This window comes from Microbacterium sp. C5A9 (assembly GCF_022627955.1).
Taxonomy (GTDB): Bacteria; Actinomycetota; Actinomycetes; order Actinomycetales; family Microbacteriaceae; genus Microbacterium.
In genome coordinates this window covers 505,210-562,880 of sequence record NZ_JABXGD010000002.1, presented here as the reverse complement: position 1 = coordinate 562,880, position 57,671 = coordinate 505,210, and the positions used below count along the sequence as shown (strand labels likewise).

Genomic DNA, 57,671 nt, shown 5'->3' with positions numbered 1-57,671 from the left:
TCGAGTTCCGGCCGGTGCTCGCCACGACCGCTGCCGCCAACTCGTTCGTCGGGGAGGACGGCAACGCCACGCCGTATCCGACTCCCGACGACTCGCTCAACGCGACGCCCACCGCGGAGCCGACGGATGCGAGCGACCTGTCCTGGGTCACCGACAAGCTGAGCGCCGAGTTCCTCGCCTACGACTGTGCGAACCCGTCGACGGATCCGTCTACCGCGCCGCAGGACGAGCCGCTCATCGCGTGCGACCCGACCAATCAGGCCAAGTACCTCCTCGGACCGACCGAGCTCACCGGAGACGTGATCACCGACGCCACGTCCGGGCGCGATCCTCGCTCGGGCGCCTGGCTCGTGCAGCTCGAGATGAACGGCGAGGGCACCCAGAAGTTCGGTGAGGTCAGCACCCGTCTCAACCAGAACCGCCTCGCCGGCCTGACGCCGCGCGACCAGTTCGCGTTCGTCCTCGACGGCTCTGTGATCAGCGCGCCGCAGATGAACGGCCAGATCCTCGACGGGCGCCCCAGCATCTCGGGCAGCTTCACGCAGGAGACGGCGACGACCCTCGCCAACCAGTTGAAGTTCGGTGCGCTGCCGCTGAGCTTCGTCGTGCAGAGCAGTGACACCGTGTCGGCCACGCTCGGCACGCAGCAGCTGCAGATCGGTCTGATCGCCGGCCTCATCGGACTGGCGCTCGTCGCGATCTACTCTCTGATCGTCTACCGTGCGCTCGGATCGGTGATCATCGCCTCGATCGCCGTGATGGCGGTGCTGACCTACATCATCATCTGCATCCTCGCGTGGCGACTCGGGTTCCGTCTGTCGCTGGCGGGCGTCGCCGGCCTCATCGTCTCGATCGGTTTCACAGCCGACTCGTTCATCGTCTACTTCGAGCGGATCCGAGACGAGCTGCGAGACGGCAAGTCGATCACCTCGGCGGTCGAAGACGGCTGGGGTCGAGCCAAGCGGACGATCTACATCTCGAAGTCGATCAACATCCTCGCGGCGGTCGTGCTGTACATCCTCGCCGATGCCACGGTGAAGGGATTCGCGTTCACGCTCGGTCTCACGACCATCATCGACGTCTTCATCTTCGTGATCTTCACGCACCCCGTGATGCAGCTGCTCGCACGCACGAAGTTCTTCGGCGGCGGGCACAAGCTCTCGGGTCTCGACCCGGAGTCCCTGGGCGCCGTCTACCGCAGCCGGTCACAGTTCCGCGAGGTGTCGACGGCGTCGGCCGGCCGCGGCGCGAAGAACACCCGCGCCCGAGGCGAAGCCGAACGACGACAGACCATCGCAGAGCGCAAGCGCGCCGAGGCACTCGCCGGTGAGAGATCCACCAGCACCGGAAGTGAGGGAGACGCCTGATGGCTTCCATGAACGAGTTCGGCAACAACCTCTACTCGGGCAAGACCTCCTTCCCCTTCGTCGGCAGGCGTCGCCTGTGGTTCATCATCGCGATAGCCCTCGTGGTGGGGTCGGCTCTCGTGCCGCTCTTCCGTCCGATCCAGTTCTCGATCGAGTTCACCGGCGGTTCGCAGTTCACCGTCCAGGCGCCGGACTCGCTCGACCAGGAGACGGCGACCACCGCGGTGCAGTCCGTCGTCCCGGGAGCGGCTGCCAAGGTCGTCGTCGTGGGCGACAAGGACATCCGCGTGCAGACCGACCAGATGAGCGCGCAGGAGACCCAGCAGGTCTCGAACGCACTCGCCGACGCCTACGGCGTGGAACCCGACAGCGTCACCTCGTCGTTCATCGGCCCGGCCTGGGGTGAGAACGTGACGAAGCAGTCGCTCTGGGGACTCGCGATCTTCCTCGCGCTGACGTTCCTGATCCTCGCGATCTACTTCCGCACGTGGAAGATGTCGGCCGCCGCGATCATCGGTCTTCTGGACGTGCTCGTGATCACGGTCGGCGTGTACGCCCTGGCCGGTTTCGAGATCTCTCCCGCGGCCGTGATCGGCTTCCTGACGATCCTCGCGTATTCGCTCTACGACACCACTGTCGTGTTCGACAAGATCCGCGAGAACACGACGGAGGACGGCGAACAGTCGTCCCGCCTGTTCGGCGAGTCGGTGAACCTCGCGGTCAACCAGACCCTGGTGCGATCGATCAACACCTCGGTCGTCGCCGCCCTGCCCGTCGGCGCCGTGCTCTTCATCGGCGCCTTCTGGCTCGGCGCCGAGTCTCTCACCGACATCTCGCTGTCGATCTTCGTCGGCATCCTCGTGGCGACGTACTCGACGCTGTTCGTCGCAGCGCCCCTGTACTCGCTCTTCCGCGAGAACGAGCCGCAGCTCGCCGCTCGCGACGCCCGAGTGCGCGAGGCGCGCAGCCGGGCCTCGGTCGAGGCCTGATCGTCCCGCTCAGCGGGGCCGCCCCCTGCTGAGCACGCGTAAGATGTTCTGAATGGGGAGGTGAGCGGATGGCGGAACCGCAGACGACGTCGCAGGGGTCCAGCCTCAGGCGACTGGTTCCCCGCATCTTCTCCCGCGCGCCCCGCGTCAACGACCTCGACAACCTCATCCGCACGGTGCGGGCGAATCACCCGCGTGGTGACCTCGCCGTCATCGAACGGGCGTATGCGGTCGCCAAGGTCAAGCACGAGGGCCAGAAGCGTCAGAGCGGTGAGCCGTACATCACGCACCCCCTCGCCGTCGCGCAGATCCTCGGCGAGATGGGGCTCGGACCGCGAGCCGTCGCCGCCGCCCTGCTGCACGACACGGTCGAGGACACCGGCTACGCCCTCTCCGACCTGACCGCCGAGTTCGGCGACGAGGTCGCGATGCTCGTCGACGGCGTCACCAAGCTCGACAAGGTCAAGTACGGCGAGAGCGCGCAGGCCGAGACCGTCCGCAAGATGATCGTGGCGATGTCGAAGGACATCCGCGTGCTGCTGATCAAGCTCGCCGATCGGCTGCACAACGCACGCACCTGGGGATTCGTCCCGCCGGAGAAGGCGGCGAAGAAGGCCAAGGAGACGCTCGAGATCTATGCGCCCCTGGCCAACAGGCTCGGCATCCAGGCGATCAAGTCCGAGCTCGAGGATCTGTCTTTCGCGGTGCTCCACCCGAAGATCTACAACGAGATTCACAATCTCATCGCGCAGCGCACGCCGCAGCGGGAGAAGTACCTGACCCAGGTCGTCGAGGAGATCGATGAGGACCTGCGCGATCTGAGGATCCGCGGCAAGGTCGTCGGACGTCCGAAGCAGCTCTACTCCGTCTATCAGAAGATGGTCGTCCGAGGTCGCGAGTTCGACGACATCTACGACCTCATCGGCATCCGGGTCCTCGTGGCGTCGGTCCGCGACTGCTACGCCGTGCTCGGCGCGATCCACGCGCGGTGGACCCCTCTCCCCGGTCGCTTCAAGGACTACATCGCGACCCCGAAGTTCAACCTCTACCAGTCGCTGCACACCACGGTGATCGGCCCCTCGGGCCGTACCGTGGAGATCCAGATCCGCACGCACGAGATGCACCAGCAGGCCGAGTACGGTGTCGCGGCTCACTGGATGTACAAGGAGCGGATGAACGGCGGCAAGGCCGAGGTCCGCGCGTCGGACAGCGACATGGCCTGGCTCGCGCACATCTCCGACTGGCAGGCCGAGACGGCCGACCCGGGGGAGTTCCTCGATTCGCTGCGCTTCGAGATCGGTGCGAAGGAGGTCTACGTCTTCACGCCCAAGGGACGGGTCATCGGCCTGCCGGCGGGCGCGACTCCCGTCGACTTCGCGTATGCCGTGCACACCGAGATCGGGCACCGCACGATGGGCTCGAAGGTCAACGGACGTCTGGTGCCGCTCGAGTCCGAACTCAAGAGCGGCGACGTCGTCGAGGTCTTCACCTCGAAGAACCCCGACGCGGGACCGAGCCAGGACTGGCTCGGCTTCGTCAAGAGCACCCGCGCCCGCAACAAGATCCGCGGCTGGTTCACCAAGGAGCGTCGCGAAGAGGCCATCGAGCAGGGCAAGGAGGCGATCGCCCGCGCCATGCGGCGTCAGAACCTGCCGCTGCAGCGACTGATGAGTCACGACTCGTTCGCCGAGGTCGCCCACCAGCTCCGCTACGAAGACGTCTCCGCGCTCTACGCGGCCGTCGGCGAAGGCCACGTGTCGACGCAGTCGGTGCTCGAGAAGGTGACGGCGCTCGTCGCAGCCACCGATCCCGCGACGGGTCCGATCGACCTTCCGGGAACCGTCGCGTCCCGGGAACCTCGCGCGGGCGACTCCGGCATCCTCGTGCGCGGCGCAGCCGACATCCTCGTCAAGCTCGCGAAGTGCTGCACCCCGGTGCCGGGCGACGACATCGTCGGATTCGTCACCCGAGGCAGCGGCGTGTCCGTCCACCGCTCGGACTGCGTCAACGTCAAGGCGCTGGCGAGCGAAGAGGACCGCTTCGTCGACGTGTCGTGGGCTCCGACGACCAAGAGCGTCTTCCGGGTGCAGATCCAGGTCGAGGCGCTCGACCGCTCCGGACTGCTGTCGGACGTGACCCGGGTGCTCAGCGAGCACCACGTCAACATCCTCTCGGCGACGGTCAGCACCACCGACGAGCGTCTCGCGATCAGCAGGTTCGTGTTCGAGATGGGAGATGCGGTGCACCTCGATCGCGTGCTCAACGCGGTGCGGCGCATCGACGCCGTCTACGACGTGTACCGAGTCACCTCGTCCTGAGCTCGGTCCGCACGAGGGCGGCTCGCGCCGCTCTCGTGCCGGGCACGCGCGCGAGCCGGTCGACGTGCTCGACGGCGGTGCGCACGAGGGTCGCGTCGAGCTCGGCGAGGAGCACGATCCATCGCAGGAGAGATTCGTCACGATGGAGCCCGAGGGCGAGGTCGACCATGGTCCGCGCCGGGGACATCACCAGCACCCCGCCCAGGCGCACGAGCTCGGCCGGCGGGACGCTCGTGTCGTGCAGGATGACGCGGGCCGGAAGGTTCGCGCGGATGCGTCGCTCGACCGCACGACGCACATGATGGATCGCAGGTGGAGCATCACCCGCGCCGTGGATCCACGCGGCGGTGGGTCCTGACGCCGCGGTGTCGGTCGGGATCAATGTCGCGATCGATGCGGCGCGGGTGCCCGGAGCCTCCACCAGGTCGGCGGGGATGAACCCCTCGCCGATGTCGAACAGATCGCCGTCGAGCCGTGCCGCGGTCAGCTCGGGCTCGGTCAGAGCGCCACCGGGCAGATACAGGAACGCGGGATGCATCACGCCAGTGTGGCGCAGCGCATCCCGCGTTCGCGGTGTTCGCGTCGGACTGTGGAGAGATCAGCCGCCCAGAGCGCTCAGCCAGGTGCGGCGAGCTTCGAGAGCCGCGGCGGCCTCCTTGGCCGCCTTCTTGTCGCCGGCCTTCTCGGCGGCTGCGAGCTCGGACTCGAGCTTCTCGATGGCCTCGAGCAGCTGCGAGCTCATGTCGTTCGCGCGTGCCTTGGTCTCGGGGTTGTTCTTCTTCCAGTCGACATCCTCGCGGGCCTTCAGCGCCTGCTCGATCACGCGCAGACGGTCGTCGAGCGCCCGTTCCTTGTCACGGGGGAAGATCCGGCCGATCTCGTCCCACTGGCGCTGGATGCGCGTGAGCAGCGCGCGAGCGCGCTTGATGTTGGACTCGTCAGCGACAGCCTTGGCCTCTTCGAGCAGCGCCTGACGGGCCTCGATCTTCGGGCCGGACTCGGCCTCCTCCGCAGCCGCCTGCTCGGCGCGCGCCGAGTAGAGCGCATCGCCGGCGGCCTTGAATCGCGCCCACAGCGCGTCGTCGGCCTTGCGGCCCGCACGGCCCGCGGCCTTCCATTCGTCGAGAAGTGTGCGGTACGCGGGGATCCCGTCGACACCGCGGGGAGCGAGCGCCTCGGCGCGCTCCACCAGACGGGTCTTCGCATCGCGAGCGACCTTGTGCGAGTCGTCCAGCTCGGAGTAGAACGAGCGTCGGGCCTTGTCGACCGCGCTCCGGGCGTCGCGGAAGCGCTTCCAGAGCTGCTGCGACACGCTCTTCGACAGGCGCGGGCCGGTCTGCTGGTGGGCTTGCCAGGCATCGAACAGCTCGCCGAGCTCCGCGGTGACCTGCTTCCACTGCACCTTCGAGAGGTCGCGCGCGGCGATCGCCTCGGCGCGCTCCACGAGCGCGGTGCGCTCGGCGATCGCCTGATCGACGAGCTCCTTGGCCTGCTGCGCTTCCTGTGCGGTCGCCTCGGAGAGCGACGAGGTCAGTGCGTCGAGTCGCTCGCGCAAGCCCGCCAGATCGCCGACCGCTGCGGCATCCGTCGCCTCGGCGCGCAGGTGGTCTGCCTGCTTGACCAGGTCGCCGGCGGAGGCTCCTCCGGCCTGGTGGCGCTGCTCGAGAGTGCTGACCTTGAAGGCGATGTCGTCGTACTTGCGCACGAAGTAGGCGAGCGCCTCATCGGGGGTGCCGTCGGGATACTGCCCGACGACGCGCCAGGCGTCGCCCTCGCGCACCTCGACGGTGCCGTCATCGGAGACCCGGCCCCACTCGGCGGCGTCGGAGGACGATGCGCTCGGAGAGGGGGCGGCGGGCGTGGCCGATGCCGCAGCGGCCGATGAGGGCAGCTTGCGGGGCAACGGCTTGGCCGGGGGAGCGGGAACGGGGGGAGTCGGCTTCGACGGCTCGGTGGCAGACACGGTGATTCTCCTTGCGCGGTAGGGCCCGCGGGAGGCGGAAAGGACGAGCTTCAGCCTAGTACGCGTGGGCTCGTCGAGTGTGGTCGGTCGTTCTCACAATGGTCGTTACCGTTCTGTGAGCTAATCGTTCGACGCAGGAAACACGCAGCGACACATGCGGGAAACACCGCGCTCCTATCGTCGCCAACACGGGGAACCCGTCGAATGGAGCAGCATGAGAGAGTTCGCACTCACGCCCACGGAGATCGTGGTCGTCGGCGCCGGGATGGTCGCGCACCGATTCGTCGAGAGCCTGCTCAGCCGCGCCGAGTCCCCGCTGCATGTGACCGTGATCGGCGACGAGGGGCGGCATCCGTACGACCGTAGGCGGCTGACCGACTTCATCTCTGGCTCGTCGGCGGAGGATCTCGAACTCGACCGCTCGGTGCTGGACGACTTCCGGGTGCGGCTGCTCGCGGACGACCGCGTGCTGCGGATCGACCGCGCGCGTCGCACGGTGACCACGAGGTCGCGCACGGTGGTGCCCTACGACACGCTCGTGCTGGCCACCGGCTCGTACGCCGCGAAGCTCGCTGTCGACGGTGCCGATCTGCCCGGATGCTTCCTCTATCGAACGCTCGACGATGCGCAGCAGCTCAAGGACTTCGTCGATTGGCGACGCGTCGCACTCGGCAGGCGCCTGCGCGGAGCGGTGATCGGCGGCGGTCCTCTCGGACTCGAGGCTGCGGGGGCCCTGCAGGGAATGGACATCGACGCGACGGTCGTGCCGTACTCGGGCCGGCTGCTGTCGGACCCCCTCGACTCCGCGAACGGAGGAAAGCACGAGGGGCTGCTCGAGCGCCGGGGGATCGCGGTCCGCGCCGAGTCGCGCACCACCAGGATCGATCCGGATGACTCGGGCGCGGTCGCCGCGCTCGAGTTCCAGGACGGCTCCGTCGAACGTGCGGACGTGGTGGTGTTCACCCTCGGCGTGCGCCCACGGGATGAACTCGCACGGAACGCCGGGCTGCAGGTCGCCCCTCGTGGTGGGGTGGTGATCGACGATCGTTGTTCGACCTCCGATCCGCTCATTCTCGCGATCGGCGAGGTCGCGAACTTCGACGGCCGCTGCGTGGGGCTCGTGGCCTCCGGCTACGCCATGGCCGAGGTCGCGGCCACGCGACTGCTCGGCGGCGACGCGGTGTTCCGGGGATACGACGAATCCTCCACGCTCATGCTGTCCGGCGTCGAGGACGATGTCGATGTCGCGCGCTTCGGCGACGCCATCGCCTACGGCGCACTGAGACCTCTGGTCGGTGCGACGCACAGTGCCGAGCCCGCCGCTCAGCTGCTCCCGCTGGGCGGCAGCGAGGCTCGCGCTCGGTTTCCCCGTCGCGTGACCGCGATGGTGGCGGAGAGCCGTACGTGACCTCAGCGCGAGCACTCGACAGCGCTCTCGCGGGCTGCACGATCATCGTGGCGGGAGATCGTCGTTCCGTCGAGCTCACGACGGAGCTGGAGCGGCACGGGGCTGTCGTGCATCGTGCGCCGGACCTGAGCATGATCGCGGAGACCGACGACGACGAGCTGCGTGCCCGTACGGAGCGGGTGATCGCGGAGCCGCCCGACGTCGTCGTCGTCACGACCGGCGTCGGCTTTCGCGGATGGATGCTCGCGGCGCGCGAGCAGGGCCTCGACACGCACCTGGAGGAGGCGCTCCGCGGCGCACGCTTCGTGGCACGCGGTCCTCAGGCACGCGAGGCGATCGAGCAGGCGGGGTTCACCGCGGAGTGGGCGGCCCGGAGCGAGACCTCAGCGGAGATCGGCGAGTATCTCCCCGCAGCGGTCGTCGCCGGCAAGCGGGTGCTCGTGCAGCATCACGGAGCGGGCTCCGATGCGCTGGATGAGCAGTTGGCGGATGCCGGCGCCGACGTGCTGAGCGTCACGGTGTACCGCTGGAGGCCGCCCCCTGCCGCCGATGCCGTGCGCCGCTCGGCGGTGCGGGCTGCGGGAGGAGAGGCCGATGCGGTGCTGTTCACCTCAGCGCCGGGTGCAGCCGCGTGGATCTCCGTGGCAGAGCACGCGGGCGTGTTCGATCATGTCCGGCGTCGCTCGCACGGCGACCGTCTGCTGCTCGCCGCGGTCGGCCCGATCGCCGCGGCACCACTGCACGCCGCAGACCTGCGGGCGACCCTCCCGGATCGCGGTCGGCTCGACGACCTCGCCCGCACCGTGATCGAACACTTCGGAGGGGGCCGTGCTCCCTCGCTGCCCACCGATGCCGGGCGGGTCGAGGTCCGCAGCGGTGGGGTCGTCGTCGATGGCGCGTTCCTACCTCTGTCGCGCTCGGCTGCGGCGCTCCTCGAGGCGCTCGCGGCGGCCGGCGGCCGCGTGCTCTCCCGCGCCGAGCTCGGCAGCGTGCTCGGCGGCGAGCGCAACCCACACGCCGTCGAGGTCGCCGTGGCGCGTCTGCGCGAGGCTCTGGGCGGTCGAGAGCTCGTGCACACGGTCGTCAAGCGCGGATACCGTCTCGCCGTGACAGAGACCTGATCGCCCGCGCACCGCGGTCCGGATCCCGCTGGCCAGTCGTCGCCCGCGAAACCCGGCTCTCGCCGGTCACGCCGGGCCCTCGCCCGACTCGATCAGTCGGTGCCGGATTCGATCAGCCGGCCGGAGTCGGCTCCGCCGGGACTTCTTCCGAGGGAGCGGGATCGGGGAGCACGGTCTCCTCGGGCAGCGGCGTCTCCTCGGGGAGGGGAGCGTCGGTGGGCGCGACCGTCGGGGTGGGAGCCGGAGCCGGAGGGGCGACCTGCGCGTGCACGACCTGACTGCCGACGGCGGCTGCGATGATCAACGCACCGACGATGCCGGCGACCGTGTTGTCGCGCACCCGGCGGCGGATCTGTCCGGCGTGCCACTGCGTGCGCGCGGTGTGGAGCCGTGCGCGCTCCGCCTCGGTGCGCTGCTGCGCGTTCCTGGACCCGCGTGCGGCCATGCCGTGCTCCTTCGTGGACGTCAACTCTCGGCGTACATGAGACAACGCGGCGCTGGGCGGCACCGACGTCCCCGAGCCTACCGGCGAGCGCTGCATCCCACCGATCCCGACCGCGATGTCGGTCACCGGCGTTAGCCTGGACTGATGACCTCCGCCGCACTGCTCTCCGGGCAGACGCCCCTCGCCGTGCGCATGCGCCCCGTCTCCCTCGACGAGGTGGCCGGCCAGAAGCACCTGCTGCGTGCCGGATCGCCGATCGTCGCTCTGGCTGACCCCGCGGCCACGTCTCCCGGCGCTGTGTCGATCATCCTCTGGGGCCCGCCGGGCACGGGGAAGACCACGCTCGCACAGGCGATCGCCCGCTCGTCCGGGCGCCGTTTCGTCGAGCTGTCCGCCATCACGGCCGGCGTGAAAGACGTCCGCGAGGTGATGCAGGAGGCGATCACCCAGCGCGACCTGTACGGCCAGACGACGATCCTGTTCCTCGACGAGATCCACCGCTTCACGAAGGCCCAGCAGGACGCGCTGCTGCCCGGCGTCGAGAACGGGTGGGTCATCCTCATCGCCGCCACGACCGAGAACCCGTCGTTCTCGGTCATCTCCCCGCTGCTGTCGCGCTCGCTCCTGCTGACGCTGCAGCCGCTCACCGACGACGACATCGGACTCCTCGTCGACCGGGCCGTGACGGACGCACGTGGGCTCAACGGGGCCGTGACCCTGGCCGACGATGCGCGGGCCGCTCTGATCCGGCTCGCGTCCGGCGACGCCCGCCGTGCGCTCACCGGACTCGAGGCGGCGGCTGCGGTCGCTCTGTCCCGCGGCGGCGAGGGCGACGTGCCGGAGGCGTCCGCCGACGACGTGGCCCAGGCCGTCGACAAGGCGCTTCTGCGGTACGACAGGCAGGGTGACGAGCACTACGACGTCATCAGCGCGTTCATCAAGTCGATACGCGGGTCGGACCCCGACGCGGCGCTGCACTATCTCGCACGCATGATCGAAGCGGGGGAGGACCCGCGTTTCATCGCGCGCCGTCTCGTGATCTCGGCCTCCGAAGACGTGGGTCTCGCCGATCCTCAGGCGCTCTCGATCGCGGTCGCGGCCGCCGACGCCGTCGCCTTCATCGGCATGCCGGAGGGGCGCATCCCGCTCGCCGAGGCCACCGTGTATCTCGCCACGACGGCCAAGTCGAATGCGGCATACACGGGCATCGACGCCGCCATCGCCGACATCCGTGCCGGAGGGTTCGGACGCGTACCGCTCCACCTGCGCGACGCGCACTATCCGGGGGCCAAGCGGCTCGGCCACGGTCGTGGCTACGTGTACCCGCACGACAGCGAGTTCGGCATCCTCCCGCAGCAGTATCTGCCCGATGAGCTGCAGGGCAAGCGCTACTACGAACCGAAGAATCTCGGGGCAGAGCGCGACATCTCGGCGCGGCTCGAGCGCATCCGTCGCATCCTCGACGGGCGCTGAGCCGAATCTGTTAGACTTGATCGGCTCGAAACCGTGTTTTCGGGCATCTCCTCGTTCACACCACACCTTGCTGGCGCCCCGGCGTGCGCTCCAAGGCAGAACGCGGACGATACGTCCGCGAGTCGTGAGAGACACGACCGCGTCATCGGAAGGAACACTTCGTGACCACGAAGTCCCAGGACCGCCGCAAGGTCCGTCTGAGCCGTGCCCTCGGCATCCCGCTCACCCCGAAGGCCGCCCGCTACCTCGAGAAGCGTCCCTACGCTCCGGGTGAGCACGGCCGCACCAAGCGCAAGGCTGACAGCGACTACGCCGTCCGTCTGCGTGAGAAGCAGCGTCTGCGCGAGCAGTACGGCATCCGCGAGAAGCAGATGCGCAACACGTTCAACGAGGCTCGTCGTACCGAGGGCCTGACCGGTGAGAACCTGGTCGAGCTCCTCGAGATGCGTCTCGACGCGCTCGTCGTGCGTTCGGGCTTCGCCCGCACCACCGCGCAGGCTCGCCAGCTCGTCGTGCACCGTCACATCCTCGTCGACGGCCAGCTCGTCGACCGCCCGTCCTTCCGCGTGAAGCCGGGTCAGCTCATCCACGTCAAGGCCAAGAGCGAGGGCACCGAGCCCTTCCAGGTCGCAGCAGCCGGCGGTCACGCCGAGGTCCTGCCTCCCGTTCCCGGCTACCTCGAGGTCGAGCTCGACAAGCTCCAGGCTCGCCTGGTTCGTCGCCCGAAGCGCGCCGAGGTCCCCGTGACCTGTGAAGTGCAGCTCGTCGTCGAGTACTACGCAGCTCGCTGAGTTCAGCTTTTCCGCAGAAGGCGTCGGGGTCACCCGACGCCTTCTGTCGTTTCGGCATACGATGGAGACACCCCGCCTTCGCGGGTCAAGGGCAAGGATGACGACATGAAGAACGTGCTGTGGTTCCTGATCGGTGTGATCGGCGGCTTCGTCGCGGCGCACTTCATGAACAAAGACCCTCGCGGTCATGACATCCTCACCGAGGTCGATGCTCGCTTCAACGAGTTCACCGGCATCATCGGCGACGCCTACCGCGAGCAGCAGGCGCGGCTCACAGATCCCGCAGACGACTGATCGCGGCGGCCCGTCGGCCGCATCGCGTCGCACCGTCCGCTCTTCCACACCCTGTACGCAAGGACATCCGGCACCCCTATGAACACTGCGGAGATCGCGCAGCGCTACCTCGACTTCTTCGAGAAGAACGACCACGTCATCGTCCCGTCGGCCTCTCTCGTGAGCGACGACCCGTCTCTGCTGTTCACGGTCGCCGGAATGGTGCCGATGATCCCGTACCTCACGGGTGTGGTCCCCGCGCCGCATCCGCGCATCGCGGACCTGCAGAAGTGCATCCGCACGAACGACATCGAAGAGGTCGGCAAGACGGCGCGACACGGCACCTTCTTCCAGATGATGGGCAACTGGTCCTTCGGCGACTACTTCAAAGAGGGCGCGATCCGTTACGCGTGGGAGCTGCTGACCAGCTCCGAGGCCGACGGCGGCCTCGGCTTCCACGAGAAGGACCTCTGGGTCACCGTCTACGAGACGGACGACGAGGCGGAGGCGATCTGGCGAGACATCATCGGCCTCAAGCCCGAGCGCATCCAACGCCTCGGCCGTGCCGACAACTATTGGAACACCGGACAGCCCGGCCCCGGCGGCCCGGATTCCGAGATCTTCTTCGACCGCGGCCCGGCATACGGCAAGGACGGTGGTCCTGCCGCTGACGATTCGAGGTTCCTGGAGATCTGGAACCTCGTGTTCATGCAGGACTTCATCGAGAACATCCGCGGGAAGACCGAGTTCGACATCGTGGGTGAGCTGCCCCAGAAGAACATCGACACCGGGATGGGCCTCGAGCGCGTCGCCTTCCTCAAGCAGGGCGTCGAGAACATGTACGAGACCGACCAGGTGCGTCCCGTCCTCGACCGTGCCGTCGAGCTCTCCGGTCGTCGCTACGGTGCGGAGCATGACGACGACGTCCGCTTCCGCGTCGTCGCCGACCACGTGCGCTCCTCGCTCATGCTCCTCTCCGACGGCGTGCGTCCGTCGAACGAGGGTCGCGGCTACATCCTGCGCCGTCTCATGCGCCGAAGCGTCCGCGCGATGCGCCTGCTCGGCGTCGACGAGCCGGTGTTCCCCGAGCTGTTCGCCGCATCGCGCGACGCGATGAAGTCGGCGTACCCGGTGCTGGAGACCGAGTGGGCCACTCTCTCCGCATCGGCCTTCGCCGAGGAGGAGACCTTCCGCCGCACGCTCGCTCAGGGGTCGACCATCCTCGACCTCGCCCTCGACGAGACCAAGAAGAAGGGCGATGCATCGCTGAGCGGCCGCGAAGCCTTCCTTCTGCACGACACCTACGGGTTCCCGATCGATCTCACTCTCGAGGTCGCGGAAGAAGCCGGCCTGAACGTCGATCGCGCCGCCTTCGACTCGCTCATGCAGGAGCAGCGCTCCCGCGCGAAGGCCGATGCACGCAACCGCAAGCGCCAGCTCGCCGACGTGTCGGTGTACCGCGATCTGCGGGCGCTCGGCGAGACGGGCTTCGACGGCTACAGCGAGCTCGAGGTCGATTCACGGATCCTCGGGATCCTGGTCGACGGGCACGTCGTGCAGAGCGCGGCTGAGGGTCAGATCGCCGAGGTCGTGCTGGCCGAGACGACGCTCTATGCCGAGTCGGGCGGTCAGGTCGCCGACAAGGGAGTCATCGTCGGTCCTGGCTTCGAGCTCGAGGTGCTCGACGTGCAGCGTCCCGTCCCCGGCCTGATCAGTCACACCGTCGAGGTGACCCGCGGGTCGGTCGCGGTGGATGATGCCGCGACGACCGTCGTCGACGCCGCGAATCGGCGTGCCGCGCGTCAGGCGCACTCCGCGACGCACCTCGTGCACGCCGCGCTCCGCGACACGCTCGGTCCGACGGCGACCCAGGCGGGGTCCCTGAACCGTGCGGGATACATGCGCTTCGACTTCGCCTGGTCCCAGGCGCTCTCGACCGACACCCGCACCGAGATCGAAGACATCGCGAACCGCGCCGTGCAGGACGCCCTCGAGGTGACCACGCGGATCGTCTCGCTCGACGAGGCGAAGGAAGCCGGCGCCATGGCGCTGTTCGGCGAGAAGTACGGCGATGTCGTCCGCATGGTCGACATCGGCGGGCCCTGGTCTCGCGAGCTCTGCGCCGGAACGCACGTGAACACCAGTGCCGAGATCGGACTGGTCAGCGTGGTGGGCGAATCCTCGGTCGGCGCGTCCAACCGACGCATCGAGGCGCTCGTGGGGCAGGATGCCTTCCGCGAGCTCGCGGCCGAGCGCGCTCTCGTGTCGCAGCTGACCTCGTCGCTCAAGACCCCCCGTGACCAGCTCGCCGAGCGCATCGCCGATCTGTCGTCGAGCCTCAAGGCGGCCGAGAAGCGGATCGCGCAGTTCGAGGCCAAGGAGCGCGCGGGCCAGGTGCCGGCGATCGCCGACGCCGCCGCTCGCGTAGGAGCCTTCCGCGTGGCCGCACAGTCGCTGGGCGCAGTGGCCTCGGCCGATGACGTGCGCGAGCTCGTGCTGGGAGTCCGTGACCGACTCGGCTCCGAGGCCGCGGTCGTCGCTCTCGGCGGAATCGTGAACGACCGCCCCGTGGTCGTCGTCGCGACGAACGACGCCGCGCGGGCAGCGGGCGCCAAGGCCGGAGCGCTCGCGAAGCGCGCCGCATCGGTGCTCGGCGGCGGGGGCGGCGGACGTGACGATGTGGCGCAGGGCGGCGGCACGGATCCTGCGGCGCTCACCGCGGCGCTCGAGGCCGTGTCCCAGGAGCTGCAGACAGCGTGAGCGGGTTCCGTCGCGGCGTGCGCCTCGGAGTCGATGTCGGCAGGGCACGTGTCGGGGTCTCCCGATGCGACCCCGACGGCATGCTCGCCGTGCCCGTGGAGACGGTGCCGCGCAACGAGCATGCGGTCGAGCGCATCGCCGCTCTCGCGGCAGAGTATGAGCCGCTGGAGCTGGTGGTCGGACTCCCCGTCAACATGCAGGGCGCCGACACCGCATCGACGCTCGACGCGCGGGAGTTCGCAGCGGCGCTTCTCACGCGTACACGGATACCGACGAGACTCGTGGACGAACGCCTGAGCACGGTGACCGCACACGCCGCATTGCGATCTTCGGGGAGAACTCAGAAGAACTCTCGTAGCATTGTGGATCAGGTCGCCGCGGTGGTTCTGCTGCAGCAGGCGATCGACACGGAGAAGAGCACCGGAAACCCGCCCGGTGACACGATTCCGCTCGATGAGGAGTCTTCCTGACAATGCCCGAACGCGATAGTGCTTCCCCCCGGCACGATCCGGACGCCCGTCTGAGCGACCTGTTCGAGAACCTGCCGGAGCCGACGCAGCAGATCCCGACGGTCGATGACACGCCCCCGGCGCCCGGATCCCGACGTGCCGCCCGCGAGGCCGCCTCCCGGCCCGCGCTCCCCGGGGCCGGGCAGTCGAACACGACGCCGTCGCCGGAGTCACCCGTCGAGGCGGGAGAGACGGCCGAGTCTCTCTCCGATGCCGAGCTCCGCCGAGACGGCGTTCCGACACGAGCAGTACCCGCGGATGGTGCGGAGCGGCCGATCGGATCCTCCACCCTCGCCGCGACCTCCGCCGCGACAGCCGATCCCTCCCCGGGCGCATCCGCACCGTCGGAGCCGCTGCCGGTCGAACGCGATGGCGCGGGGGGACGTCTCGAAGACCTCTTCCACAGCCATGCCGATGACGAATCCGGCGGCAAGCCGCCCAAGAAGAAGCGGCGCACCGGGTGCCTCGTCGCACTGATCATCATCCTCGCCGTGATCGGGGGCCTCGCGGCCACGGGCGTCTGGGCGATGAACACGTACGGCGACAAGATCAGCGACGCTCTCGGGTGGGGCGAACCCGATGACTGGGAGCCGGGGCTCGCCACCGGCGAGGTGCTCGTCACCGTCAAGGAGGGCGACACCGGATCGCCGGTCTCGACCGCGCTGTACGAGGCCGGAGTCACCCGCACGGAGACCGTGTTCTACGACTACCTGGTCGACGAGGGCATCGCCGTCACGTTCTATCCGGGCAACTACCGCCTGCAGGAGAAGATGACAGCTGAGGCGGCGCTCGATGCGCTGCGGGATCCGGCGAACAAGCTCGAGAACTCGGCGAGCGTGGGGGAGGGGGCGACCGTCGAGTCCTCGCTTCCGGGGATCGCCGAGTCGCTGAGCATCCCCCTGGCCGACCTCGAGGCCGCTGTCGCCGATCCCTCCGCCTACGGCGTGACCGCGCAGACACTGGAAGGGTGGCTGTTCCCCGCGGTGTACACGTTCGACCCGGGCGTGACCGCGCAGCAGGTCATCCAGCGCATGGTCGACCGTACCCACGAGGCGCTGAACGAGGCCGGTGTCCCGGCCGAGGACGCGCAGCGGATTCTGACGATCGCATCCATCATCCAGCGCGAGGGGCTCACGGCGGACTTCCCGAAGGTGTCGCGAGTGATCCAGAACCGCCTCGACATCGACATGAAGCTCCAGATGGATTCGACCGCGCAGTACGGCTACGGTTCTCTGCACGAGGGAGTCGTCTCGAGCTCGGCCGAGGCGCTCGAGGACCCGAACGAGTGGAACACCTACGTCCACACGGGCCTTCCGGTGACCCCCATCGCCAGCTCGAGCTATGCCGCGATCGACGCCGCCATGCACCCCGCCGACGGGCCCTGGCTCTACTTCGTGACGGTCAATCTCGCCACGGGCGAGACGCAGTTCTCGGAGACCTACGAGGAGCACCTCAAGGGCGTCGAGAAGTGGGGCGAGTGGTGCAAGGCGAACCCCGACGGCGGATGCTCGGCCGGATGACCCGACGTCGACTCGCGGTCTGGGGAGACCCGATCGCGCACTCGAGATCGCCGCAGCTGCACACCGCGGCGTATGCGGTGCTCGGCGTCGACTGGGAGTACTCGCGGCGCCAGGTCGGCGACGACGGCTTCACCGAGGCCCTGGAGTCGCTGGACGACTCCTGGCGCGGGCTCTCGCTCACGATGCCGCTCAAGGAACAGGCCCACCGGGCTGCCCACTCACTCGACCGCCATGCCGAGCTCACGGGAGCGGTCAACACGCTCCTCCTCGGCGACGACGTCCGAGGATTCAACACCGATGTCGGCGGCATCGTCGATGCCCTGGCCGACGAAGGTCTCACGGCGATCGACCGGGTGAGGATCCTCGGCGCAGGGGCGACCGCCGCATCGGCGCTCGTCGCGGCGTCCGAGCTGGGGGCGAGCAGGGTCGACGTGCGCGCGCGTCTACCCGAACGGGCCGCACCACTGATCGACCTCGGTGCCCGGCTCGAGATCGAGATGTCGGCGACTGATCTCAACGCCGCTCCGGACCCGGTGGAGCTGACGATCGCGACGCTCCCCGGCGGCGCGAGGATCGACTCCGACGCGGTGTCGCGACTCGCAGCGGCCGGCGGCGTGCTCTTCGACGTCGCCTATTCGCCCTGGCCGTCCGCGCTGGCGTCGTCATGGAGCGGAGGCCCGGCCGTCTCCGGGCTCGGGATGCTGCTGCACCAGGCGGTGCGCCAGATCCGGGTCTTCCACCGCGGCGATCCGTCGCGGCGGCTGCCCGACGAGGACGCCGTCGTGGCGGCCATGCGCGCCGTCCTGTCGTCGTAGCGCGAAACGCGGCACGAGATCCCTCGAAACGCATGGGAGACTAGAGCAATGCTCCGCGTGCTCACGGCCGGCGAATCTCACGGCCCAGAACTCATTGCCGTCATGGAGGGCCTGCCCTCCGGCGTCCCGGTGTCGTCCGAGGCCATCCAGGCCGATCTGGCGCGACGCAAGCTCGGCTACGGCCGCGGCTCCCGCATGAAGTTCGAGCAGGACGAGCTGACGATCTCGGGCGGCGTCCGCCATGGCAAGACCCTCGGCAGCCCGATCGCGCTGCGCATCGGCAACACCGAGTGGCCGAAGTGGATCGAGGTCATGAACCCCGAGCCGGTCGACCTCACCGACAAGTCCCGCGGCCGGGGTGCCCCGCTCACGCGCCCTCGTCCCGGTCACGCCGACCTCGTGGGAATGCAGAAGTACGACTTCGACGAGGCGCGTCCGATCCTCGAGCGCGCCAGCGCCCGCGAGACCGCCGCGCGGGTCGCCCTCGGAGCCGTCGCCCGCTCGTTCCTCGGCGAGCTCGGCATCCGCCTGGTGAGCCACACGCTGTCGATCGGTCCCGTGCGCGTGCCCGAGGGATCGGCGCTGCCGACCCCCGACGACGTCGACACGCTGGATGCCGATCCGCTGCGCTGCTTCGACCCGGCCACCTCCGAGCGCATGGTCGCCGAGGTCGACGACGCGAAGAAGGACGGCGACACGCTGGGCGGCATCGTCGAGGTGCTCGCCTACGGTCTTCCGCCGGGGCTCGGGTCTCACGTCCACTGGGATCGCCGCCTCGACGCCCGCCTCGCGCAGGCCCTGATGAGTATCCAGGCGATCAAGGGCGTGGAGGTCGGCGACGGCTTCGAGACCACCCGACGCCGCGGTTCAGCCGCACATGACGAGCTCTTCGCGACGCCCGACGGCATCAGCCGCGGATCCGACAGGGCCGGAGGCACCGAGGGCGGCATGTCGACCGGCACCGTCCTGCGCGTCCGCGCCGGCATGAAGCCGATCGCGACCGTTCCCCACGCGCTCCGCACGATCGACGTCGCGAGCGGTGAAGACGCGACGGCGCACCACCAGCGTTCCGACGTCTGTGCGGTCCCTGCAGCCGGAGTCGTGGCCGAGGCCATGGTCGCGGTCGAGCTCGCGCGTGCGGTGCTCGAGAAGTTCGGCGGCGACAGCGTCCGAGAGACGCGGCGCAACCTCGAGGGCTACCTCGCGGCGATTCCCGCCGAGCTGCGGACGACACCCGCGTCCGAGGCCGCGCTCATCGCGCATGACGAACGGGGCTGAGCCGCTGACGCTGGTGCTGGTCGGCCCGATGGCGGCCGGCAAGACCAGCATCGGGCGGCGCGTCGCGCGCACGCTCGAGCTGCCGTTCATCGACACCGACAAGCGGGTCGTCTCGGAGCACGGGTCCATCCCGTCGATCTTCGAGTCGCACGGTGAGGGGCACTTCCGCGCACTGGAGCGATCCGCCGTCGCCCGCGCACTGGACGAGGGCGGAGTGATCTCCCTCGGCGGCGGTGCGGTCACCGACGCCGGCACGCGGGAGCTGCTGCGAGAGCATCCCGTCGTCTTCCTCACCGTGAGCCCGGCGGCGGTCGCCGATCGGATCGCCACGGGCGGTCGCCCGCTGCTCGACGGAGACGACCCGGTCGTGCGCTGGACGCAGATCTTCGAGGAGCGTCGCGGATGGTACGACGAGGTCGCGAGTGTGACGTTCGACACGTCCAGGCGTCCGATGCAGCGGATCGCGGAGGACATCGTGGCATGGAGGAGAGATCAGGAATGAGCACGACGACAATCACGGTCACGGGGGAGAACCCCTACGACATCAGCATCGGACGAGGCATCCTCGATCGCGTCTCAGCGGCCCTGGCGCCGGGCGTGCGCAAGGTGCTCGTCGTGCATCCGCCGACGCTCGCGGCACGTGCCGCCGAGCTGCGCGACCGGCTGCTCGCCGACGTCAGTGAGGGGCCCCGCGAGGTGCTCCTCGCCGAGGTGCCGGATGCCGAGCAGGGAAAGCGCGTCGAGGTCGCCGCGTTCTGCTGGCAGGTGATGGGGCAGGCGGACTTCACCCGCACGGACGCCGTGATCGGCTACGGCGGAGGAGCCGTCACCGATCTCGCGGGCTTCGTCGCCGCGACCTGGCTGCGCGGCATCCAGGTCGTGCACGTCCCCACGACCGTGCTCGGCCTCGTCGACGCGTCGGTCGGCGGCAAGACCGGCATCAACACGGCCGAGGGCAAGAACCTCGTCGGAGCCTTCTGGGCTCCCCGGGCGGTGATCGGCGACCTCGACGAGCTGGCGAGCCTCAGCCCGAACGAGGCGACCGCCGGATTCGCCGAGGTGGTCAAGGCGGGCTTCATCTGGGCGCCCGAGATCCTCGACATCGTCGAAGCCGACCCGTCCCGCGCGGTCGACACCACGACGCCCGAGTTCCGCCGCGCCATCGAGCTCGCGATCGACATGAAGGCACAGGTCGTCTCGAGCGACTTCCGCGAGGCGGGGCAGCGCGAGATCCTCAACTACGGCCACACGCTCGGGCACGCCATCGAGCACGCGGAGCGCTATCGCTGGCGCCACGGAGCCGCGATCTCCGTCGGGATGCTGTACGCCGCGGAGCTCTCGCGGCTCGCCGGTCGTCTGTCCGACGCGTCGGCAGAACGGCACCGCACCGTGCTGGAGTCGCTGGGTCTGCCCACCTCGTACCGGGCCGGCGCCTGGCAGCAGCTGCTCGCCACCATGCAGCGCGACAAGAAGAGCCGTGGCGGAATGCTGCGGTTCATCCTGCTCGACGACATCGCCAAGCCGACGGTTCTCCAGGCGCCCGACGAGTCGCTGCTCTTCGCCGCCTATCAGGAGGTCGGCGAGTGACCAGGCGCATCCTGCTCGTCAACGGACCGAACCTGAATCTGCTGGGCAGCCGCGAACCCGATGTGTACGGCACGGCCACCCTCGCCGACGTCGAGGTGCTCACGCGCGCGGCGGCGACGGAGGCCGGCTTCGACGTGCGGGCGATCCAGAGCAACCACGAGGGCGTGCTCATCGATGCGATCCACGCGGCGCGCGAGGACTGCGCGGCGATCGTGATCAACCCCGGGGGGCTCACGCACACCTCGGTGTCGCTGCGTGACGCGCTCACCGGGGTGGGCCTGCCCTTCGCCGAGGTGCACATCTCGGATGTCTATGCGCGGGAGGAGTTCCGTCACCACTCCTACCTGCACGACGTGGCCACGGTCCGCGTGATCGGCGAAGGAGTCGAGGGGTACGCGAGCGCGGTGCGGCAGCTCGCAGCGCTGATCCCGTAGAATCGACTGTCGGCTCGCGCTTCGACAGGCTCGGCGACCCAAGAACTTTCACCCACGAACGGAACCCTCAGCGCATGGCATCTACCGCAGACATCAAGAACGGCGTCGTCCTCAACCTCGAAGGCCAGCTCTGGAGCGTCGTCGAGTTCCAGCACGTGAAGCCGGGCAAGGGCGGCGCGTTCGTCCGCACCAAGCTGAAGAACGTGCTCACCGGCAAGGTCGTCGACAAGACGTTCAACGCGGGTGCGAAGGTCGAGATCGAGAACGTCGATCGGCGCGACTTCACCTACCTGTACACCGACGGCGACGGCTACGTCTTCATGGATCAGTCCGACTACGACCAGATCACGGTCGGAGCGGCGACCGTCGGCGACGCGAAGAACTTCCTCCTGGAGAACCAGCAGGTCACGATCGCTCTGAACAACGGCAACCCGCTGTACATCGACCTTCCCGCATCGGTGATCCTCGAGATCACGTACAGCGAGCCCGGCCTGCAGGGCGACCGCTCGTCGGCCGGCACCAAGCCCGCCACGCTCGAGACCGGGTACGAGATCCAGGTCCCGCTGTTCGTCGAGACCGGCACCAGGGTCAAGGTCGACACCCGCACGGGCGACTACCTCGGCCGCGAGAAGTAAGGCGTGAGCGCCCGCACGAAGGCGCGCAAGCGCGCACTCGACATCCTGTTCTCCGCCGACGTCCGCGGCGACGAGATCGCCGTCGCTCTCGCCTCCGAAGCGAAGCGCGCGGCGTCCGAGCCCGCTCGTGAGGCCTCGTGGCTGTACGCGCGCGAGGTCGTCGACGGCATCATCGATCACCGCGACGAGATCGACGAGCAGATCACCACCCACAGCCGCGACTGGAAGCTCGAGCGGATGCCCGCTGTCGACCGTGCGCTGCTGCGCATCGGCGTCTGGGAGATCCTGTTCAACGCCGAGGTTCCGACGGCCGTCGCGATCGATGAGGCGGTCGAACTCGCCAAGGAGTTCTCGACCGACGATTCCGGCGCGTTCGTCCACGGTGTGCTGGCACGGGTGGCCCGCGCCGTCTGAGGGCTGAGCCGCGGCCCGACATCGATGATGTCGGTGCCCGCGGGAAGGATGAGGGTATGTCCGCGCCGCACGTCGATCTCCGCGAGATCATGCAGATCACCGACGCCGGTGGCTACAAGCGCGGTCTCGCGTACTTCCGCGAGGGCAACGTGCTCGACGTGGTGTGGCACGAGGACCTGCTCGAACTCGAGGGACACGTGCGCGGCGGGCAGGACACGCCCTACCTCACCGAGATCACCTTCGTCTCATCCAACGGTCGACGTCGGATGCGCACGACCCGCTGCTCCTGTCCCGTGCGCACGGGGTGCAAGCACGTCGTCGCGACGGTCCTGGCGTCGAACGTGCACGAGTACTCGCAGCAGGCCGTGGCGCTCGAGACGCCGCCCGAGCCGTCCCCGAGACCACCGCGGCCCGCGGCGACGTCGTGGCGCACGCTCCTGGACCCCGAAGTCACGCGTCACGCGCAGCCCCTCGCGCTCGGCGTGGAGCTTCGTCATCGCGAGTCCCGCGCCGAGAACCACTGGGGCCCCCGCCCGATGCGCGCGGCCACGCTCCGAGACCTGGCGCGCCCGTCGGGGGAGCTGCTTCTCGCGATCCGACCGCTGATGCGCAGCGCGCAGACGGGAGCGTGGATCCAGGGGAGCGCCGGGTGGGACACGGTGCGTCGCGACGCCGCACAGTTCGGGCGCACGCAGACACGCTGGTTCGGAGATCTCCTCAGCATCTCGCGAGACTCGTTGCTGTCCGGGAACGCGGGCGAATGGCTCGTCCTCGACCAGATCGAGTCGGTGCTGCTGTGGGCGCACCTGCGCAGCGGCGCCGAGGCCGGCATCCCCCTCGTGCCCAGCCAGAAGCACGCCACCGTGCGACTCGCCGGCTCGGCGGCGGTCTCGGCCGCCATCACACGCGGCGACGACGGCTCCCTGTCGATCGGCGCCGAGGTGTCGGTCGACGGCAGCGAGGTCGACGCCGCCGATGCGCACCCCATCGGCCGGACCGGGCTGTACACGGCCCGGCTCACGGGCAATCGCATGGACATCGTGCTCGCCGAGGCGCCGCTCAGCGAGCAGACGCGCACGCTCCTCGCCTCAGCCGCACCCGTCGTGGTCCCGCCGGGTGAAGAGCAGGCGTTCATCGACGACGCCTACCCGCTGCTCGCCCGGCGGGCCTCCGTCCGTGCCGTGGGGGCGGTGCGCCTTCCCGAGGTTCCCGAGCCGACCCCCGTCCTCACCGTCGTGTTCGAACGCGGCGACGTCGTGAGCTACGACTTCGGATGGTCGTACGGCAGCTTCGGCACCGTGCCGTTCGCGTGGACCACCTCGGCCGTGCGCGACGCCGCCGTCGAAGCCGCTCGACGGGCCGAGATCGAGGCGGTCTGGCAGGAGCACCGCACCACCCGCTTCCGCCCCGCCGGTTCGCTGCACGACATCGATGCGGCGGATTTCGTGGCGCAGCTCGTGCCCGCCCTGGAGGCGGTCGGGGTGCGGGTCGAGTCGCAGGGAGCTCGCAAGGAGTACCGCGAGCTCACGGGAGACCCGCAGGTCACGGTCACGACGGTCGAATCCCCGGACGCCGACTGGTTCGACCTCGGCATCCTCGTCTCCATCGACGGGCGGCGGATCCCGTTCGGACCGCTCTTCACGGCGTTGACCAAGGGGAAGAAGAAGCTGCTCCTCGCGGACGGCGGCTACTTCTCGCTGAGTCATCCGGCACTCGACCGCCTTCGAGACCTCATCGAAGAGGCCGGCGAGCTCGACGAGTGGGAGACCGGCCCGCGGATCAACCGCTATCAGGTCGATCTCTGGGAGGAGTTCGAGGACCTCGCCGACGAGTCGCAGCCGGCCGTCAGCTGGCGTGCGACGGCGGAGGGACTGCGACGCGCCGAGGGAGTGCCGGCCACTCGCGTCCCGGCCGGCCTCCACGCCGAGCTCCGCGGATATCAGAAGGCCGGCTTCGACTGGCTCGCGTTCCTCTGGAAGCATCGCCTGGGCGGAATCCTCGCCGACGACATGGGCCTCGGCAAGACGCTGCAGCTCCTGACCTTCATCCAGCACACCAGGGAGAGCGGCGAGACCCGCCCGTTCCTCGTGCTCGCCCCCACCTCGGTGCTCAGCACCTGGCGCTCGGAGGCCGCCCGATTCACCCCCGCGCTGCGGGTCGCCGTCGTCGAGAGCACGAGTGCCACGCGCGCGTCCGCGCTGCGCAACGCTGCGGCGTCCGCCGATGTGGTCGTGAGCTCGTACACGGTCGCCAGGCTCGATGAGGAGGAGTTCCGCGAGATCGACTGGGCGGGCCTCATCCTCGACGAGGCGCAGTTCGTCAAGAACCCCAAGACCAAGCTGCATCGGGCGATCTCGACGTTCCGCTCCGACGTCACCTACGCGGTGACCGGAACGCCGATGGAGAACAGCCTGTCGGAGCTGTGGTCACTTCTGAAGCTCGCGGCGCCGGGACTCTTCCCGTCCGCGCGGAAGTTCCGGGACCGCTACATCCAGCCCATCGAGAAGGGCAAGGTGCCCGAGAACGAAGAGGGCGGCGAGTACCGTGCCCGGCGTCTCGCGCAGCTGCGCCGTCGCATCCGACCGCTCATGCTCCGCCGCACCAAGGAACTCGTCGCATCCGATCTGCCGGCGAAGCAGGAGCAGCTTCTCGAGGTCGAGCTCAGTCCCGCCCACCGCGAGCTCTACGACGTCGTCCTGCAGCGGGAGCGACAGAAGGTGCTGGGGCTGCTCGACGATCTCGACCGCAACCGGTTCATCGTCTTCCGCTCGCTCACGCTGCTGCGCATGCTCAGCCTCGCCCCGGAGCTGATCGACGACCACGATGCGGAGATCGGCTCGAGCAAGCTCGACATCCTTCTCGATCGGGTGGCGGAGCTGCAGGCCGAGGGCCACCGTGCGCTCGTCTTCAGCCAGTTCACGTCGTTCCTCGACCTCGCCGCGGCGCGACTCGACGCGGCCGGCATCCCCTATGCCCATCTCGACGGCTCGACACGACGCCGGCAGGACGTGATCGATTCCTTCAAGACGGGGGAGCAGCCCGTGTTCCTCATCAGCCTCAAAGCGGGTGGCTTCGGTCTCACGCTCACCGAGGCCGACTACGTGTTCCTGCTCGACCCGTGGTGGAACCCGGCGGCAGAGGCCCAGGCGATCGACCGCACGCACCGCATCGGACAGACCAGCCAGGTCTTCGTCTACCGCATGATCTCGACGGGGACGATCGAGGAGAAGGTGCTCGAACTGCAGAGACGCAAGGCCCGGCTGTTCACCGCCGTGATGGATGACGAGCAGCTGTTCGCGCAGTCCCTCACGGCAGAGGACATCCGCGGGCTCTTCGACGGGAGCTGATTTCTCCCGGCCGGTCACCGCGGTCGCACAGGGGGCCGCCGGTAGAATCGAACGGTTCACCTCAGGAGGATTGCATGCGGATCACCGGACTCGGCCACGCCGGGATGTTCATCGAGACGGTCGGCGGGAACATCATCTGCGACCCGGTTCTGGGGCCGTCGTTCTTCGGCTCGTGGTTCCCGTTCCCCGACAACCGGGGACTCGACTGGGAACGGTTCGGCCGCGAGGCGGATTTCCTCTACATCTCGCACCGGCACCGCGACCACTTCGATCCGGCCCTGCTCGAGCGGTACATCCGCAAGGACATCGAGGTGCTGCTGCCGGAGTATCCGATCGACGATCTCGAGCAGGACATCCGTGCGCTCGGATACACGAACATCACCTACGCGCCCGCCGGCGAGATCATCGAGCGCGGTGACCTCAAGATCATGATCACGCCGCTGCGCGCGCCCAGCGACGGCCCGATCGGCGATTCCTCGCTCAGTGTCGACGACGGCACGGGGTCTGTGCTCAACCAGAACGACTCGCACCCGCTCGATCTCGAGACGCTGCTGCACTTCGGCAAGCCGGACGCGTACTTCACACAGGTGTCTGGCGCGATCTGGTGGCCGATGGTCTACGACCTGCCGCTCGACGCGAAGCAGAACTTCGCGCGGCTCAAGCGCGAGGCGCAGAACAAGCGCGCGATGTACTACATCGACAAGGTCGACGCCCCGCACGTCTTCCCGATGGCGGGACCGCCCATGTTCCTGCGCGACGACCTCTTCGACTTCAACGGCGTCGGCCGCAACGGCGAGTCGATCTTCACGGATCAGAAGCAGTTCCTCGCCCACATGAAGGAGCTGTCTCCGCAGTACGACGGCCACCTGTTCGTGCCGGGCACCGTCGTCACCGTCGAGGACGGCGACGTCACGACCGAGCAGTCGCTGTACACCGAGGCCGAGCTGGCTCACATCTTCGACGAGAAGTGGGAGTATCTCGAGGAGCAGCGGTCGAGCAGGCAGCAGGAGATCCGTGACGAAGAGGCCTCCCGCGCGCAGGTGCTCCCGGCGGCCGAGATCCTCGAGGCGCTCAAGGGGTGGTGGGAGCCGCTGCTGAAGAAGTCGCGCACGATCCGCCTCGGTGTCGGCGGGTGCGTCCGGTTCAAGATCGGCGACCTCGACATGGTCGTGGACTTCCCCCGCGCCAAGGTCCGCGAGTACGCGGGGGAGGAGTGCATCTACTGGTACACGATCCCCGCTGATCTCGTCTCCACGAACATCCGCGATCACGAGATCGACTGGTCGAACTCGATCTTCCTCTCGATGCAGTTCAGCGTCGGCCGCAGCGGCAAGTTCAACGAGTTCCTGACGACCTTCCTCAAGTGCCTCTCGGTGGATCGCATCGAGTACGTCGAGAACTGGTATCAGGAGCAGACCGACCAGACGGAGGACGCCGAGGTCGGGGAGTGGCTCGTGCAGCGGCGCTGCCCGCACCTGCGCGCCGATCTCACCAAGACCGGAAAGGTCGACGAGGACGGCATCCTGACGTGCAGCATGCACGACTGGAAGTGGGACCTCAAGACCGGGCGCTGCCTGTCCACCAGCGGTCACCCCATCCGTTCGACCAAGATCGACGAGGTCACCGACGCTGTGCTCAGCGAGGCCAGCTGACGTGCCGGGCGGCTCGCACCCGCAGGGATCGGGCCGGGATGCTCGGACCCGCCGTCTGCAGTTCGACGGCCCGTTGCGCGGAGCCCGCTGGGTGGCGAGATCGGATGCTCCCCGACTGGTGCGCATCGCCAGCGAGTTCCTGCAGGAGCAGGGGTTCGAGAGTCGGGACGACGGACTCGACGCGACTCTCCGCGAGCAGGGCTCGGAGTGGACGTCGGCCGCCCTCGAGATCGGAGACGAGACGCGCTCGCGTCGAGGTCTCTGGCAGGGGCAGTGGACCGACGATCTGCCGTTCCCGCTTCCCCGCGTGCTGCAGCACTCCGTCCCGCCGACCCTGGTGGTGGTCGCCGCCCGGCGCGCCGCGACAGGGGTCGCCGAGCTGGTCGTGTTCCCCCATGTCTCCCGCCGTGGAGACGCGGAGTACGCTCGGGCGGCCGGACCGCGCATCCGCGCAGCGCTCGAGGGCATCACGGCGGCTGCCGGAGCCGAAGGCGCGATGGTGTCACACGAGTCTCTGAGCGGCGTGCCCGATGACGGCTCTCCCTTCTCGCAGGCCGTGGTCCGCGACGTGCTCGGCTGGCGATGACCACGCGCTAGACTGAGAGCATCAAGCAACCTTTAACACCGTCCTGTGAGGCGGAGAAGGGAGCGGCTGATGAGTGCACGCACCGTTCTGCACGAAGCCGATATCTCGCGGGCTCTGACCCGCATCGCGCACGAGATCCTCGAATCCAACCGAGGGGCTGAGAACCTCGTCCTGCTGGGCATCCCGACCCGCGGCGTCACACTCGCCCGGCGCCTCTCCGCCGTCATCGGCGAGATCGCGCAGACCGAGGTCCCCGTCGGAGCGCTCGACGTCACGATGTTCCGTGACGATCTCGCCAAGCACCCGACCAGGTCTCCGCGCCCGACCGACATCCCCGCGGGCGGAATCGACGGCAGGACGGTCGTCCTCGTCGACGACGTGCTCTTCTCCGGACGCAGCATCCGCGCCGCACTCGACGCCCTGCAGTCGATCGGCCGCCCCTCGATCGTGCGCCTCGCGATCCTCATCGACCGCGGCCACCGCGAGCTGCCGATCCGACCCGACTTCGTCGGCAAGAACATCCCGTCCTCGCGGCAGGAGCGCGTGAACGTGCGTCTCATCGAAGACGACGGCGCCGACGAGGTGACGATCGAAGCATGAGACACCTCCTCGACACCCGAACCCTCGACCGGGAGACGGCCCTGCGCATCCTCGACGTCGCCGAGGACATGTCCGACACGCAGTCGCGTGAGGTCAAGAAGCTCCCGACGCTGCGCGGCAAGACCGTCGTGAACCTGTTCTTCGAGGACTCGACGCGCACCCGCATCTCGTTCGAGGCCGCGGCCAAGCGACTCTCCGCCGACGTCATCAACTTCGCGGCCAAGGGCTCCAGCGTCTCGAAGGGCGAGAGCCTGAAGGACACCGCCCAGACGCTGCAGGCCATGGGCGCGGATGCCGTCGTGATCCGCCATCCCGCCTCGGGCGCCCCGCAGACGCTCGCGACGAGCGGCTGGATATCGGCCGGCGTCGTGAACGCGGGGGACGGCACGCACGAGCATCCGACCCAGGCGCTGCTCGACGCATTCACCATCCGCAAGCGCCGCTTCGGCGCCGACAGCAGGGGGCGCGACCTGTCCGGCGTCCGGGTCGTGATCGTCGGCGACGTGCTGCACTCGCGCGTCGCCCGCTCGAACGTGTGGCTGCTCTCCACGCTCGGCGCCGACGTCACCCTGGTGTCTCCGCCGACGCTCGTGCCGCAGAACGTCTCGCTCTGGCCCGCGAAGGTCGTCTACGACCTCGATCAGGCGCTGGCCGAGGGGCCGGACGCCGTGATGACGCTGCGCATCCAGCTCGAGCGGATGAACGCCGCGTATTTCCCGACTGAGCGGGAGTATTCCAGAAGATGGGGTCTTGACGCACGGCGTGTGGCGAGCCTGCCGGACGGTAGCATTGTGATGCACCCCGGACCCATGAACCGGGGCCTGGAGATCTCCTCCGAAGCCGCCGATTCCCCGCGCTCCACGGTGCTGGAACAGGTGACGAACGGAGTGTCCATCCGGATGGCAGTGCTGTACCTGCTCCTTGCAGGAGAACGAGACGACGAACGAGGGGGAGACCAGTGAGCGAGACCCTCGTCATCACCGGCGCACAGCTTCTCGGCGCGGAGAGCGCCGACATCATCGTGGAGAACGGTGTGATCGCCGAGATCGGCTCCGGCCTCAGCCGCTCGGGAGCCCGAGTCATCGACGCGGCGGGCCTCGTGGCGCTGCCCGGTCTGGTCGACCTCCACACCCATCTGCGCGAGCCCGGGTACGAAGCGTCCGAGACGATCCTCACCGGAACACGGGCTGCTGCGGCCGGTGGCTTCACCGCCGTCTTCGCGATGCCCAACACATCGCCGGTCGCCGACACCGCCGGGGTGGTCGAGCAGGAGCTCGCGCTCGGCGAGGCGGCCGGATACGCGACCGTGCAGCCGATCGGCGCCGTGACGGTCGGACAGAAGGGCGAGCGCCTCGCCGAGCTGGGCGCCATGGCGACCTCCCGCGCCCAGGTGCGCGTGTTCAGCGATGACGGATTCTGCGTCTTCGACCCGCTGATCATGCGTCGTGCCCTCGAGTACGTGAAGTCCTTCGACGGGGTCATCGCGCAGCACGCGCAGGACCCGCGCCTCACCGAAGGCGCGCAGATGAACGAGGGCACCGTCTCGGCCGAGCTCGGACTCGCCGGATGGCCGGCGGTCGCGGAAGAGTCGATCATCGCGCGCGATGTGCTCCTCGCCGAGCACGTCGGCTCGCGTCTGCACGTGTGCCACCTCTCGACCGCGGGGTCGGTGGACATCATCCGCTGGGCCAAGAAGCGGGGCATCTCCGTGACCGCCGAGGTCACGCCGCACCACCTGCTGCTGACCGACGAGCTGGTGCGCGGGTACGACGCCCGGTACAAGGTGAATCCGCCGCTGCGCCGCGAGGAAGACGTCCTGGCCGTGCGCGAAGGTCTGGCCGACGGCACCATCGACATCGTCGCCACCGACCATGCACCGCACCCGAGCGAGCACAAGGCGTGCGAGTGGCAGGCCGCCGCGAACGGCATGGTCGGGCTCGAGAGCGCGCTGCGCGTCGTGCACCAGTCGATGGTCGCGACGGGCCTCATCGGATGGGACGACGTCGCACGGGTCATGAGCGCCGCCCCTGCGCGCATCGGACGCCTGGCCGGCCACGGGACCCCGCTGCAGGTCGGGGCTCCCGCCCACCTCGCCCTCTATGACGCCTCCGTCGCCGGTGTGTTCACCGAGGCCGACCTGCACGGCCGCAGCCGGAACTCGCCCTATCTCGGGCGCGATCTGCCCGGCCGTGTCGAGTACACCGTGCACGGCGGCGTGCTCACGGTCAACGAGGGCTCCCTGGTCGAGGAGCTTCGGGCATGATCCCCAGAGACCTCGCGATCGCGCTCATGATCGCCCTGGCCGTTCTCGTCCTGCTCGCGATGCTGTTCGCCTGGCGACGACGACTCCGACGCGACGCCGGACTCGCCGCACCGCTGGGTGTGCCGGAGCATGCCGAGGTGATCGATCGCCACGAGGTGCTGTACGTGTCGACCACGAAGCACGATCAGCCCCTCGAGCGACTGACCATGCCCCCGCTCGCCTACCGTGCGAGGGGAGAGGTCGCGGTCACCGATCGAGGCCTCGCGCTGTGCCTCGACGGGGCGCCGACGGTCTTCCTCGCCTCCGCACGTCTCGCGAGCGTCGATCGTGCGACGGTCACGATCGACCGGGTGGTCGAGCCCGGCGGCCTCGTCCGCGTGGCCTGGAACGCTGACGACGACACCGTCGTCGATTCCTACCTCCGCCTCACCGACGGCGATCCCCAGAACTTCATCTCAGAACTGCAGCGACTCGTCCCCGCCTCCGGCGCCTCGGACGACACCGCCGCCCCCGACACAGGAGCAACGTCATGACAGCCCTCCCCGAACCCGCCGTCCTCGTCCTCGAAGACGGAACCCGCCACACCGGTCGCGCCTATGGTGCGCTCGGCACGACGATCGGCGAGGTCGTCTTCGCCACCGGCATGTCCGGTTACCAGGAGACGCTCACCGACCCGTCGTACGCCGGGCAGATCGTCCTCCAGACGGCGCCTCACATCGGCAACACCGGTATGAACGACGAGGACCCCGAGTCCCGACGCATCTGGGTGGCCGGCTACATCGTGCGCGACCCCTCGCGCGTCGTCTCGAACTGGCGCGCCAACGCCTCGCTCGACGAGGTCCTCGTGCAGGACGGCATCGTCGGCATCAGCGGCATCGACACCCGCTCGATCACGCGTCACATCCGCTCGGCAGGATCCATGCGCGGCGGAATCTTCTCGGGTGAGGCCGCGCGCCTCGACGCCGAAGAGCAGCTGCGCATCGTGCGCGAGGCCCCGCAGATGGCCGGTCAGAACCTCTCGGCTCAGGTCTCGGTCGACGTCGCCACGGTGACGACCGCCATGGGGGAGCGAGTCGGCAACCTCGCCGTCCTCGACCTCGGCGTCAAGCAGGCCACGATCGACAACCTCGCCGCCCGTGGCTTCGAGGTGCACGTCCTGCCGCAGAACGTCACGATCGACGACATCCGCTCGATCGACCCGGTGGCGGTCTTCTACTCGAACGGTCCCGGCGACCCCGCGGCATCCGGCGACCACGTCGAGCTGCTGCGTGCGGTCCTCGACGACGGCCTCCCGTTCTTCGGGATCTGCTTCGGCAACCAGCTGCTCGGTCGCGCTCTGGGCCTCGGCACCTACAAGCTGCCGTTCGGCCACCGCGGCATCAACCAGCCGGTGCTCGACAAGTCGACCGGCCGCGTCGAGATCACCGCGCACAACCACGGCTTCGCCGTGGACGCCCCGCTCGAGGGATCCTTCGACAGTCCGCACGGCTACGGCAAGGTCGAGGTCAGCCACGTCGGACTCAACGACAACGTCGTGGAGGGGCTGCGCGCCCTCGACATCCCCGCGTTCTCGGTGCAGTACCACCCCGAGGCGGCCGCAGGCCCCCACGACGCCAACTACCTCTTCGATCGTTTCCGCGACATGGTCATCGCGAGCAAGAAGGACACCAAGTAATGCCCAAGCGCGACGACATCAACTCCGTTCTCGTCATCGGCTCCGGCCCGATCGTCATCGGTCAGGCCTGCGAGTTCGACTACTCCGGCACCCAGGCGTGCCGCGTGCTCCGCGAGGAGGGCGTCAGGGTCATCCTGGTCAACTCCAACCCGGCCACGATCATGACCGATCCCGACTTCGCCGACGCGACGTACATCGAGCCGATCACCTGGCAGGTCATCGAGACCATCATCGCCAAGGAGCGCCCCGACGCCATCCTGCCGACCCTCGGCGGGCAGACCGCGCTGAACGCCGCGATCGAGCTGCACAACCACGGCATCCTCGAGAAGTACGACGTCGAGCTCATCGGCGCGAGCTTCGAGGCGATCAACAAGGGCGAGGATCGTCAGGTCTTCAAGCAGCTGGTGCTGGATGCCGGCGCAGACGTGGCGCGCAGCATCATCGCGCACACCATGGACGACCTGCTCGAGGGAGCCGCCGAGCTGGGCTATCCGCTCGTCGTCCGCCCCTCGTTCACCATGGGCGGTCTCGGCTCCGGCTTCGCGTACGACGAGGAAGACCTGCGCCGCATCGGCGGTGCCGGTCTCCGCGACTCGCCGACCACCGAGGTGCTCCTCGAGGAGTCCATCCTCGGCTGGAAGGAGTACGAGCTCGAGCTCATGCGCGACACCGCCGACAACACGGTGGTCGTCTGCTCGATCGAGAACGTCGACCCGGTGGGCGTGCACACGGGTGACTCGATCACCGTCGCCCCCGCACTGACCCTCACCGACCGCGAGTACCAGAAGCTCCGCGACATCGGCATCGACATCATCCGCGCCGTCGGCGTCGACACCGGTGGCTGCAACATCCAGTTCGCCGTCGACCCCAGCAACGGGCGCATCATCGTGATCGAGATGAACCCGCGTGTCTCCCGGTCGAGCGCGCTCGCGTCGAAGGCCACCGGCTTCCCGATCGCCAAGCTGGCCGCCAAGCTCGCGCTCGGCTACCGCCTCGACGAGATCCCGAACGACATCACGGGCGTGACCCCGGCCAGCTTCGAGCCGACGCTCGACTACGTCGTCGTCAAGGTGCCCCGGTTCGCGTTCGAGAAGTTCCCGGCCGCCGACGCGACGCTCACCACGACCATGAAGTCCGTCGGCGAGGCGATGGCGATCGGACGCAACTACGCGACCGCGCTGCAGAAGGCGCTGCGGTCGCTCGAGAAGCGCGGCTCCAGCTTCCACTGGGGCGCGGAGGAGCGCTCGGTCGACGAGCTGCTCGAGATCGCGAAGGTGCCGACCGACGGACGCATCGTGACCCTGCAGCAGGCGCTGCGCAAGGGGGCGACGGTCGAGCAGGCGTTCGAGGCCACCGCCATCGACCCGTGGTTCATCGACCAGATCGTGCTGATCAACGAGGTCGCCGAGATCGTGCGCACAGCGCCCGAGCTCGACGCGGCGACCCTGCGCTACGCCAAGGAGCACGGCTTCTCCGACGCGCAGATCGCCGAGCTGCGGGGCGAGAAGGAGGAGGAGATCCGCGGCGTGCGCCACGGGTTCGGCCTCCGTCCGGTCTACAAGACGGTCGACACGTGCGCGGGGGAGTTCCCGGCCCTGACGCCGTATCACTACTCGAGCTACGACTTCGAGACCGAGGTCGCCCCGTCCGACCGCACCAAGGTGGTCATCATCGGCTCCGGCCCGAACCGCATCGGCCAGGGCGTCGAGTTCGACTACTCGTGCGTGCACGCCTCGTTCGCGCTGTCGGATGCCGGGTTCGAGACCGTCATGGTCAACTGCAACCCCGAGACCGTGTCGACCGACTACGACACCTCCGACCGCCTGTACTTCGAGCCGCTGACGCTCGAGGACGTGCTCGAGGTGCTGGATGCCGAGGCAGCGAGCGGCACCATCCTGGGCGTCGTCTGCCAGCTCGGCGGCCAGACCCCTCTGGGCCTCGCGAAGGGCATCGAGGCCGCGGGCTACACCGTTCTCGGCACCAGCCCCGCGGCGATCGACATCGCGGAGGAGCGCGAGCTCTTCTCGCAGCTGCTCGACTCGGCAGGGCTCATCGCCCCGCGTCACGGCACCGCGATCGACGCCGACGGTGCGGTCGCGGTCGCCGAGGAGATCGGCTACCCGGTTCTCGTGCGTCCGAGCTTCGTGCTCGGCGGACGCGGCATGGAGATCGTCTACAGCTCGGAGTCGCTGCGCGAGTACTTCGTGCGCACGGCCGGCGAGGTCATCATCGAGGAGGGCAAGCCGCTTCTGGTGGACCGCTTCCTCGACGACGCGATCGAGCTCGACGTCGATGCACTGTACGACGGCACCGATCTGTTCATCGGCGGCGTCATGGAGCACCTCGAAGAGGCCGGCATCCACTCCGGCGACTCGAGCTGCACGCTGCCCCCGGTCTCGCTCGGCCGCACCGACATCGACCGCGTCCGCGAGGCGACCCTGGCGATCGCCGAGGGCGTGGGCGTGCGCGGTCTGCTGAACGTGCAGTTCGCGATCAGCGCGGGCGTCCTCTACGTGATCGAGGCGAACCCGCGCGCCAGCCGCACGGTGCCCTTCGTCTCGAAGGCGCTGGGGATCCCGATGGCGAAGGCGGCGAGCCGCGTGATGGCGGGCTCGACCATCGCCGAGCTCCGTGCCGAGGGCATGCTTCCCGAGCAGGACGGCTCGCGGGTGCCGCTCGACGCCCCCGTCTCGGTCAAGGAGGCCGTGCTGCCCTTCAAGCGCTTCCGCACCGCCGACGGCAAGACGGTCGACTCGATCCTCGGACCGGAGATGCGCTCCACGGGGGAGGTCATGGGCATCGACCGCGACTTCCCGACGGCGTTCGCGAAGAGCCAGGCTGCGGCATACGGCGGGATGCCGACCTCGGGCACCGTGTTCATCTCGGTGGCCGACTCCGACAAGCGTGCGGTGATCCTTCCGGCGCACCGCCTGCAGCAGCTCGGGTTCACGATCGTCGCCACCGAGGGCACCGCCGAGATCCTGTCGCGCAACGGCATCGCCGTAACCGTGGTCGAGAAGTACAGCGAGACCCAGGAATCCGGTGCGACCAACATCGTCGACCTCATCAACGACGGATCGATCAACATCGTCGTGAACACGCCCTCGGGAGGAGCTGCCCGCGCCGACGGCTACGAGATCCGTGCGGCCGCCGTCGCCGCCGACAAGGCGCTGTTCACCACGATGGCCGTTCTCGGCGCCGCGGTGAGCGGGATGGATGCCGCGCACGAGGGCTTCCAGGTGAAGAGCCTGCAGGAGTACGCACTCGACCGGAAGGCCGCGGTGTGAGCGCACGCTTCGGAGAGAGGGTCCGCGCCGCGATCGACGCGCGTGGGCCCCTCTGCGTGGGCATCGATCCGCATGCGTCCCTGCTCGCCGAGTGGGGCCTGTCGGATGACGCGTCCGGGCTGCGCGAGTTCGGTCTGCGCACGGTCGAGGCCGCCGACGGTCGCGTCGGCATCGTCAAGCCGCAGGTCTCGTTCTTCGAGCGCTTCGGCTCCGCGGGATTCGCGGCTCTCGAGGAGGTCATCGCGGCCGCCCGTGCGGCCGGCCTCCTCGTGATCGCCGACGCGAAGCGCGGAGACATCGGATCGACGATGGACGCCTACGCCCAGGCGTGGCTGCGTCCCGGGTCGCCGCTGGAGGCGGACGCCCTCACGGTCAACCCTTTCCTGGGCGTCGGCGCGCTCGACGGCGCCTTCGATCTCGCGCGCGAGCACGGCAAGGGGCTCTTCGTGCTGGCCGCCACGAGCAACCCCGAGGCGACGGTGCTGCAGCGATCGGTGTCCGCCACCGGACGCGCGGTCTCGGCCGACGTCGTCTCGGTGGTCTCGGCACGCAACGCCGAGCACACGCCGGCAGGGGAGTGGGGCAGCTTCGGCTTCGTCATCGGCGCGACCGTCGACTGGACGGATGCCGGCCTCGCCGCCTTCACCCCCCTCGCACCGATCCTGGCCCCCGGATTCGGCAGCCAGGGGGCTGCGCCGGCCGATCTGCGACACCGCTTCGGTTCGATGAGCTCGGCCGTCGTGGCGAGCGAGAGCCGAAGCATCCTCTCGGCGGGACCGTCCGGTCTCTCCGCCGCCATCGACGCCCGCGTCGCAGAGTACAGGGAGGCCTCCCGTGGCTGAGTCTCGTCCGGTACCCGAGGTCGACCGCGCAGCCGCGGCACGCCGAGCCGTGGAGCGTCGTCGCGCCCGCGCATCGCTCAAGCGCGACCTCACCACCCGAGTGGTCACACCGCAGGCGGTCCTCGAGCGCGCGGTCGCCGACGCCGACTCCGTCGAGGGGTCGATGCGGATCACCGATTTCCTGCTCGCGCTGCCGGCGATCGGAGCGGGCAAGCGCGATCGCATCCTCACCGAGCTCGGCATCTCGCCGGTCAAGCGACTCGGCGGGCTCGGGGTGCGACAGCGCGTCGCGCTCGCCCGATGGCTCGACACGCGGTTCCCGGTGACGGCACCGCGCGGCGCGCGGAGCCGCCTGCTCGTGCTCGCCGGTCCCACGGCTGTCGGCAAGGGCACGGTGGCCGCGCACATCCGGGAGCACAACCCCGAGATCCACCTCTCGGTCTCGGCGACGACCCGGCCGCCGCGTCCCGGCGAGATCGACGGCGTGCACTACTACTTCGTCGACGATGCGGAGTTCGACCGCCTCATCGCCGAGAACGAGCTTCTCGAGTACGCCGTCGTCCACAACCGCTCTCGATACGGCACGCCGCGTGCGCCGATCGACGCGGCTCTGGCTGCGGGCAAGACCGTGCTGCTCGAGATCGACCTGCAGGGTGCACGTCAGGTGCGCAAGGCGGAACCCCGGGCGACGCTCATCTTCCTGCTGCCTCCCAGCTGGGACGAACTGGTGCAGCGACTGGTCGGTCGTGGCACGGAGGATGCGGAGGAGCGGGCCCGCCGACTGCGCACCGCGAAGGTCGAGCTGGCCGCGCAGAACGAGTTCGATCACCTCATCGTGAACGAGGACGTCGCCTCGGCCGCCGCCGAGGTCGTAGAATTGTCTTCGAGCTCTGCGCGCTGAGCGTCTTCGCGCGCCCGCTGCACCGTCTTCGCGACGATCCCGTCGCCTGATCAGGAGGTCCCACCATGGCCGGACACCACACCAACGGAATCATCGATCCCCCCATCGACAACCTTCTCGACCGCGTCGACTCGAAGTACGAGCTGGTCATCTACGCCGCCAAGCGCGCGCGCCAGATCAACGACTACTACTCCGACCTGCACGAGGGCAACCTGTTCGACAACGTCGGACCGCTCGTCGACTCGTCGGTCGAGGACAAGCCCCTCACCATCGCGCTCCACGAGATCAACGAGGACAAGCTGCGTCTGCGTCACGCGGAGTGACTTCCGATGACCGCACCGCCGACTGATGTCGGCGGTGCGGTCCATCATGGGAGCCACCCACTTCTTTCCGTCCGATCCCGTTCTGGAGCCCTGATGAGCGCGCTGCGTCTGTTCACGTCCGAGTCCGTCACCGAAGGGCACCCGGACAAGATCTGCGACCAGATCTCGGACAGCATCCTCGACGGCCTGATCGCGAAGGACCGGGACTCCCGGGTTGCGGTCGAGACACTCGTCACGACCGGACTCGTGCATGTGGCGGGCGAGATCCGCACCGAGGCGTACGTGGACATCCCCACTATCGTGCGGCAGGTCGTGAACGGCATCGGCTACACGTCCAGCGACACCGGCTTCGACGGCGACTCCTGCGGCGTGAGCGTGTCGGTCGGCGAGCAGTCCACCGACATCGCGCACGGCGTCGACAACGCCCAGGAGCACCGCGACGGATCCTCTGTCGATCCGCTCGACGGACTCGGCGCCGGTGACCAGGGCATCATGTTCGGCTTCGCCACCAACGAGACGCCGCAGCTGATGCCGATGGCCGCGTGGACCGCGCACCGCATCGCGGAGCGACTCACCGAGGTGCGCAGGTCGGGCGCTCTGCCGTTCCTCCGCCCCGACGGCAAGACGCAGGTCACCCTCGGGTACGAGGGCTTCACGCCGAAGACCGTCGACGCGGTCGTGCTGTCGACGCAGCATCACCCCGACATCTCCCAGGACGAGATCAAGGCGCAGGTGCGCGAGCACGTCATCGACCCGATCCTCGCGACCACGGGTCTCGACCTCGACGACGTCACCTACTACATCAACCCGGCCGGCCCCTTCGTGACGGGCGGCCCCAAGGGCGATGCCGGCCTCACCGGCCGCAAGATCATCATCGACACGTACGGCGGGGCGGCCCGACACGGCGGCGGTGCCTTCAGCGGCAAGGACCCGTCCAAGGTCGATCGCTCCGGCGCCTACGCCACGCGCTGGGTGGCGAAGAACGCGGTCGCCGCGGGACTCGCCGACCGGCTCGAGGTCCAGGTCGCATACGCGATCGGCGTCGCCCGCCCTGTCGGGCTCTACGTCGAGACCTTCGGCACCGGAAAGGTGTCCGACGAGGCGATCACGCGAGCGATCAACGAGGTCTTCGACCTGCGCCCGCAGGCGATCATCGACCAGCTCGATCTCCTGCGACCGATCTACGCGCGCACCGCGGCGTACGGTCACTTCGGCCGCGAGCTCCCCGAGTTCACCTGGGAGCGCACCGACCGCGCGGAAGAGCTGCGCCGCGCTGCCGGTCTCTGATGCGCCCCTTGGTCACGAGGGGCGCGCGACGCCCATGACGGACCAGAGCCGGCGGATCGCGCGCGTTCTCCTCGACTCGCCACTGCCGCAGCTCGATCGACTCTTCGACTACGCGCTGCCCGCCGAGCTCGGCGACGTCCCGAGGGGAGTGCGCGTGCGCGTGCCTCTGCGTACGGCGGGGCGCCTCGTCGACGGGTACGTCGTCGAGCTCGACACCGAGGATGACGCCGACAGGCCGCTCTCCGAGGTCGACAGCGTCGTCTCACAGGTCCCGGTCCTGCCGGATCGGCTCTACCGGCTCGCCCGGCGTGCCGCCGATCGGGCTGCCGGATCGGCGTCGGATGTGCTGCGCCTGGTGATCCCGAAGCGGCAGGTGCGGGTCGAGAAGGCCTGGACAGCGGATTCGCCGACCCCCGTTCCCTCGGACGATGCTCTCGCGGCAGCACGCAGTGTGATCGGCGCCTACGACGGTCTCGACGAGGTGCTCGATCACGGGCGGCGGGCGGCGGTCGAGGCGATCCCCGTGTTCCACGAGGGCGAACCGGGCTGGGCGGCTCTGCTGGCCTCAGCGGCGGCGCACACGCTCGCGTCCGGTCGATCGAGCATCCTCGTCGTGCCCGACCACCGAGACCTCGATCACCTGCTCGCCGCGCTCGCGCTCGTGGTGCCGACAGAGGCGGTCGCGCGCTACGACTCGCGCCAGACCAATCCTGATCGCTACCGCGCCTTCCTGCGCTCCCTCGAGAACGCGCCGTGCGTGGTCGTCGGCAACCGTTCCGCCGTCTACGCGCCCGTGCAGGCCGGACTCGTCGCCGTGTGGGACGACGGCGATCCGCTGCTCGGCGAGCCCCTGGCGCCCTACGTCAACGCCCGTGACGCGGCTCTGCTGCGGCAGGAGCAGGAGGATTCGGCCCTGCTCTTCGTGGGGCACACGCGCACGACCGATGTCGAACGGCTGGTCGCCCACGGCTGGCTGCACGACGTGCGCGCCGCCCGCCGCGTGCTGCCTCGGGTCGTGCTGAGCACGCCGCAGGAGATGGATGCCCCGACCGCGCAGCGCATGCCCTCATCGGCGTTCCTCTCCGCGAGGAACGCCGCCGCAGAGGGGCCGGTGCTCGTCCAGGTCTCCCGTCCCGGTTTCGCCCCCTCTCTCGTCTGCGCGGAGTGCCGGGCGCCGGCCAGGTGCGCGCACTGCGGCGGGCCCCTCGGGGCGAAACACCGTGGTGCCGTTCCGGTGTGCGCCTGGTGCGGCCGCGGCGCGCGCGCCTGGGCGTGCCCGGCGTGCTCGTCAACGAAGCTCCGGCTCGCGTCGTCCGGGAGCGAGCGCACCGCCGATGAGCTCGGTCGTGCCTTCCCCGGCGTCCGAGTGATCGTGGCCGACAGCGCCCACCCGGTGGACCGCGTGTCGGACAAGCCCTCGCTCGTCGTCGCCACGCGAGGCGCCGAGCCGCTCGCCGACGGCGGCTACCGCGCGATCGTGCTGCTCGACGGACCCCGCATGCTGCAGGCCCCCGATCTCCGCATCGGCGAGGCGTGTCTCCGCTGGTGGTCCAACGCCGCCGCACTGGCCGCTCCCGGAGCCCCGATCCATCTGGTCGGCGTCGACGGCAGCATCGCGAAGGCGCTGGCGACATGGAACCAGGCGTCGTACGCACGGGGCGAGCTCGCGGAACGTGCGCCGCTCCATATGCCGCCGGCCGCGCGGGTCGCGCTCGTCGAAGGATCCACCGCCGCGATGGGGCGCGCTCTCGCCGCGCTCACCGAGCTGGCTCTCCCCGCCGACGCCGTCCTCGGCCCCGTGCCGCTCGAATCCGACGACTACCCGCCCCGCGTGCGCGCACTCGTTCGATTCGACTACGGTGCGGGAGCCCGTGTGGCAGGGGCGCTGAGGGCCGCGGTGGTCGCCGAGGCGGTCGCGGCCCGCCGGGGCAAGGGCAAGTCGACTCGGAGCGCGCTCTCGGTTCGGCTCGATATCCTCGATCCGGAGCTCTGATCGCGCAGACCGCTGACCTCCACCACGTCCGTACCGCCCGACCACCCCGCATCCCTCCGGAGCACCTTCATGCGTCTCGTCTTCGCCGGCACACCGTCGGCCGCCGTTCCCACACTCCGCCGCCTCGCGGCCGAGCATGACGTCGCCGCGGTGGTGACCCGTCCCGATGCCCCGCTGGGGCGCAAGAGGGTGCTGACCCCTTCGCCGGTCGCACAGGTCGCCGACGAGCTCGGACTCCCCGTCATCAAGGCGGCGCGCCTCGATGACGAGGCGACGGCAGCGATCGCCGCGCTCGACGCCGAGTTGGGGGTGATCGTCGCCTATGGCGGACTCGTGCGAGAGCCTCTGCTCTCGACTCCGGCGCAGGGCTGGATCAATCTGCACTTCTCGCTCCTGCCGGAATGGCGAGGCGCCGCACCGGTGCAGCGTGCGCTGATCAACGGCGATGCGCGGCTGGGCGCCAGCGTGTTCCAGCTCGTTCCCGCGCTCGACGCGGGCGACGTCTTCGACACCCGCGAGGTCGAGATCGCCGAGGAGGCGACGGCCGATGCCGCGCTCGAGACTCTCGCGGTCGAGGGCGCGGAGCTGACCGCCGAGGTCGTGTCATCGATCGCCGAGGGCACCGCCGTCGCGGTTCCGCAGGTCGGTGAACCGAGTCTTGCGCCCAAGCTCACGCTCGATGACGGGCTCCTCGACTGGGACGAGCCGCTCGTACGGGTGTTCGCCCGATACCGAGGCGTCACGCCTGAGCCGGGCGCGCACACGGTCGTCGGCGGCCACCGCCTGAAGATCCTCGAGGCGGCTCCGGCGCACGACGAACCTCGACAGGATGCCGGCGAGATCACCGCGACGAAGTCGGCCCTGCTCATCGGCACGGCGTCTTCCCCCCTCTCGGTCACACGGGTGCAGCCGGCCGGCAAGGGGGCCATGAACGCGGTCGACTGGTGGCGCGGTCAGCGTGACACCGAGAACCTGCGAGCCGGCGCATGAGCGGCGACCAGCCCCGTCGCGACCAGCCCGGTCGCGACCAGCCCGGTCGCGACCAGCCCCGTGGTCGCCAGTCCCGCGGCGGCACGCAGCGCGACGTCCGGTCGTCCGGAGGCGGTGCTCGCAACCCGCAGCACCGCGATGGTCGCCCGCGAGAACCCCGCCGCACGGTGCAGCCCGCCCGTCAGGTCGCCTACGACGTGCTGCGCGCGGTGTCGGAGTCCGATGCCTACGCCAATCTGATCCTTCCTCCGGCGATCGCCGAGGCGCGGCTCGATGCTCAGGATGCCGCGCTGGCGACCGAGCTCGCGTATGGCACGCTGCGTCGTCGTGGCACCTACGACGCGATCATCGCGGCCGCTGCCGACCGTCCGGCCGACCAGATCGACCCAGCGGTGCTCGACGCGCTTCGTCTCGCGACCCATCAGCTGCTCGCCACGCGCGTCGCGTCGCACGCGGCGGTGAACGAGTCGGTCAACCTGGTCGCCGCCGCGCAGGGCCGCGGAGCATCGAGCTTCGCGAACGCCGTGCTGCGCCGCATCTCGCGGGAGACTCCGGGGGAGTGGGAGCAGCGCATCGAGGACTCGGCCCGCTCCGACGACGAGCGTCTGGCGCTGCGCTCCGCGCATCCCGTCTGGGTGATCCGCGCGCTGCGTCGCGCGCTGGCCGCCGAGGGGCGATCGGACGAGCTCGATGCACTCCTCGACGCCGACAACGCGTCGCCGGAGGTGACCCTCGTCGCACTCCCCGGTCTCGCGCAGCCGGGGGAGCCGCGTCGGCCGTATGCCCCGACGGCGTACGGCTCTCCGGGCGGCGACCCTCATCGCGTCATCTCGGCGTCCGGCGGCACGGTGCGCGTGCAGGACGAGGGATCGCAGCTCGTCGCGCTCGCGCTGGCCGAGGCCGCACCGATCCGCGCGGGCGAGCGCTGGCTCGACCTGTGCGCGGGCCCGGGCGGGAAGACCGCGCTGCTCGCGTCGATCGCGCGCGAGCACGATGTGGCGCTCGAGGCCAACGAGGTGGTTCCCACCCGCGCGCGGCTCGTGCGCAACGCACTGCGCGCGGTGCCGGGCGATGTGGTCGTGCACGAGGAGGACGGTCGGTCCTTCGGAGACACGCACCGTGCCGTGTTCGATCGCATCCTGGTCGATGCCCCGTGCACCGGTCTCGGCGCTCTGAGACGCCGCCCCGAAGCGCGCTGGCGCAAGACCCCTGCCGACGTCGCCGAGCTCGTGCCCCTTCAGGTCGAGCTCCTGACCTCCGCCCTCGACGCGCTCGCTCCCGGCGGCATCGTGGCGTACGCGACGTGCTCTCCGCACCTCGCGGAGACGACGGGTGTCGTGTCGGAGGCGCTGCGCGGGCGTACGGACATCACGGAGCTCGACGCCCGAGCCGTGATCGCGGGGGTCGCCGAGTCGCCGATCGATCTCGGCACCGACGGGTCGGGGCGCGTGCAGCTGTGGCCGCACCGCCACGGCACCGACGCGATGTTCCTCGCGCTGCTGCAGCGAGACTCGACGGATACGCGCGACGTGAGCGCAGAAGAGGGAGACTAGACAGGTGGAACTGCCCAGCGCACCGCGCATCAACCCCAGCATCCTGGCCGCGGACTTCGTGAACATGCAACGGGATCTCGCGAAGATCGCCTCGGCCGACTTCGCGCATGTCGATGTGATGGACAACCACTTCGTGCCGAACCTCACCTTCGGGCCGCAGATGGTCGAGAGGATCCAGGCGACCAGCCCGATCCCGCTCGACGTGCACCTGATGATCACCGATCCGGAGCGGTGGGCACCCGACTATGCCGAACTGGGGGCGGCGAGCGTCACGTTCCACCTCGAGGCCGCGGCCGATCCGATCTCGCTCGCGCGCACGCTGCGGAGCATGGGTGCGCGGGCGGGCGTCGCCATCAAGCCCGACACGCCGGCCGAGGGGCTGTACAGCGTGCTCGAGGAGTTCGACCAGATCCTCGTCATGACGGTCGAACCCGGCTTCGGGGGCCAGGGATTCATGCCCGAGACGATGCCCAAGCTGCGCGCCCTCGCCGATGAGGCGAAGCGACGCGGTTCCACGGTCTGGCTGCAGGTCGACGGCGGAATCTCGGATGTGACGATCGAGGCCGCCGCGGCCGCGGGAGCCGACACCTTCGTCGCAGGATCCGCCGTCTACGGGGCGGATGACGTCGAGGCCGCCGTCACCCGGCTCAGGGACCGCGCCAGAGCCGCTAGCCTGGAATCGTGAAGACTTTCGACGAGCTGTTCGCCGAGCTCAGCGTCAAGGCCGAGACCCGACCCGAGGGATCGGGGACGGTCGCCGAGCTCGACGGCGGCGTGCACACCATCGGCAAGAAGATCGTCGAAGAGGCCGCCGAGGTCTGGATGGCGTCCGAGTACGAATCCGACGAGGCAGCGGCCGAGGAGATCTCGCAGCTGCTCTACCACGTGCAGGTCATGATGATCGCGAAGGGCCTGAGCCTGCAGGACGTCTACCGACATCTGTGAAGCGCTCCGCCCCACTCGCTTCGATCCGAAGGCTTTCCATGCTGCGCATTGCTGTTCCCAACAAGGGCTCTCTCTCCGAGACGGCCGCCGACATGCTCGCGGAGGCCGGCTACGCCGGTCGACGTGACCCCAAGACCCTCCACGTCGTCGACACCGACAACGACGTCGAGTTCTTCTACCTCCGTCCGAAGGACATCGCCACCTACGTCGGGTCCGGTGCGATCGACGTCGGGATCACCGGCCGTGATCTGCTCCTCGACGCGCGCATGCCCGGCGCGCGCGAGATCGAGGCGCTCGGCTTCGCGGGCTCGACCTTCCGCTTCGCCGCTCCGTCCGGCCGGTACACCGACGTCTCCGAGCTCGACGGCCTGCGCATCGCGACCTCGTACCCGGGTCTCGTCGACGCGTTCCTCGACGAGCGCGGCATCGCGGTCGATCTGGTGCCGCTCGACGGCGCCGTCGAGTCGGCGGTCCGACTGGGCGTGGCCGACGCCGTCGCCGACGTGGTCGAGACGGGGACGACCCTGCGTCAGGCCGGTCTCGACGTGTTCGGCCCCGTGATCCTCGAGTCCGAGGCCGTCCTCATCGCCGGGCCGCAGGATGCCGAGGGCTCCGAGACGCTGCTACGTCGTCTTCGGGGCGTCATGGTGGCACGACGCTTCGTGATGATCGACTACGACCTGCCGCTGGCTCTGCTCGACGACGCGGTCAAGATCGCGGGCGGCATCGAGTCGCCCACCGTCTCCCCGCTCCGGGATCCCGAGTGGGTGGCCGTTCGGGTCATGGTGGCGCGTTCGCGCGTGAACCCCGTGATGGATGCGCTGTACGCGCTCGGCGCGCGGGCGATCCTCGTGACGGCGATCCACAACGCGAGGCTCTGATGACCCTCGCAAGCCGTGTCATCCCCTGCCTCGACGTGGCGGACGGGCGGGTCGTGAAGGGCGTGAACTTCGAGAACCTCCGCGACATGGGCGACCCCGTCGAGCTCGCCAGGCACTACGCCGCGCAGGGCGCCGACGAGATCACCTTCCTCGACGTGACCGCCACGGTCGACGCACGGGCGACGACCTACGACGTCGTCCAGCGCACCGCAGAGCAGGTCTTCGTCCCGCTCACGGTCGGCGGGGGAGTCCGCAGCGTCGACGACGTGGCTCGCCTCCTCTCCGTCGGCGCGGACAAGGTCGGCGTCAACTCCGCCGCGATCGCCCGGCCCGAGCTGATCGGTGAGATCGCCGATCGATTCGGAGCCCAGGTGCTGGTGCTGTCGCTCGACGTCAAGCGAGCCGACACGACGCCCTCGGGGTTCGTCGTCACGACCCACGGCGGACGGACGCAGACCACTCTCGATGCGCTCGACTGGGCGCGCGAAGCGGCCGAGCGCGGTGCCGGTGAGCTGCTGGTGAACTCGATCGACGCCGACGGCACGCGTGACGGCTTCGACCTCGAGCTCGTCCGACTCATGCGCGAGGCGGCCTCGGTGCCGGTCATCGCGTCGGGCGGCGCGGGCCGGGCCTCGGACTTCGCCCCCGCGATCAAGGCCGGCGCAGACGCCGTGCTCGCGGCGAGCGTGTTCCACACCGGTGCGCTCACGGTCGGTGACGTGAAAGACGCCCTGCGGGCAGAGGGAGTGCTCGTCCGATGAGTGATGTCGAGGCGCGCATCGCGCAGGTCGCGTTCAACGCCGACGGGCTGGCGCCGGTCATCGTGCAGCAGTGGGACACGAACGAGGTGCTCATGCTCGCGTGGGTGAACGACGAGGCGCTGCGCCGCACGCTCACCACCGGTCGCGCCGTGTACTGGTCGCGGTCCCGGCAGGAGTACTGGCGCAAGGGCGACACCTCCGGCCACATCCAGGTCGTGCACGAGGCACGGCTCGACTGCGACGGCGACGCGATCCTCCTGCGGGTCGACCAGACCGGACCCGCCTGCCACACCGGCACGCGCACCTGTTTCGACACGACCGACCTCGAAGCGGTCGAGGGGAGCGCGTCCGCATGAGTCTCGCGCGTCGGGGGCGCTCGATCGCCGTCTCGGGTTTCCTGCTCTCCGGGGCGATCGGCATCATCTCCTCCACGCAGACCTGGCTGACGGTCGAGCGAGCGGATGCGGGCGAGGCCATCCTCGTTCCCGGGGCCTCGGCGCTGCCCCTTCTCGCGCCGCTGAGCCTCGCCGTGCTCGCTCTCGGCCTCGCACTGTCCATCTCCGGTCGCCTGGTGCGGCTGATCTTCGGTGCGCTGGCGGTGGCGACGGCGCTCTTCCTCGGGTGGACGACCGTGCAGCTGCTCGCCTCCGAGCCGCTCGGAGCCGTCGGTCCGACGGTGACCGAGACGACCGGGCTCGCAGGCAGTGCCGCCATCGCCGACGTGGTCGCCGGCATCGAGGTGTCGGCGTGGCCGTATGCGACGCTCGTGGGCTGGTTCGTGCTGCTCGTGGCGGCAGTCGTCGTCCTGCTCACCTGGCGCGGCTGGAAGTCCGGCGGGCGCCGGTACCGCACGGACGCCGCCCATGAGACGCACGCCACCGGTCCCGTCGACGCGATCGATTCCTGGGACGACCTGTCCCGCGGAACCGATCCGACGCGGTGACCCCGATAGACTGACAGAGATCCCGCACGTCGTCCCCGGAGGAGACCATGACCAACCCGATCGCTGACCCCGGCCACGGACACTCGCCTGCTGCCTGGACGGCCGTGATCATCATGCTCGCCGGCTTCACGCTCGGCACGCTGGCTTTCTGCCTCGCCGAGTTCAGCCCGATCTGGGTCACCCTGGTCTGGGTGTTCGCCGCGCTGATCCCGATCGGCGCGCTCGTCGGCTGGGCGCTGGCCAAGGCCGGCTACGGCGTGAAGGGCCCCAAGTACCAGCCGAAGGCGCACTAGTGGTCCTCGCCGACCTCACGGCCGGCGCAGTCGCAGACGCTGAGCGTCGCGCTCTCACCCGGCCCCTCGCCGAGGTCGAACGCGACGCTCTGGCGCGCCCTGCCGCCAAGGACGCCGTCGCCGCACTCGCCCGCGCGGACCGCGTGAAGGTCATCGCCGAGGTCAAGCGCGCAAGCCCGTCGCGCGGCGCACTGGCCGAGATCCCCGATCCGGCGCTCCAGGCCTCGCTGTACGAGACCGGCGGTGCGTCGGCGATCAGCGTGCTCACGGAGGAGCGGCGGTTCGGCGGCAGTCTCGCCGATCTCGAGGCGGTGACCGCCCGTGTGTCGCTGCCCGTCCTCCGCAAGGACTTCATCGCGACCCGCTACCAGGTGCTCGAGGCTCGCGCCGCGGGTGCCGACCTCGCCCTGCTCATCGTCGCGGGCATCGAGCCCGCGGTGCTCCGCGACCTGTTCGCGTTCATCACCGAGCTCGGGATGACGCCGCTGGTCGAGACGCACTCCGCCGATGAGCTCGAGGCCGCGATCGATCTCGGCGCTCCGTTGATCGGCGTGAACGCCCGTGATCTGAAGACCCTCGAACTCGATCGCGACCTGTTCGGCCGTCTGGTCGACCGCATCCCCGACACGGCCGTCAAGATCGCAGAGTCGGCCGTGCTCACGCCCGCTGACGTCGCCCACTACCGCTCCGCGGGTGCCGACGTCGTCCTGATCGGAGAAGCCCTCGTCACGGGCGACCCGGTCGCCACACTGAAGAGTTTCCTGGAGGTCCAGTGAGTCTGCGCGATCAGCACGGCCCGTTGTTCGGCGAGTACGGCGGGCGGTACATGCCCGAATCGCTGATCGCCGCGATCGACGAGCTCACCGTGGCGTACCAGGAGGCGATCGCCGATCCGGCCTTCCGCTCCGAGCTGGCGGGTCTCCTCAGCTCGTACGCGGGCCGTCCCTCACCGCTCACCGAGGTGGCTCGGTTCGCAGAGCACGCCGGCGGCGCGCGCATCTTCCTCAAGCGCGAAGACCTCAATCACACGGGGTCGCACAAGATCAACAACGTGCTGGGGCAGGCGCTCCTGACGAAGCGCCTCGGCAAGACCCGGGTGATCGCTGAGACGGGCGCCGGGCAGCACGGCGTCGCCACCGCGACCGCCGCCGCGCTCTTCGGCCTGGAGTGCACGATCTACATGGGCGAGGTCGACACCGAGCGTCAGGCGCTCAACGTGGCCCGCATGCGCCTTCTCGGCGCCGAGGTCGTCGCGGTGACCTCCGGCTCGCGCACCCTGAAGGATGCGATCAACGACGCGTACCGCGACTGGGTCGCCACGGTCGAGACCACCAACTACATCTTCGGCACCGCAGCGGGTCCGCATCCCTTCCCTGCGATGGTGCGCGACTTCCAGAAGATCATCGGCGAAGAGGCGCGTCAGCAGCTCCTCGACGAGGTGGGTCGGCTCCCCGACGCCGTCATCGCCTGCGTCGGCGGCGGCTCCAACGCGATCGGCATGTTCGACGCGTTCCTCGACGACGACGGGGTCAGGCTCTACGGGGTCGAGGCAGCAGGCGACGGCGTCGACACGCCCCGGCATGCCGCGTCGATCGAGCGCGGACGTCCCGGCATCCTCCACGGCGCGAAGACCTACGTGCTTCAGGACGTCGACGGCCAGACCGTGGAGTCGCACTCGATCTCCGCCGGTCTCGACTACCCCGGCGTCGGCCCGGAGCACTCCTGGCTCGCCGACATCGGGCGCGCCGAGTACATCCCGGCGACGGACGACGAGGCCATGCAGGCACTGCGGCTCCTCAGCCGCACCGAGGGGATCATCCCGGCCATCGAGTCGGCGCACGCACTCGCCGGTGCGCTGCGTCTGGGTCGCGAGATGGGACCGGATGTGCTCCTCGCGGTGTGCCTGTCCGGACGAGGCGACAAGGACATGGACACCGCCGCGCGCTACTTCGACCTGTACGACGCCGAGGCGCTCGAGCACGACGTCGATGACGAGAGCGCGGCCGAGAAGGCGGCGTCGAAGGGGGAGCCCGAACTATGAGCCGGGTAGAGCAGGCCATCGCCGCCGCGCACGACGCAGGCCGCAGCGCGTTCATCGGCTACCTCCCGGTCGGTTTCCCCGACCTCGACACGAGCATCCGTGCGGCCATCACCCTCGCCGAGAACGGCGTCGACATCATCGAGCTCGGCCCGCCGTACAGCGACCCCGTGATGGACGGCGCCGTGATCCAGGAGGCCACCACCGCTGCTCTGGCCAACGGCTTCACCATGAAGGACCTGTTCACCGCGGTCCGCGCGATCACCGAGGCGACCGACGTTCCCGTGCTCGTCATGACGTACTGGAACCCGGTGTTCCAGTACGGCGTCGATCGCTACGCCGACGATCTGCTCGCCGCCGGTGGCGCCGGTCTCATCACTCCCGACATCACGCCCGATGTCGCAGGGGACTGGATCGCCGCGAGCACGAGGACCGGCCTCGACCGGGTGTTCCTCGCTGCACCGACCTCGACCGACGAGCGGCTCCGTCTCGTGGTCGAGTCGTCGACGGGATTCATCTACACCGTCTCCACCATGGGCATCACGGGGGAGCGCGCAGAACTCGACCGGGCCGCACGGACCCTCGTGGGGCGCCTGCGCGAGCAGGGAGCCTCCCGTGCCTGCGTCGGCATCGGCATCTCGACCGCCGAGCAGATCGCGGGCGTCTCCGAATACGCCGACGGCGCGATCGTCGGCACCGCGCTCGTCCGCGCCCTTCGCGACGGCGGCCTCCCGGCCCTCGCCGAAGTCACCCGAAACCTGGCCGTCGGCACGTCTTCGGCGCGCCCCGTACACGAGAACTAGAATCGCACTCATGTCCCTCGCGCTCCACAGCACCTTCAGCGGCGTGCTCGCCAGCATCCCGAGCCCCCCGGTCTCCTACATCGACCTCGGCCCGCTCCGGATCCACTTCTACGCGCTCTGCATCATCGCCGGCATCATCGCGGCCGTGCTGCTGACCAACCACCGCCTCACCCGGCGGGGGGCAGAGCCGTGGGTCGTGATCGACATCTCGATCCTGGCCGTGCCGCTCGCGATCATCGGCGCGCGCATCTTCCACGTGCTCACGCACCCGAACTTCTACTTCGGCGAGGGCAAGAACACCTGGAACCCGTTCGAACCGGGTTCGGTCTGGGCGATCTGGGAGGGCGGGATCGCGATCTTCGGCGCCCTGATCGGCGGTGCGGTGGGCGCCTACCTCGGCTGCCGCTGGACCGGCATCCGCTTCTGGACCTTCGCTGACGCGTTGGCGCCCGGTCTGCTCCTCGCTCAGGCGATGGGACGCTTCGGCAACTGGTTCAACCACGAGCTGTTCGGCCTGCCGACCGACCTGCCCTGGGGGCTGGAGATCGAATCCGACAACAGCGCCTTCCCGCCCGGACTCCCCGAGGGCACGCTCTTCCACCCGACGTTCCTCTACGAGGTGATCTGGAACGTCCTCGGCGTGATCGTGCTGCTCTGGCTGAGCCGCAAGGCGACCGCGTTGCAGTGGGGAAAGCTGTTCGCGATCTACCTCATCTGGTACAGCGCCGGTCGCGTCGTCTGGGAGTCGATCCGCATCGATCCGAGCGAGATCATCCTCGGACTGCGCAGCAACGTCTGGGCCTCGATCATCGGCATCATCGTGGGTCTCGCGATCCTCGTCGTGCAGTCGCGTCGTCACCTCGGTCTCGAGCCGTCGCCGTACCAGCCGGGTCGCGGACGGAACGATCTGGCCGCTGATGTAGAATCGCAGGACAATACCTCCGATTTCGTGGACCTGAGTGAGCCTCCGTCCGAAGAAGTCACCGCAGGAGCCAGCGCCACAAGCACCGCTCCCACGGACACGGAAAGCTCCCGATAGCAGACCGGTCCGTGAGGACCCCATCGCATCCACCCGGCCAATGACGTCCCCGGGTCATCCGAAGATCTGAGGACGGTACAGGTGTATTTTCAGCCTCCGTACGGCGCATCCGGCGCTTACCCCCCGAAGCAGGGCATGTACAATCCGGCGTTCGAGAAGGACGCCTGCGGCCTGGCGATGGTCGCGACCCTTCGCGGCGAGCCCGGCCACGACATCATCGCGCTGGCGCTCGAAGCGCTCCGCAACCTCGAGCACCGCGGTGCGATCGGCTCCGACGCCGGCACCGGCGACGGAGCCGGCATCCTGACGCAGATGCCGGATGCGTTCCTGCGCGCGGTCACCGATTTCGAGCTGCCCCCGGTCGGCGAGTACGCCGCGGGTCTGGCATTCCTCCCGCGTGATTCCAGTGAGCGCCGTCAGCAGAAGGCGGGGATCGAGAAGATCGCGCGCGGCGAGGGCCTGCGCGTCCTCGGATGGCGCGAGGTCCCGACCGTCAACGACAACCTCGGCAAGCTCGCCGACGAGGCGCGGCCCGCGTTCGAGCAGCTCTTCGTGAGCGCCGGGGGAGCCACGCACGCGCAGGCACCCCTCACCGGCATCGCGCTCGACCGTGTCGCCTACCGCCTGCGCAAGCGCGCCGGCCACGAACTCGGCGCCTACTTCGTCTCCCTCTCGGCCCGCACGCTCGGGTACAAGGGAATGGTCACGACTCTTCAGCTCGAGCCGTTCTACCCCGACCTGCAGGACGAGCGGTTCATGTCCGAGCTCGCCGTCGTGCACTCGCGCTATTCGACCAACACCTTCCCGTCGTGGCCGCTCGCCCAGCCGCTGCGCATGCTCGCCCACAACGGCGAGATCAACACGGTGGGCGGAAACCGCAACTGGATGCGCGCACGTCAGTCGCAGCTCGAATCCGAGCTGCTCGGCGATGTCGCACCCCTGCTGCCGATCTGCACCGACGGCGCCAGCGACTCGGCATCCTTCGACGAGGTGCTCGAGCTGCTGACCCTGACCGGTCGCAGCCTGCCGCACGCCATCATGATGATGGTTCCCGAGGCATACGAGAAGCAGTCCGACATCTCTCCCGAGCTGCGGTCCTTCTACGAGTACCACTCGAACCAGATGGAGCCGTGGGACGGCCCGGCGGCGCTCATCTTCACCGACGGCACACTCGTCGGCGCGACGCTCGACCGCAACGGCCTGCGCCCCGGTCGCTGGACCGAGACGACCGATGGACTCATCGTCATCGGATCCGAGACCGGCGTGCTCACGTTCGAGCCCGAGCGCATCAAGCGTCGCGGCCGCCTGCAGCCCGGCAAGATGTTCCTCGTCGACACCGCACAGCGGCGCATCATCGAAGACGAGGAGATCAAGCACGATCTCGCCACCATGCACCCGTGGCAGGAGTGGCTGGATGCCGGAGCCGTCCGGCTGGCGGACCTGCCCGAGCGCGAGCACATCGTGCATCCACCGGCATCGATCACCCGCCGCCAGCGCACCTTCGGCTACACCGAGGAGGAGATCCGCATCCTGCTGACTCCGATGGGGCAGAACGGCATCGAGCCGCTCGGCGCCATGGGGTCGGACACGCCGATCGCCGTGCTCAGCAAGCGTCCTCGCCTGCTCTTCGACTACTTCACGCAGCAGTTCGCGCAGGTCACGAACCCGCCGCTGGACTCGATCCGCGAAGAGGTCGTCACGAGCCTGAAGCTCGGTCTCGGTCCTGAGAGCAACCTGCTGTCGTGGGGTCCGGACCACACGCGCACCGTGTCGCTCGACTTCCCGGTGATCGACAACGACGAGCTCGCCAAGATCCGACACATCGACAAGGCGCTGCCCGACCGTTCGAGCGTCACCATCCGCGGGCTCTACCACTTCGACGCCGGCTCGAACACGCTCGAGCAGCGCCTCACCGAGATGTGCGCCGAGGTCGACGAGGCCATCGCGCAGGGTGCCGAGTTCATCATCCTGTCCGACCGCGACTCGAACAAGGATCTGACTCCCATCCCGTCGCTGCTCATGGTGTCGGCGATCCACCACCACCTGATCCGGCGTGAGAACCGCATGAAGGTCGGTCTGATCGTCGAGGCCGGTGACGTCCGCGAGGTCCACCACGTCGCGACGCTGATCGGCTACGGCGCATCCGCCGTCAACCCCTATCTCGCGATGGAGACGGTCGAGCACCTCGTGCGCACCGGATACATCACGGGCATCAGCCCCGAGAAGGCCGTCCGCAACCTGATCTACGCGCTCGGCAAGGGCGTGCTGAAGATCATGTCGAAGATGGGCATCTCCACCGTGTCGTCGTACGCCGGCGCGCAGGTGTTCGAGGCCGTGGGTCTGAGCGAGGAGTTCATCGACAAGTACTTCACGCGCACCGAGTCGAAGCTCGGCGGCATCGGCATCCAAGAGATCTTCATCGAGAACCAGGCGCGTCACGACTACGCCTATCCCGAAGACGAGGCGGCACGCGCACACGAGCGTCTGTGGACCGGTGGCGAGTACCAGTGGCGCCGCGACGGCTCGCCGCACCTCTTCAGTCCCGAGACGGTGTTCAAGCTGCAGCACTCGACGCGCGAGCGCCGCTACGACGTCTTCCGCGAGTACACGCGGCTCGTCGACGACCAGGCGGCCGAGCTCAAGACGCTGCGCGGACTCTTCAAACTCCGCACGGGCACGCGCAAGCCGGTCCCGATCGACGAGGTCGAGCCGGTCTCGTCGATCGTCAAGAGGTTCTCGACGGGTGCGATGAGCTACGGCTCCATCTCGAAAGAGGCGCACGAGACTCTCGCCATCGCGATGAACCGCATCGGGGGCAAGTCGAACACCGGTGAGGGCGGAGAGGACAACGACCGTCTCGTCGACCCGGAGCGGCGCAGTGCCATCAAGCAGGTCGCCTCCGGACGCTTCGGCGTCACGAGCCTCTACCTGACCGAGGCCGACGACATCCAGATCAAGCTCGCACAGGGGGCGAAGCCCGGCGAGGGCGGCCAGCTCCCGCCGCAGAAGGTCTACCCGTGGGTGGCCCGCACGCGTGGCGGAACGCCCGGCGTGGGGCTCATCTCCCCGCCGCCGCACCACGACATCTACTCGATCGAAGACCTCAAGCAGCTCATCTTCGACCTCAAGAGGGCCAACCCCGAGGCGCGTATCCACACCAAGCTGGTCAGCCAGTCGGGCATCGGCGCGGTGTCGGCGGGTGTCGCGAAGGCGCTCAGCGACGTGATCCTCGTCTCCGGTCACGACGGGGGCACGGGCGCCAGCCCGCTCAACTCCCTCAAGCACGCCGGAACGCCGTGGGAGCTCGGCCTCGCCGAGACGCAGCAGACGCTCATGCTCAACGGCATGCGCGACCGCGTGGTGGTGCAGGTCGACGGCCAGCTGAAGACCGGGCGCGACGTCATCATCGGCGCGCTGCTCGGGGCCGAGGAGTTCGGTTTCGCGACCGCACCCCTGGTCGTGAGCGGCTGCATCATGATGCGTGTCTGCCACCTCGACACCTGCCCCGTCGGCGTGGCCACCCAGAACCCGGTGCTGCGGGAGCGGTTCAGCGGCAAGCCCGAGTTCGTCGTGAACTTCATGGAGTTCATCGCCGAAGAGGTGCGCGAGCATCTGGCCGAGCTCGGATTCCGGTCGATCGACGAGATCGTCGGTCGTGCCGAACTCATCGAGGTGGATGCCGCTGTCGACCACTGGAAGGCCGAGGGACTCGACCTGAGCCCGGTGCTCGACGGTCCGGCGTTCCCTGCCGGTGAGCCGCGTCGCAGCGGGCGCACGCAGGACCACGAGCTCGAGAAGCACTTCGACGTGCAGCTGATCGACATCGCGAAGAACGCGCTGCTGAACGGCGAACCCGTCGTCGCCGAGCTCCCGATCGCGAACACCGAGCGCGCCGTCGGCACGATGCTGGGCCACCAGGTCACCTCGCGGCACGGTGCGGCGGGTCTGGCCCGCGGCACCATCGATGTCACACTGCACGGCACGGCCGGTCAGTCGCTGGGCGCCTTCCTCCCGTCCGGGATCGTCCTGCGTCTCGAGGGCGACTCGAACGACTACGTCGGCAAGGGGCTGTCGGGCGGCGACATCTCGATCCGCCCGCCGCGTGGCTCGACGATCGTGCCGCACGAGAACGTCATCGCGGGCAACGTCATCGGCTACGGCGCGACGTCGGGGACCATGTTCCTGTCGGGCGTGGTCGGTGAGCGTTTCCTGGTGCGGAACTCCGGTGCCACCGCCGTCGTCGAGGGCGTGGGTGACCACGCGCTGGAGTACATGACGGGCGGCGTCGCGGTGATCCTCGGTTCCACCGGTCGCAACCTCGGCGCAGGCATGTCCGGGGGAGTGGCGTACATCCGCTCGCTGGACACCGGCAAGATCAACGCGCAGTCGCTCAGCAGCGGAGAGCTCCTCCTCGAGCCGCTCGACCGCGCCGATCTCGAGGTGCTCCGCAGCCTGATCGCCGAGCACGTGGAGCGGACGGCATCGCCGCTCGGCTCCGACATCCTGGCGCGATTCGAAGAGATCGCAGGCCAGTTCACGAAGGTGCTTCCGCGCGACTACGCCGCTGTGCGCAGCATGCGCGATGAAGCAGTCGCCGAGGGGATCGACCCCGACGGCGACATCGTCTGGAACCGCATCCTGGAGGTGACCGGTGGCTGATCCCAAAGGCTTTCTGAAGGTCACGGAGCGTGAGCTTCCCAAGCGTCGCCCCGTCCCCGTCCGCATCATGGACTGGAAAGAGGTGTACGAACCGGGCGACCAGGCGGTCCTGCGCCGCCAGGCCAGCCGCTGCATGGACTGCGGCGTGCCGTTCTGCCACTCCGGATGCCCCCTCGGCAACCTGATCCCCGAGTGGAACGATCTGACGTGGCGTGGCGAAGGCCGCGCCGCGATCGACCGCCTGCACGCGACCAACAACTTCCCGGAGTTCACGGGTCGTCTGTGCCCCGCGCCCTGCGAGAGCGCCTGCGTGCTCGGCATCAACCAGCCGCCCGTGACGATCAAGCAGATCGAGGTCTCGATCATCGACGAGGCCTTCGCCAAGGGCTGGGTCGAGCCGCAGCCTCCCGCGCGTCTCACCGGCAAGACGGTGGCCGTCGTCGGGTCCGGCCCGGCGGGCCTCGCCGCCGCGCAGCAGCTGACCCGCGCCGGGCACACCGTCGCCGTCTTCGAGCGCGATGACCGCATCGGCGGACTGCTCCGCTACGGCATCCCCGACTTCAAGATGGAGAAGGGGCAGCTCGAGTCCCGACTGCGTCAGATGCAGGAGGAGGGCACCCGCTTCCGTGCCGGCGTCGAGATCGGCAAGGACATCTCCTGGGCCGACCTCCGCGCCCGGTACGACGCGGTCGTGGTGTCGACCGGCTCGACGGTTCCTCGCGACCTCTCGATCCCCGGCCGCGACCTCGACGGCGTGCACTTCGCCATGGAGTACCTCGTCGAGTCGAACCATGCGGTTGCCGGCGACAAGGTCACCGAGCAGATCACCGCCGAGGGCAAGCATGTGATCGTCATCGGCGGCGGCGACACCGGTGCCGACTGCATGGGCACGGCCCACCGCCAGGGTGCCCTGAGCGTCACGAACCTCGCGATCGGCAAGCAGCCCGGCACCGAGCGGCCGGGGCACCAGCCCTGGCCGATGATGCCGACGGTGTTCGAGGTGCAGTCCGCCCATGAAGAGGGTGGCGAGCGCGTGTTCCTCGCGTCGACGGTCGAGTTCCTCTCGAACGACGTCGGAGAGGTGCGGGCGCTGCGCGTCGCGGAGACCGAGTACATCGACGGCCGTCGTGTGCCCAAGAGCGGCACCGAGCGCGAGATCCCCGCGGATCTGGTCCTGATCGCGATGGGCTTCACCGGCCCGGAGCAGGACGGTTTCACCGACGACGTCCGCCCGCAGATGACCGATCGCGGTGCCTTCCAGCGCGCGGACAACTACGAGTCGACGGTTCCTGGTGTGTTCGTGGCCGGCGATGCCGGTCGTGGTCAGTCGCTGATCGTCTGGGCCATCGCCGAAGGCCGTGCGGCCGCAGCGAACGTCGACCGCTTCCTCATGGGGACGACCGTGCTGCCCGAGCCGGTGCGCCCTCACGAAGTCGCTATCGGCCTTCAGCCCGCGTAGGCTGAGCCGCGGCACCGTCGCCTGAGTTCTAATCCCCCCTCTACCCTGGAGAATCTGTTGAGACGCGCGAAAATCGTCGCCACCCTGGGCCCCGCCACTTCCACGTACGAGACCGTGCGTGCACTCATCGACGCCGGCGTGGACGTCGCCCGTCTGAACCTCAGCCACGGTGACTACTCCGTGCATGAGAACAACTACGCGAACGTCCGTCGCGCAGCCGACGACGCCGGTCGTGCCGTCGCCATCCTCGTCGACCTGCAGGGGCCGAAGATCCGCCTCGGCAAGTTCGAGGCCGGCCCCTACGAGCTGGCCAAGGGCGACATCTTCAAGATCACGACCGAGGACATCATCGGCAACAAGGACATCTGCGGCACGACGTTCAAGGGCCTTCCCCACGACGTCAAGCCGGGGGACTTCCTGCTCATCGATGACGGAAAGGTGCGCGTCGAGG

Annotated in this window: 51 protein-coding genes (2 of these 51 only partly in view); 48 read left to right on the top strand and 3 right to left on the bottom strand. The window is 69.2% G+C overall.

Annotated features, from left to right (window positions below; translation table 11 throughout):
- The 3 genes from secD to HWD99_RS05930 form a co-directional block, all read left to right on the top strand.
- Positions 1-1,367, top strand: partial view of a protein translocase subunit SecD gene (gene secD / locus HWD99_RS05940; protein WP_241795300.1) — the 3' portion only. Its footprint begins 382 nt before the window's first position; 1,367 of the gene's 1,749 nt are visible here — the last part of the coding sequence; its start codon lies beyond the left edge, outside the window; its stop codon occupies positions 1,365-1,367.
- Positions 1,367-2,356 (top strand): protein translocase subunit SecF, encoded by a 990-nt coding sequence (gene secF, locus HWD99_RS05935; protein ID WP_241795299.1) that lies wholly within the window; start codon positions 1,367-1,369, stop codon positions 2,354-2,356. The genes secD and secF overlap by 1 nt, the downstream gene beginning before the upstream one ends.
- Positions 2,357-2,424: 68 nt before the next feature.
- Positions 2,425-4,674 (top strand): bifunctional (p)ppGpp synthetase/guanosine-3',5'-bis(diphosphate) 3'-pyrophosphohydrolase, encoded by a 2,250-nt coding sequence (locus tag HWD99_RS05930; protein ID WP_241795298.1) that lies wholly within the window; start codon positions 2,425-2,427, stop codon positions 4,672-4,674.
- Here the strand turns inward: HWD99_RS05930 and HWD99_RS05925 are convergent.
- Together HWD99_RS05925 and HWD99_RS05920 are read right to left on the bottom strand one after the other, a co-directional pair.
- A complete protein-coding gene (locus HWD99_RS05925; protein ID WP_241795297.1) occupies positions 4,661-5,212 on the bottom strand; it encodes a type IV toxin-antitoxin system AbiEi family antitoxin in 552 nt (183 codons plus the stop codon). The two genes, HWD99_RS05930 and HWD99_RS05925, sit on opposite strands and share 14 nt — an antisense overlap.
- A 60-nt stretch (positions 5,213-5,272) precedes the next feature.
- A complete protein-coding gene (locus HWD99_RS05920; protein ID WP_241795296.1) occupies positions 5,273-6,637 on the bottom strand; it encodes a DUF349 domain-containing protein in 1,365 nt (454 codons plus the stop codon).
- A 214-nt stretch (positions 6,638-6,851) separates the two neighbouring features.
- Here HWD99_RS05920 and HWD99_RS05915 point away from each other — a divergent pair, with 214 nt between their 5' ends.
- Entirely contained in the window at positions 6,852-8,045 is a 1,194-nt protein-coding gene (locus tag HWD99_RS05915; RefSeq protein WP_241795295.1) for an FAD-dependent oxidoreductase, read from the top strand.
- Complete coding sequence (locus HWD99_RS05910) at positions 8,042-9,166, top strand: uroporphyrinogen-III synthase (RefSeq protein WP_241795294.1); 1,125 nt, start codon at positions 8,042-8,044, stop codon at positions 9,164-9,166. The genes HWD99_RS05915 and HWD99_RS05910 overlap by 4 nt, the downstream gene beginning before the upstream one ends.
- 112 nt (positions 9,167-9,278) lie before the next feature.
- Here the strand turns inward: HWD99_RS05910 and HWD99_RS05905 are convergent, their stop codons facing one another.
- Positions 9,279-9,611, bottom strand: coding sequence for a hypothetical protein (locus HWD99_RS05905; protein WP_241795293.1), 333 nt, complete (start codon positions 9,609-9,611; stop codon positions 9,279-9,281).
- A 144-nt stretch (positions 9,612-9,755) separates the two neighbouring features.
- On the opposite strand from HWD99_RS05905, the gene HWD99_RS05900 reads away from it, so the two are divergent.
- The 43 genes from HWD99_RS05900 to pyk form a co-directional block, all read left to right on the top strand.
- Positions 9,756-11,084 (top strand): replication-associated recombination protein A, encoded by a 1,329-nt coding sequence (locus HWD99_RS05900; RefSeq protein ID WP_241795292.1) that lies wholly within the window; start codon positions 9,756-9,758, stop codon positions 11,082-11,084.
- 161 nt (positions 11,085-11,245) lie between these two features.
- Complete coding sequence (gene rpsD, locus HWD99_RS05895; RefSeq protein WP_194763930.1) at positions 11,246-11,875, top strand: 30S ribosomal protein S4; 630 nt, start codon at positions 11,246-11,248, stop codon at positions 11,873-11,875.
- Positions 11,876-11,980: 105 nt separating this feature from the next.
- A complete protein-coding gene (locus HWD99_RS05890; RefSeq protein ID WP_241795291.1) occupies positions 11,981-12,169 on the top strand; it encodes a hypothetical protein in 189 nt (62 codons plus the stop codon).
- Between the two features lie 78 nt (positions 12,170-12,247).
- Positions 12,248-14,908, top strand: a complete 2,661-nt coding sequence (gene alaS / locus HWD99_RS05885) for an alanine--tRNA ligase (protein WP_241795290.1) — start codon at positions 12,248-12,250, stop codon at positions 14,906-14,908.
- Positions 14,905-15,378, top strand: a complete 474-nt coding sequence (ruvX, locus tag HWD99_RS05880) for a Holliday junction resolvase RuvX (protein WP_241795289.1) — start codon at positions 14,905-14,907, stop codon at positions 15,376-15,378. Before alaS ends, ruvX begins: the two co-directional genes overlap by 4 nt.
- Positions 15,379-15,380: 2 nt before the next feature.
- Positions 15,381-16,937, top strand: coding sequence for an endolytic transglycosylase MltG (mltG, locus tag HWD99_RS05875; RefSeq protein ID WP_241795288.1), 1,557 nt, complete (start codon positions 15,381-15,383; stop codon positions 16,935-16,937).
- Positions 16,934-17,752: a shikimate dehydrogenase gene (locus HWD99_RS05870; protein ID WP_241795287.1), complete on the top strand. Its 819-nt coding sequence runs from the start codon at positions 16,934-16,936 to the stop codon at positions 17,750-17,752. The genes mltG and HWD99_RS05870 overlap by 4 nt, the downstream gene beginning before the upstream one ends.
- Before the next feature lie 48 nt (positions 17,753-17,800).
- On the top strand, positions 17,801-19,030 hold the full coding sequence (gene aroC / locus HWD99_RS05865; RefSeq protein WP_241795286.1) for a chorismate synthase: 1,230 nt from the start codon (positions 17,801-17,803) through the stop codon (positions 19,028-19,030).
- The gene (locus HWD99_RS05860) at positions 19,014-19,532 is read left to right on the top strand and encodes a shikimate kinase (RefSeq protein WP_241795285.1); all 519 of its coding nucleotides are present in this window, start codon (positions 19,014-19,016) and stop codon (positions 19,530-19,532) included. The genes aroC and HWD99_RS05860 overlap by 17 nt, the downstream gene beginning before the upstream one ends.
- On the top strand, positions 19,529-20,617 hold the full coding sequence (gene aroB, locus HWD99_RS05855; RefSeq protein WP_241795284.1) for a 3-dehydroquinate synthase: 1,089 nt from the start codon (positions 19,529-19,531) through the stop codon (positions 20,615-20,617). Before HWD99_RS05860 ends, aroB begins: the two co-directional genes overlap by 4 nt.
- Positions 20,614-21,051, top strand: a complete 438-nt coding sequence (gene aroQ / locus HWD99_RS05850; RefSeq protein WP_241795283.1) for a type II 3-dehydroquinate dehydratase — start codon at positions 20,614-20,616, stop codon at positions 21,049-21,051. Before aroB ends, aroQ begins: the two co-directional genes overlap by 4 nt.
- A gap of 74 nt (positions 21,052-21,125) precedes the next feature.
- Positions 21,126-21,686, top strand: coding sequence for an elongation factor P (gene efp / locus HWD99_RS05845; RefSeq protein WP_241795282.1), 561 nt, complete (start codon positions 21,126-21,128; stop codon positions 21,684-21,686).
- Between the two features lie 3 nt (positions 21,687-21,689).
- Positions 21,690-22,100 carry a transcription antitermination factor NusB gene (gene nusB / locus HWD99_RS05840; RefSeq protein ID WP_241795281.1) on the top strand — a complete coding sequence of 137 codons (411 nt, stop codon included), beginning with the start codon at positions 21,690-21,692 and terminating at the stop codon, positions 22,098-22,100.
- 56 nt (positions 22,101-22,156) lie between these two features.
- On the top strand, positions 22,157-25,447 hold the full coding sequence (locus tag HWD99_RS05835; RefSeq protein ID WP_241795280.1) for a DEAD/DEAH box helicase: 3,291 nt from the start codon (positions 22,157-22,159) through the stop codon (positions 25,445-25,447).
- A gap of 74 nt (positions 25,448-25,521) precedes the next feature.
- Positions 25,522-27,099, top strand: coding sequence for a Rieske 2Fe-2S domain-containing protein (locus tag HWD99_RS05830; protein ID WP_241795279.1), 1,578 nt, complete (start codon positions 25,522-25,524; stop codon positions 27,097-27,099).
- Between the two features lie 91 nt (positions 27,100-27,190).
- Complete coding sequence (locus tag HWD99_RS05825) at positions 27,191-27,685, top strand: hypothetical protein (RefSeq protein WP_241795278.1); 495 nt, start codon at positions 27,191-27,193, stop codon at positions 27,683-27,685.
- A gap of 69 nt (positions 27,686-27,754) precedes the next feature.
- Positions 27,755-28,285 carry a bifunctional pyr operon transcriptional regulator/uracil phosphoribosyltransferase PyrR gene (gene pyrR / locus HWD99_RS05820; protein WP_241795277.1) on the top strand — a complete coding sequence of 177 codons (531 nt, stop codon included), beginning with the start codon at positions 27,755-27,757 and terminating at the stop codon, positions 28,283-28,285.
- A complete protein-coding gene (locus HWD99_RS05815; RefSeq protein WP_241795276.1) occupies positions 28,282-29,247 on the top strand; it encodes an aspartate carbamoyltransferase catalytic subunit in 966 nt (321 codons plus the stop codon). Before pyrR ends, HWD99_RS05815 begins: the two co-directional genes overlap by 4 nt.
- Positions 29,244-30,548, top strand: a complete 1,305-nt coding sequence (locus HWD99_RS05810; protein ID WP_241795275.1) for a dihydroorotase — start codon at positions 29,244-29,246, stop codon at positions 30,546-30,548. Before HWD99_RS05815 ends, HWD99_RS05810 begins: the two co-directional genes overlap by 4 nt.
- On the top strand, positions 30,545-31,081 hold the full coding sequence (locus HWD99_RS05805) for a hypothetical protein (RefSeq protein WP_241795274.1): 537 nt from the start codon (positions 30,545-30,547) through the stop codon (positions 31,079-31,081). Before HWD99_RS05810 ends, HWD99_RS05805 begins: the two co-directional genes overlap by 4 nt.
- On the top strand, positions 31,078-32,223 hold the full coding sequence (gene carA / locus HWD99_RS05800) for a glutamine-hydrolyzing carbamoyl-phosphate synthase small subunit (protein ID WP_241795273.1): 1,146 nt from the start codon (positions 31,078-31,080) through the stop codon (positions 32,221-32,223). The genes HWD99_RS05805 and carA overlap by 4 nt, the downstream gene beginning before the upstream one ends.
- Positions 32,223-35,510, top strand: a complete 3,288-nt coding sequence (gene carB / locus HWD99_RS05795; protein ID WP_241795272.1) for a carbamoyl-phosphate synthase large subunit — start codon at positions 32,223-32,225, stop codon at positions 35,508-35,510. The genes carA and carB overlap by 1 nt, the downstream gene beginning before the upstream one ends.
- On the top strand, positions 35,507-36,352 hold the full coding sequence (gene pyrF, locus HWD99_RS05790) for an orotidine-5'-phosphate decarboxylase (RefSeq protein ID WP_241795271.1): 846 nt from the start codon (positions 35,507-35,509) through the stop codon (positions 36,350-36,352). The genes carB and pyrF overlap by 4 nt, the downstream gene beginning before the upstream one ends.
- Positions 36,345-37,253 (top strand): guanylate kinase, encoded by a 909-nt coding sequence (gene gmk / locus HWD99_RS05785; protein WP_241795270.1) that lies wholly within the window; start codon positions 36,345-36,347, stop codon positions 37,251-37,253. Before pyrF ends, gmk begins: the two co-directional genes overlap by 8 nt.
- A gap of 65 nt (positions 37,254-37,318) precedes the next feature.
- Entirely contained in the window at positions 37,319-37,576 is a 258-nt protein-coding gene (gene rpoZ / locus HWD99_RS05780) for a DNA-directed RNA polymerase subunit omega (RefSeq protein WP_042536631.1), read from the top strand.
- A gap of 93 nt (positions 37,577-37,669) precedes the next feature.
- The gene (metK, locus tag HWD99_RS05775; RefSeq protein ID WP_241795269.1) at positions 37,670-38,863 is read left to right on the top strand and encodes a methionine adenosyltransferase; all 1,194 of its coding nucleotides are present in this window, start codon (positions 37,670-37,672) and stop codon (positions 38,861-38,863) included.
- Positions 38,864-38,897: 34 nt separating this feature from the next.
- On the top strand, positions 38,898-40,856 hold the full coding sequence (locus HWD99_RS05770) for a primosomal protein N' (protein WP_241795268.1): 1,959 nt from the start codon (positions 38,898-38,900) through the stop codon (positions 40,854-40,856).
- Between the two features lie 69 nt (positions 40,857-40,925).
- Positions 40,926-41,846 carry a methionyl-tRNA formyltransferase gene (gene fmt, locus HWD99_RS05765; RefSeq protein ID WP_241795267.1) on the top strand — a complete coding sequence of 307 codons (921 nt, stop codon included), beginning with the start codon at positions 40,926-40,928 and terminating at the stop codon, positions 41,844-41,846.
- Positions 41,843-43,399 carry an RsmB/NOP family class I SAM-dependent RNA methyltransferase gene (locus tag HWD99_RS05760; protein WP_241795266.1) on the top strand — a complete coding sequence of 519 codons (1,557 nt, stop codon included), beginning with the start codon at positions 41,843-41,845 and terminating at the stop codon, positions 43,397-43,399. Before fmt ends, HWD99_RS05760 begins: the two co-directional genes overlap by 4 nt.
- 4 nt (positions 43,400-43,403) lie before the next feature.
- Positions 43,404-44,084 carry a ribulose-phosphate 3-epimerase gene (gene rpe, locus HWD99_RS05755; RefSeq protein ID WP_308220686.1) on the top strand — a complete coding sequence of 227 codons (681 nt, stop codon included), beginning with the start codon at positions 43,404-43,406 and terminating at the stop codon, positions 44,082-44,084.
- Positions 44,081-44,344 carry a phosphoribosyl-ATP diphosphatase gene (locus HWD99_RS05750; protein WP_042536637.1) on the top strand — a complete coding sequence of 88 codons (264 nt, stop codon included), beginning with the start codon at positions 44,081-44,083 and terminating at the stop codon, positions 44,342-44,344. The genes rpe and HWD99_RS05750 overlap by 4 nt, the downstream gene beginning before the upstream one ends.
- Positions 44,345-44,382: 38 nt before the next feature.
- A complete protein-coding gene (hisG, locus tag HWD99_RS05745) occupies positions 44,383-45,225 on the top strand; it encodes an ATP phosphoribosyltransferase (RefSeq protein ID WP_241795265.1) in 843 nt (280 codons plus the stop codon).
- Positions 45,225-45,986 carry an imidazole glycerol phosphate synthase subunit HisF gene (gene hisF, locus HWD99_RS05740; protein WP_241795264.1) on the top strand — a complete coding sequence of 254 codons (762 nt, stop codon included), beginning with the start codon at positions 45,225-45,227 and terminating at the stop codon, positions 45,984-45,986. The genes hisG and hisF overlap by 1 nt, the downstream gene beginning before the upstream one ends.
- Positions 45,983-46,342 (top strand): phosphoribosyl-AMP cyclohydrolase, encoded by a 360-nt coding sequence (hisI, locus tag HWD99_RS05735; protein WP_241795263.1) that lies wholly within the window; start codon positions 45,983-45,985, stop codon positions 46,340-46,342. Before hisF ends, hisI begins: the two co-directional genes overlap by 4 nt.
- Positions 46,339-46,929 (top strand): Trp biosynthesis-associated membrane protein, encoded by a 591-nt coding sequence (locus HWD99_RS05730; protein WP_241795262.1) that lies wholly within the window; start codon positions 46,339-46,341, stop codon positions 46,927-46,929. The genes hisI and HWD99_RS05730 overlap by 4 nt, the downstream gene beginning before the upstream one ends.
- A gap of 47 nt (positions 46,930-46,976) precedes the next feature.
- Positions 46,977-47,222, top strand: coding sequence for a DUF6704 family protein (locus tag HWD99_RS05725; protein WP_241795261.1), 246 nt, complete (start codon positions 46,977-46,979; stop codon positions 47,220-47,222).
- Positions 47,222-47,998, top strand: a complete 777-nt coding sequence (trpC, locus tag HWD99_RS05720) for an indole-3-glycerol phosphate synthase TrpC (RefSeq protein ID WP_241795260.1) — start codon at positions 47,222-47,224, stop codon at positions 47,996-47,998. Before HWD99_RS05725 ends, trpC begins: the two co-directional genes overlap by 1 nt.
- Complete coding sequence (gene trpB, locus HWD99_RS05715) at positions 47,995-49,263, top strand: tryptophan synthase subunit beta (RefSeq protein ID WP_241795259.1); 1,269 nt, start codon at positions 47,995-47,997, stop codon at positions 49,261-49,263. The genes trpC and trpB overlap by 4 nt, the downstream gene beginning before the upstream one ends.
- Positions 49,260-50,063, top strand: a complete 804-nt coding sequence (trpA, locus tag HWD99_RS05710; RefSeq protein ID WP_241795258.1) for a tryptophan synthase subunit alpha — start codon at positions 49,260-49,262, stop codon at positions 50,061-50,063. The genes trpB and trpA overlap by 4 nt, the downstream gene beginning before the upstream one ends.
- Before the next feature lie 10 nt (positions 50,064-50,073).
- Entirely contained in the window at positions 50,074-51,102 is a 1,029-nt protein-coding gene (lgt, locus tag HWD99_RS05705; protein WP_241795257.1) for a prolipoprotein diacylglyceryl transferase, read from the top strand.
- A gap of 135 nt (positions 51,103-51,237) precedes the next feature.
- Positions 51,238-55,761, top strand: coding sequence for a glutamate synthase large subunit (gene gltB, locus HWD99_RS05700; RefSeq protein ID WP_241795256.1), 4,524 nt, complete (start codon positions 51,238-51,240; stop codon positions 55,759-55,761).
- The gene (locus tag HWD99_RS05695) at positions 55,754-57,220 is read left to right on the top strand and encodes a glutamate synthase subunit beta (protein ID WP_241795255.1); all 1,467 of its coding nucleotides are present in this window, start codon (positions 55,754-55,756) and stop codon (positions 57,218-57,220) included. Before gltB ends, HWD99_RS05695 begins: the two co-directional genes overlap by 8 nt.
- Positions 57,221-57,277: 57 nt before the next feature.
- Positions 57,278-57,671 carry the 5' end (the start) of a pyruvate kinase gene (pyk, locus tag HWD99_RS05690; protein ID WP_241795254.1) on the top strand. 1,058 nt of this gene lie beyond the right edge of the window, so the window shows 394 of its 1,452 coding nt (coding positions 1-394); the start codon lies at positions 57,278-57,280; the stop codon falls past the right edge of the window.

What these genes read in the sequence shown, in the direction of transcription:
- aroB (WP_241795284.1), top strand. Translation starts at nt 19,529, where the DNA reads ATGAGCACGACGACAATCACGGTCACGGGGGAGAACCCCTACGACATC.
- HWD99_RS05925 (WP_241795297.1), bottom strand. Translation starts at nt 5,212, where the DNA reads ATGCATCCCGCGTTCCTGTATCTGCCCGGTGGCGCTCTGACCGAGCCC.
- HWD99_RS05900 (WP_241795292.1), top strand. Translation starts at nt 9,756, where the DNA reads ATGACCTCCGCCGCACTGCTCTCCGGGCAGACGCCCCTCGCCGTGCGC.
- HWD99_RS05830 (WP_241795279.1), top strand. Translation starts at nt 25,522, where the DNA reads ATGCGGATCACCGGACTCGGCCACGCCGGGATGTTCATCGAGACGGTC.
- efp (WP_241795282.1), top strand. Translation starts at nt 21,126, where the DNA reads ATGGCATCTACCGCAGACATCAAGAACGGCGTCGTCCTCAACCTCGAA.
- hisF (WP_241795264.1), top strand. Translation starts at nt 45,225, where the DNA reads ATGACCCTCGCAAGCCGTGTCATCCCCTGCCTCGACGTGGCGGACGGG.
- fmt (WP_241795267.1), top strand. Translation starts at nt 40,926, where the DNA reads ATGCGTCTCGTCTTCGCCGGCACACCGTCGGCCGCCGTTCCCACACTC.
- gltB (WP_241795256.1), top strand. Translation starts at nt 51,238, where the DNA reads ATGTACAATCCGGCGTTCGAGAAGGACGCCTGCGGCCTGGCGATGGTC.
- hisG (WP_241795265.1), top strand. Translation starts at nt 44,383, where the DNA reads ATGCTGCGCATTGCTGTTCCCAACAAGGGCTCTCTCTCCGAGACGGCC.
- lgt (WP_241795257.1), top strand. Translation starts at nt 50,074, where the DNA reads ATGTCCCTCGCGCTCCACAGCACCTTCAGCGGCGTGCTCGCCAGCATC.
- secF (WP_241795299.1), top strand. Translation starts at nt 1,367, where the DNA reads ATGGCTTCCATGAACGAGTTCGGCAACAACCTCTACTCGGGCAAGACC.
- hisI (WP_241795263.1), top strand. Translation starts at nt 45,983, where the DNA reads ATGAGTGATGTCGAGGCGCGCATCGCGCAGGTCGCGTTCAACGCCGAC.
- HWD99_RS05725 (WP_241795261.1), top strand. Translation starts at nt 46,977, where the DNA reads ATGACCAACCCGATCGCTGACCCCGGCCACGGACACTCGCCTGCTGCC.
- HWD99_RS05770 (WP_241795268.1), top strand. Translation starts at nt 38,898, where the DNA reads ATGACGGACCAGAGCCGGCGGATCGCGCGCGTTCTCCTCGACTCGCCA.
- alaS (WP_241795290.1), top strand. Translation starts at nt 12,248, where the DNA reads ATGAACACTGCGGAGATCGCGCAGCGCTACCTCGACTTCTTCGAGAAG.
- HWD99_RS05930 (WP_241795298.1), top strand. Translation starts at nt 2,425, where the DNA reads ATGGCGGAACCGCAGACGACGTCGCAGGGGTCCAGCCTCAGGCGACTG.
- HWD99_RS05890 (WP_241795291.1), top strand. Translation starts at nt 11,981, where the DNA reads ATGAAGAACGTGCTGTGGTTCCTGATCGGTGTGATCGGCGGCTTCGTC.
- metK (WP_241795269.1), top strand. Translation starts at nt 37,670, where the DNA reads ATGAGCGCGCTGCGTCTGTTCACGTCCGAGTCCGTCACCGAAGGGCAC.
- HWD99_RS05870 (WP_241795287.1), top strand. Translation starts at nt 16,934, where the DNA reads ATGACCCGACGTCGACTCGCGGTCTGGGGAGACCCGATCGCGCACTCG.
- HWD99_RS05760 (WP_241795266.1), top strand. Translation starts at nt 41,843, where the DNA reads ATGAGCGGCGACCAGCCCCGTCGCGACCAGCCCGGTCGCGACCAGCCC.
- HWD99_RS05905 (WP_241795293.1), bottom strand. Translation starts at nt 9,611, where the DNA reads ATGGCCGCACGCGGGTCCAGGAACGCGCAGCAGCGCACCGAGGCGGAG.
- aroC (WP_241795286.1), top strand. Translation starts at nt 17,801, where the DNA reads ATGCTCCGCGTGCTCACGGCCGGCGAATCTCACGGCCCAGAACTCATT.
- HWD99_RS05805 (WP_241795274.1), top strand. Translation starts at nt 30,545, where the DNA reads ATGATCCCCAGAGACCTCGCGATCGCGCTCATGATCGCCCTGGCCGTT.
- carB (WP_241795272.1), top strand. Translation starts at nt 32,223, where the DNA reads ATGCCCAAGCGCGACGACATCAACTCCGTTCTCGTCATCGGCTCCGGC.
- HWD99_RS05860 (WP_241795285.1), top strand. Translation starts at nt 19,014, where the DNA reads ATGACGAACGGGGCTGAGCCGCTGACGCTGGTGCTGGTCGGCCCGATG.
- HWD99_RS05835 (WP_241795280.1), top strand. Translation starts at nt 22,157, where the DNA reads ATGTCCGCGCCGCACGTCGATCTCCGCGAGATCATGCAGATCACCGAC.
- trpA (WP_241795258.1), top strand. Translation starts at nt 49,260, where the DNA reads ATGAGCCGGGTAGAGCAGGCCATCGCCGCCGCGCACGACGCAGGCCGC.
- HWD99_RS05915 (WP_241795295.1), top strand. Translation starts at nt 6,852, where the DNA reads ATGAGAGAGTTCGCACTCACGCCCACGGAGATCGTGGTCGTCGGCGCC.
- rpoZ (WP_042536631.1), top strand. Translation starts at nt 37,319, where the DNA reads ATGGCCGGACACCACACCAACGGAATCATCGATCCCCCCATCGACAAC.
- pyrR (WP_241795277.1), top strand. Translation starts at nt 27,755, where the DNA reads ATGAGTGCACGCACCGTTCTGCACGAAGCCGATATCTCGCGGGCTCTG.
- HWD99_RS05815 (WP_241795276.1), top strand. Translation starts at nt 28,282, where the DNA reads ATGAGACACCTCCTCGACACCCGAACCCTCGACCGGGAGACGGCCCTG.
- mltG (WP_241795288.1), top strand. Translation starts at nt 15,381, where the DNA reads ATGCCCGAACGCGATAGTGCTTCCCCCCGGCACGATCCGGACGCCCGT.
- carA (WP_241795273.1), top strand. Translation starts at nt 31,078, where the DNA reads ATGACAGCCCTCCCCGAACCCGCCGTCCTCGTCCTCGAAGACGGAACC.
- HWD99_RS05730 (WP_241795262.1), top strand. Translation starts at nt 46,339, where the DNA reads ATGAGTCTCGCGCGTCGGGGGCGCTCGATCGCCGTCTCGGGTTTCCTG.